Here is a 48,874-nt window from a genome sequence, read left to right on the forward strand (position 1 = left end):
AAAAAAACGAGTGATCATAAGGCTTATTTCAACATGCCTTCAAAAAAAGACAACTAAAGAAAAAGGAATATTTTATTTGAAATTGATCGTAATTACCCTTTTGGAATAAGAGCGAAATAAGTGAAACCGCTCTTTTTTATGCCCGAAGTACTTAGTCACGGATTCAGGTAAGTTTTAGGAAATTGTTCACGCTCTTTTTCAGAAAAAAAACTTTCATATGCAACCGGATTTTCTATTAAATCTTTGTCAAAATAATTCCCTTTAAATATTATTGTTCTATCCTTTTGGTTTACATCCAAGATTTTGTTAAATGGATGGAAATCTCTTAGTAATAATTCCCCATTATTTTTGAGCAAATCAAAAGATATTTTCGCAAACTTATCTAAATCAGAAATATAATGTAATATACCAAATTCCATAAAAACAATGTCATAGCTATTTTCCATTGCTTTAATTGGTATATCGAAAATATCAGAAACGATGTAATCTATGTCCACTTCTGCTTCATTAGATAATTTCTGAGCATACTTTGCATTTTCTTTCGATATATCTACTACCGTAACATCGGCTCCGAGAACAGCGAGACTCACTGCTCTAATGCCACTGGAGCCTAACAAATTAGCAATTCGCTTACCTGATACATCTCCAAGATCATTCGAATAATATCTAAGCCACTGTTGAGGATTTGCTCTTATTTCCTTTCCTAGTTTCTCCGGACTCCCGTAATTTACATTCCAATGTTCATATGCTCTATATTCCCAAGCAGATTTATTTTGTTCGCTTTGTTCTCTTTGCATTAATAACTCCCCTTTCAATATACAAAATTGATATAATGGAAATATTACTCCTTATATTCTTTAGATTTAAAGGTTGCTCCTACTTTTGCAGGTTCACTCCTTTTGTCAAATAGACCAGCAAAAGTTTGATGGATTTTTTTGCGCGTTTAAACTCTTCTTTCTTTTGGATCATACCTCTGCAATAAAGCGATTTAATTCAATAATAAGTGGGAATTTTCTGGATGTTTTTGTAGGTAGGATTGCAGTTGATTCACCGCTTTATGTGTTTATTAAGCTTGTTGATCAATATCTACAAGCAATAACTGGAGGAATTTTGTAGAGGACTCATAGTCATGTTGTTTCTCCCATATCAATGTTCAATTCTCGCACTTGACGAAAAATTCTTAGCACATCAATTTGGTCCGAGTTCTTAATCCTGTAAACGAACCGATAACTTTTATACAATTTCTCTGATGTTTTCTTTTAAAATTCAGGCACAATTCGTCTAGACAAAGGAAAAAATGAAACAGACTCAGCTGTGGCGAAAATACCTTTTACTACAACCGTGGCATATTCTCCTTAGAGCCAAGGGAAATATATTCGGATATATTTTCTAAATCTGTTACGGCAGGTGACCAGACTACTCTAACCACTTCTTGAATTTCTCCTTTACTTCTTCATGGCCTATCCCTTTTCCTTCATCCACCTGTCGAATAGCAGATTCTATCTTCATTCTCTCATATAATTTTTCCATTATCTTGTCTGTCGTGACATTTTAAGGGAGATTTTTATCATTTCAATAATCTCTTCTTTAGCAGACATTTTTCATCCTTCTTTTATTTTCATTATAATGGATATCCTCCGTTTCCACAACGCATCATGTTTGTTCATCTAAGATATGGATATTATACGGAGAGAGCCCCCAGTTTACGGCTCCTAAAGGTATCTGAGTTAATTTATCTCCTTCTTTATTTACTTGAACTTTATTTGTAATCTGAATAGTCTATGCTATTTGCTGTTTTAATAACTCTAAGTTACGTATAATCAAGAATACAAGAAAAATAAATGATAAAATTGCGATATAGAAGGAAGGTACAACAAATTGGTAGTGAAGGAAAACATTACGAAGGATAAAATAATAGCCGCTTCATGGAAATTACTTCAACAAGAGGGGTTAGAGTTATTTTCCATGAGGAAATTATCAAAAGAACTCAACTTAACCGTTTCATCCATTTACTGGCACTTTAATAGCAAGGAAGCCATATTTCAAGAGTTAATTCATCAAGTGATTGGAGAAATTGAAATTTCATTAACTAAAAATACATGGCAAGAACAATGGAAATCAGAGTATTTTATGTCTGAATTCCCCTAGGTTTTGGGGTACCGAAACTTAAGTTATAAAGCACCTTGAGCCAGGCCCAAGGCGCTTTTTCCTACATCATCGTTCCGTATGGAGGTCGTTCTTGGTTTTGGAGAATCATTTGGTTTTGCAACTGCTGGACTTTCAGTCGAGTTCGATCCAATTGTTCACGTTGTTGGGCATTGGAGCTGTCTTTTAATTTTTCCAGTTCCATCACCGCTTGTTCCAAACCGGCCTGGGCTTCACTAAATTCGGCGTCTTGATAAAATCCTTGTCTTAATGCTTCATCCAGTTGTTCATTGGCATAAAGAATGGCGTCTTCACAACGATTCATACAATCTTCGACAGATTGTCGCGTTGCCACACCGGATCCTCTCCTTCACCATGATGTTCCCGCTCGTAAGCGGGTATGTCTAGTTTGTTCCCAAAAGCTGCTCCCTATGATAAAATTTTTTAGTGATATTTGGTATTTGAGGAGTTGAAGTCTATGGGTTTGGAACCCATTCTTTCCTATGCCCACTCTCTTTTGAAAAATTCGGTACAGAAGGGCGATATTGTGATAGATGCAACGGTTGGCAACGGTCATGATACTGTCTTTCTGGCCAAACTTGTCGGTGAAGATGGAAAGGTGTATGGATTTGATATTCAGGCACAGGCCATTACACAAACGACCCGGCGTTTAGCTGCTGAAAGTCTTGAGAAGCGCGTACAGCTTTTTCAAACAGGTCATGAACAGGCAGCCACCCTTCTTCCTGCTGAAGCGAGTGGACAGGTAGCTGCAGCGATGTTTAATTTAGGGTATTTGCCAAAAGGGAATAAAACAATAATAACCAAGCCCGAAACAACCATTACTGCGATCGGGCAAATGCTAAATATGTTAAAGATTGGCGGTATAATCGTGCTTGTCGTCTATCATGGACATGAGGGAGGCAGAGAAGAGCGGGACGCATTGTTGGATTATGTCACCTCTTTAGAACAAGAAAAATTCCATGTACTGCAATATGCCTTTATCAATCAGCGCAATCAGCCCCCTTTTGTATTGGCTATTGAGAAAAGCGCAAGGCGCCCGTAATCGTCGACAAGCAAATGTTCTGAGACAAAGAAAGGCGCTTTTTGCCTTTCATTGTCTCAGGTTATTTGACCTCGAGCCGATGGCGCCTGAAGCTAGATCCTAACACTAGCCAATTTTTATACTTTACCTTATGAGAAAAGAAAAATCGTTTCGTAATGTCGAATTCGAAACGATTTTTTCCTTTAATAATTCCATTTCCTACATGCGTTCGCACACCCAGAAGCATTCATAGCCAATGAATTTCTAATTCTTTCCATTTAGGTTAAGAGGATTTGCTTAGCAAATTCTGGACCCGGCGATATAATCTACCATTCCAATAAAAGAAATATCCGGTTGCACCGCTCTTCTTCATTATTCTCCTTGCGAGCAGCCGCACATCTTTCTGTTCATTAACTTTCCGATCGGAAAGATACACTCCTAATAAACCACGATTGATTAATTTATGAAATTTCGTATCTGGTAAAAATTTCGTCTGCTCATCCGCTTCTTCAAGGAAATGAATCAACCGCAAAAATAATTGTTCCTCATTCTTATAATAGAAGCAGAAATTGAGGTCGCCCTCCTCCCGGTCTTCATCTTGATCAATAAAATAATCCAACAAAATATGGAGTCCCTGAATATAAGGAAAATAGCCATTGCGAATCATCTCTGCATGCTTCGGTTGAAAATCCTCCCGCAGCCCATAGGACACTAAACAGAAAATGCCCAATGTGGAGCCAGAACAGGCCGAAAATTCATACCAGCTCATTTCGGGAAGCCCCGCTTGATACTCCTGAAACCAATTTTTCAAACGCTCCTCACGTTCTTCTACCTTCACATGCTTATGTATTTGCAAATCGCAATAATAACGGCATAATTCAAGTAAATAAGGTTTGATTTCATCATAATGAGGGAGATCTTCTAAGACTGCTTGGCAGGTCTGAACTAGCTCCGTTAAATAGCCCCCATCATTCCGCTCCTTCCGATAACGGTAATAATCCCGCGGTTTTGCCCCTGCCGTTAGAGAATCGATCATCGATTCATGCAAGGCCGCGAAATCATCCGGATCTAAAGACGTACTGCGGTCACAGAGATTATCCAAATAATCACTAATCGTTTGATAAGCGACAATAAATCGGATCGCCTCCTTTTTCCTTTCAAAGGAGGTAAGCGCCATAATTGAGCCGCCTTCACAATGGAAAGTTTTATGTTCTATACTGGCAAGAGCTTGGGTTCTTAACTCCTCATTTGGAATCGATTCCGCTCTTTTTTTCCAATCCGCTAATTCTTGATGAGTAATCGGAAACACATGTCGAAATACTTGATTTAACAATGTTACTGGATTTTCTGGTAAAGTCATGTCATCACCTCTATCTCCCTTCCAAAAAACGTAATCTCATGTCTACAAAATTTTTCGTATACATAAAAATTTGTTCCTTTTCCGGTTCGTTGAAAATTTCATGATAACAACCGACCCATTCTTTGTAAATTTTTTCAGAGCTTTTGACTTGATTGAACCATTTTGCCACTTCCAGCTTATCCACAATTTTATCATCTCCCCCTTGAAGAACCAATAAAGGGATATCGGGGAAGTTTGACAATTGCATGAAGGCCCTTTTCATCGCCTTCAATAATTCACGATACCAACGGATCGAAACTTTTGTAATCGTTAAGCTGTCATTTAACGTTCTTTCCTTTGTATCCTCGTCTCGTGTCGTAAACTCGACATCTAACCCGGGATTGACTTTCCATTCAGGCGCAATCCAATTTAATCCAATAGTAATGGCATTTAAAGGAATGGGTGGATATTCCGCCAGTCCTAAACATGGAGAAGACAGAATCACACCATCCACTTCTATTTCCCTCGTTTGCAGCAGGCGAATAGCAGTTAACCCACCCATACTATGCCCTAATACGAAAACAGGCAGTGAATAGGCTTTTGCTGTCTGGACCCAGTCTAGTGTTTCATTGACATATTGATCAAAGGAATCAATATGTCCACGATGCGCTCTAGTCGTAAGTCCCTGACCAGGAAGGTCCCCGGTTATGACATGAAAGCCATGCGCTCGCCACATCTCAATCAGCCACCCATAGCGTCCATGATGCTCCAATGCTCCATGAATAATCACGATTACCCCAACGGCTTGCTGTTCCGTTTCAAATTTTCTCATATCATCCACCACTTTTTATAAATATCCAATACGGTTATTATAACCGGATTTGAAAGGATATGAATGTTTTTAGCTTATTTTTTGCTGGGAGAGTGCAACCGCTCCTAACCTAGCTTGCGACGGCTTATACTTGCGGAGCAATGGCTCATACTCGGGTTGCACTGCTCATCCATTGGATGCGACAGCTCGATCCCCAAATAACGGTACTATTCTACATTAATCCCCCTTTTTCATTCTATTCTCTGCTACAATAAAGAGAATACAAAATAGAAAGGATGGTTCTTTTGTCGATTTACCCTTTTCATGGAAAAAATCCTAGTATCGATAAATCCGTTTTTCTGGCAGATTTTGTGACGATTACCGGTGATGTCAAGATTGGAGCAGATTCAAGTGTGTGGTTCCATTCCGTTATTCGTGGGGATGTAGCTCCCACTATTATTGGGAAACGGGTGAATATCCAAGATCAGTGTCTTTTACACCAAAGCCCGCAGCATCCATTGATTATTGAGGATGATGTGACGATCGGTCATCAAGTTATTTTACATAGCAGTATCATTCGAAAAAAAGCACTGATTGGCATGGGATCCATTATTCTCGATGGTGCCGAAATTGGTGAAGGGGCTTTTATTGGCGCAGGCAGCCTTGTCTCTCAAGGGAAAACAATCCCGCCCCATACCCTAGCATTCGGTAGACCAGCAAAGGTAGTTCGCACATTAACCGAGGAAGATATAGAGGATATGGAACGTATTTCCAGACAATATGTGGAAAAAGCGAAGTATTATCAATCGCTGCAAAAAGGTGAAAAAGGATAGAGTAAAACTTCATTCAGTTGCGGACTTCAGTTAAACAATATGATACCGATAATATAAGAAAATAGAATAAGAGGTGAATACCGGGTGAAAACACTCCTATTACTAATCATTCTTTTTATTCTAAGCCTATTAATCTTATTCATTATTAAAAAAAGCAAATTCATGATGTTTGCCGGTATTGTATTTATCGTTATAATGTTTTTCAAAATAGATGGGATTGATACGGTCAAAAATGTATTTTCGAAAGTATCTCCACTGCAATCGGATCTTTCCTTGATTAAAATAAAGGAAAAGATAATCATTGATACACCTGTTATTGCACAACTTCCTGAGCTGCCACGAGGCTGTGAAGTCACCTCACTTGCAATGTTGCTTGAAAACGCCGGGGTCAAAGCGGATAAAATGGAGCTTGCTGAAAAAATTAAAAAGAATCCCGCCCAAAAAGAAGAAAAAGACGGGAAAATCTATTATGGTGATCCCCATAATGGCTTTATCGGCGATATGTATACATTTGACAAGCCTGGACTTGGTGTCTACCACGAACCGATTATGGAACTAGCTGAATCTTATTTGCCCGGACAGATAATCAATTTAACAGGACAATCGTTTGAAGAATTAAAAATTCCCCTTTCTGATAGAAGACCTGTTTGGGTGATTATAAATGCCGAATACCGCGAGCTTGAAGACTCTTATTTTCAAACTTGGTATACAGAATCAGGAGAAATTCGAATTACAATGAAAGAGCATTCCGTTTTAATGACGGGCTATGATGACCAATTTGTTTATTTTAACGATCCCTTAATGAGAAATGAAAAAGCACCCATACATGACTTTGAAAAAGCCTGGGTGCAAATGGGAAGCCAAGCACTCACCTATTCGAAATAGTAGCAGGTTGGCTATAAAGTGGGACCAAGGTAAAAGAATACCTTGGCTCCCGTCAATTTATGAATGGGCGACAGCAAGTTCCTTCCCAAAGTCGTATTGTTCCTCTACATAAACCGCATGCCAAACCATAAAGACAAGCACGGTCCAAATTTTACGACTGTTGTCCATTTTTCCTTGACAATGATCTTCTAATAGTTTCAATACGTATTGTTTATTTAAAATATAGTCTGTATCACTATTGTGAATCATCTCTTTTACCCAATCGTACATCTCGTCTTTTAACCAGTGACGAATTGGGACTGGAAATCCTAATTTTTTTCGGTTAAGGACATGATCGGGGATAATCCCTTCGGCCGCTTTCCGCAGCACATATTTCGTTGTGCCTTCCGCTGTTTTTAAGCTCGTAGGAATTCTAGAAGCGACATCGAAAACTTTTTTATCTAAAAACGGAACCCGTAATTCCAATGAATGGGCCATTGTCATTTTATCTGCTTTGAGTAAAATGTCACCGCGCATCCATGTATGAATATCAATATATTGCATGCGATCCACTGGATCATAACCAACCGTATCCTTGTAAAGGGGACGGGTAATATCTCGATAATCCATCCCCTCATTATATTGCTTTAACAATTGGCGTTTTTCTCTTTCATCAAACATTTTTGCATTGCCGATATACCGTTCTTCCATTGGCGTTACACCGCGTTCAATGAAACTCTTGCCCTTCACCCCTTCAGGAAGAGCAGTGGCCAATGCCCGTAAAATTGTTTTCCCTACTTTCGGAATTTTATTAAATACTTCTAAAGATTGAGGTTCCCGGTAAATATTATACCCACCAAACAATTCATCTGAGCCTTCCCCTGAAAGAACAACGGTCACATGCTTTCTTGCTTCCCTTGCAACAAAGTAAAGTGGCACACAAGCAGGATCTGCTAATGGATCATCCATATACCACATAATTTTTGGCAGTTCTTTCATATATTCTTCTGGTGTAATCACATAGCTGATGTTTTCGACCCCTAATTTAGCAGCCGTTTCCTTTGCCACATCGATTTCACTAAAACCATCTCGCTCAAACCCAACGGAAAAAGTTTTAATTTTTGGATTAAACAGCTTGGCAATTGACACAATAAATGTAGAATCAATTCCTCCAGATAAGAAGGAACCTACTGGTACATCACTACGCATATGAACATTCACAGAATCAAATAAAACCTCTTTAATTTCTTCTATAAATTCTTGTTCGGATTTTTGAATAGGACTAAAATGCGCCTTCCAGTAGCGCCGAATTTTCATAGGTTGATTGACTTTTTTCGTAAAATAATGACCAGGTTCTAATTTTTTAATTCCTTCTGTCATTGTTTCAGGTTCTGGTACAAATTGATAAGTCATATATTGTTGCAATGAATCAATATTTAATTCATTGTTCTCAAGCGCGAGTAAAATACTCTTTTTCTCAGAGGCGAAAAACGTCCGTTCACCAGCTTCTTTATAAAAAAATGGCTTGATGCCAAATGGATCTCTTGCGCCAAATAATTCTTGTTCTTCTTTATCCCAAATAAGAAATGCAAACATCCCACGAAGTTTTAGGGTAGCTTTTTTCCGCAATTGACTATAAAGGGCGATTAAGACCTCCGTATCAGAGTCCGTCTCAAACGTAAATCCCGCTCGAATGAGTTCATCACGTAATTCCACATAATTATAGATTTCCCCATTAAAAATAATCCAATAGCGGTCATTTTCATACGAAAGCGGCTGTTTTCCACTTTCAATATCAATGATGCTTAGTCTGCGAAAACCAAATTGAATATGCTCATCTTCAAAATAGCCCTCATCATCCGGACCACGATGTGTAATAATCGTATTCATTTGATCGAACAACGCTTGATCAGGATTTCGATCTGATGTTGAATGATCGTGGATACAACCGATAAAACCGCACATGTTTCGACACTCCTCTATTGTAAACAACTATCACTAATTCTCATTGTTTCCATTTTAGCATTAAATCCGATTTTTTGTCAGTAAAAATAACAGAGCAAAATCTTGGCTCTGTTATTTTCCCCAATTGATCCATAAACATGTATATCTTTTTATCGCAAAGTTTTCAGCAGTTCTTCAGTCTTATCTGTTCTTTCCCATGGAAGATCAAGATCTGGGCGTCCAAAATGGCCATAGGCCGCAGTTTGTTTATAGATCGGACGTCTAAGCTCTAACATTTTGATAATGCCCGCAGGACGCAAGTCAAAATGTTCACGAATGGCTTCAACAAGCGTTTCTTCTGAAACTTTTCCTGTACCAAATGTGTCAACGGAGATGGAAACGGGTTGAGCGACTCCAATCGCATAAGCCAATTGCACTTCACATTTATCGGCGAGCCCTGCTGCTACAATATTTTTCGCCACATAGCGAGCTGCATAAGCCGCAGAACGATCCACCTTTGTCGGATCCTTACCAGAGAAGGCTCCCCCACCATGGCGGGCATAGCCTCCGTACGTATCGACGATGATTTTTCTCCCGGTTAATCCAGCATCTCCCTGCGGTCCTCCAATCACAAATCGGCCTGTCGGATTAATAAAATACTTGGTCTCTTCATCTAAAAGCCCCTCAGGCACTACAGGAGAAATAACGCAGTTTTTAATATCATTTTGAATCTGCTTCAGTTCGATATCTGGGTGATGTTGGGTTGAAACGACGATTGTATCAATCCTGAGCGGTTTCCCCTCTTCATCATACTCAACCGTTACTTGAGTTTTCCCATCTGGGCGTAAATAAGGTAGAACTTTTTGTTTCCGAACCTCAGTCAATTTTCTAGAAATTCGATGAGCGAGAGAGATGGGAAGCGGCATTAATTCATCTGTTTCATTGCAGGCAAAACCAAACATTAATCCCTGGTCCCCAGCACCTATCGCTTCAATTTCCGCCTCTGTCATTCTTCCTTCGCGTGCTTCTAAAGCTTGATTTACTCCTGAAGCAATATCAGCAGATTGTTCATCGATTGAAGTGATCACCGCACACGTTTCCGCATCAAATCCATATTTTGCTCGTGTATAACCAATCTCTTTTAATGTTTCTCTCACGATTTTTGGAATATCCACATAGGTTGTTGTAGATATTTCTCCTGCTACTAATACAAGCCCAGTCGTTACCGAAGTTTCACAGGCAACACGAGCATTGGGATCGTCAGCCAAAAGTGCATCCAAAATAGAATCAGAAATCTGATCACATATTTTATCCGGATGCCCTTCTGTGACAGATTCCGAAGTAAATAAACGACGATTGTTTGACACCTATGTTCCTCCTCCAAGATGATCTCTTAAAAAACGTGTTCAAAAAGAGGATAAAAAGGACCCGTCGGCTACAGGCGCTGACGTTAATCACCAACAACAGAAATTCGATGTGTCATTTTTACCAAACTTTTTGAACATACTCTTAAAAAACGAAAAACCTTTCCTGCATAAAATAGAGGAAAGGTTAATTCATGTCCGAGCCTTTCACTCTTATCGTCCAAGGCACCCGCCTTGCACCAGGTTAGCACCTTGCTACTAAGAAATCACTTCCTTCGTAGTAGGTTGCTGGGCTTCACAGGGCCTGTTCCCTCCACCAGCTCAGGATAAGAGTATCCGTTCAATGTAAAATCATAACGCAATTTTCGATAAGGGTCAAGTTTATTATGAAAGAATCGGACAGCTTTTTTCAAGTAAAGGCATCCTTTTCAATTTTCCGGGCACAGTCAGCCCACTGGTTGTTACCCTTTTCGATTTTTTCCTGGTTTCGGGCACAGCCAGCTCATTGGCTGTTACCCTTTTAGACTTTTTTCCTGGATTCGGGCACTGCCAGCTCATTGGCCGGTACCTTTTTTCCCTTTTTCTCTGGATTCGGGCACTGCCAACACACTGGCCGGTACCTTTTTTCCCTTTTTCTCTGGATTTGGGCACAGCCAACTCATTGGCCGGTACCTTTTTTCCCTTTTTCTCTGGATTTGGGCACAGCCAGCTCATTGGCTGTTACCCTTTTTACCTTTTTTCCTGGATCCGGGCACAGCCAGCTCATTAGCCGTTACCCTTTTAGACTTTTTTCCTGGATTCGGGCACAGCCAGCTCATTGGCTGTTACCCTTTTTACCTTTTTTCCTGGATTCGGGCACAGCCAGCTCATTGGCCGTTACCCTTTTTCCCTTTTTCTCTGGATTCGGGCACAGCCAGCTCATTGGCCGTTACCCTTTTAGGCTTTTTTCCTGGATTCGGGCACAGCCAGCTCATTGGCCGTTACCCTTTTAGACTTTTTTCCTGGATTCGGGCACAGCCAGCACTTTCAGCGTTAATAAAAAACAGAAAGATCACTTCCATTAACTGTTTGTGATCTTTCTGTCTTCCGTATCATCAATTACTCGAATGTAGAGCCAATAATTGGTAGGTAATAATCGTTTGCTGATCTTCCCATTCTAGCTTTTCAATTACTGCCGTTGCTCGGTAATCGCTCTCAATCGTATGCCGAAGCTCGATCGGAATATCGATTGGATAAAGTCGATATCCCTCTTTTTTCAAAGTAAATTGATTATCTTGTTGTCTCACTTCATTTCCTTTCGTCACGATCATCGTATTTAACTCTAAGGGCATTCCCAATTTAATTCCCCCATTTCATGATGAAAATGAACACACTTATATTATATCGTGACTTCTTTGTTGTTTCATCCAAAGGCATAGATCTTTTACGACTTTTCGATTAATGGCAGGTGGAAAATAATGGGTATAATTGTCAAAATACCAAGTCTCCACACGTTTCCCAAGTGTGCGCAATCTTTTTTCCAACCGATAGGCATGTTCAATGGATACATTATCGTCCAGCATCCCATGGATAATTAAGACGGGTGGCTTCATTGCTTCCATTTCAAAAAGCGGAGTTCTCCATTCGTATTCCTCTAGAGATGTTTTAGGTGAACCCCCAATGACCCTTTTCATCATTCTTCTAAGATCGACACGTTCTACATAGGTTAAAGCGACATCTGAAACACCGCCCCATGTGACAACAGAGGCGGCCTGTCCATATTCTAGACCGGTAAGCAAAGCCATGACTCCACCTCGTGAAAAGCCAAAAATATGAATTCGGTTGGAGTGAACACGTGGGTAGTTCAGTAATAACTCAAAACCAGAGAAAGCATCATGTCGATCATCACCAGCAAAATCTTCATTCCCCTCTCCCCCACGATTTCCTCGGTAAAAAGGGGCAAAAACAATAAAACCTTCTGAGGCAAATTGGGCAATTCTAGCGGGTCTAACCATTCCAACACTTTTGATTCCACCCCGTAAATAAAGGAAACCATCATATTGTCCCGATTGGTTCGGTTCTGCTAATAATCCTTTTACCCTCAACCCTCCCGAAATATAGGTCAGTAAAAATAAGTTCACATGAGGGTTTGGAGAAGGAAACATCTGTTTCTCTATAATTTTTCCATCTTGTTGCATTTAATCCGCTCCTTATTGATCTCTTTTCCTCTAGGCTATCACACAATTTTTCATTTCTCATATTATATTCTAAATGGAACCACATCCAAGGAGGAAATCGTCATGAAGGCAAGTTTTAAAATAAGATTCGTAATAATGGTATCTTTTTTATTGATCTTTGGCTTAACCGCTTGTTCCCAAAAAGATACATTAGAAAAAGTAAAACTGGCTGAAGTCACACGTTCTATTTTTTATGCTCCCCTATATGTTGCCCTGGAACAAGGATTTTTTGAAAAAGAAGGGCTGGACGTCGAACTAACGACCACATGGGGTGGGGATAAAACGATGACCACTTTACTGTCAGACGGGACGGATATTGCTCTTGTTGGCTCTGAAACCTCTATTTACGTCGATGCGCAGGGAGCAACAGATCCGATTATAAATTTTGCACAATTAACTCAAACAGACGGTACCTTCCTTGTTTCTCGCGAGAAAATCGATGATTTTGATTGGGATATGTTAAAGGGTTCCACTTTCCTTGGACAGAGAAAAGGTGGGATGCCACAAATGGTTGGTGAGTTTGTTCTGAAAAAGCATGATATTGATCCGCACGCCGATTTAGAGCTTATTCAAAATATCGACTTCGGTAATATTGCCAATGCTTTTGCCTCTGGCACTGGTGATTTTGTTCAGCTTTTCGAACCAACAGCCTCTGTCTTTGAAAAAGAAGGCAAAGGCCATATTGTTGCCTCATTTGGCGAGGAATCCGGTCATGTTCCTTATACCACTTTTATGGCCAAAAAAAGCTATATAGAGAAAAATTCCGAAACCGTAGAAAAATTTGTGCGCGCCCTTCATAAAGCTCAAAGCTGGGTAGAAGAACAAGATGCTGAAGAAGTTGCCAAGGCTGTAGCACCTTATTTTGAAGACTCCGATTTAGAAACATTGGAAGTTGTCGTGGAGCGTTATAGAAGCCAAGGCTCATTCGCAAAAGATATGCGGCTAACGAAAGAGGGCTGGAACAATCTAGAAGCAATTATGGATGAGGCAGGAGAACTTCCTGAAAAGAGTGATTACGAAAAACTTGTTGACACATCAATTGTTGAAAAAGTCACAAAATAATAAGAGATCCACAATCCAGGTAAAAGTTCAGCCATACTTGCCTGAAGCTCAGCATTTACGGCAGGAAGCTCAACCTTTGTTGGGTGAGATCAGCAATTAGGGCATAAAGTTCAGCATTTCCTGCCTGAAGTTCAGCAATTACAACATGAAGTTCAACATTTCCTGCCTGAAGTTCAGCAATACCCGTTGGAAGTTCAGCATTCCATACCTGGTTCAGCATTTCCTGTAGAGGATCAACAATTGTAAGCGAAGTTCGGCAATTTCAGTGTGCGCAACAGCAATTTGACTATTTTCAATAAAGGAGGACCGAAACGATGAGCTTGATCCAAGTTGAACAAATCGGTCACCACTATTTTACCCCCTCCACTGCAACGAAGGCTTTGGAGGATGTTTCTTTCTCTGTAAAGGAGGGCGAATTCGTCTCCTTTTTAGGGCCAAGTGGCTGCGGAAAAACAACGATGCTCTCGATCTTGGCAGGATTAATCACTCCAACATCGGGATCGATTCGAATTGATCAGAAAAAACCTAATAAGGACGTCCATTTTATCGGCTATATGCTGCAACAAGATTATTTATTCCCTTGGAAGACAATTGAAGAGAATATATTGCTTGGTCTAAAGATCAATGGTCGCTTAAATTCAAAAACAAAACAACAAGCACTGAGTTTCTTAAATCAGATTGGATTGAAAGGTGTGGAAAAACAAAAACCACAACAATTATCCGGGGGGATGCGTCAACGTGCCGCCCTTGCCAGAACAATGGCCGTCAATCCTAAGCTTTTACTATTAGATGAACCTTTTTCTGCACTTGATTACCAGACGAAATTGAAATTAGAGGATTTAGTCGCAGAAATATTAAAGGCGTATGGGAAAACGGCGATTCTTGTCACCCATGATATCGGTGAGGCGATTTCGATGAGTGACCGCATCTTGCTTTTTTCCGGAAGTCCTGGAACCATCCATCGAACCTTTGAGGTTCCAGAAGAACTGCGAATGTTAAAACCCTTTGATGTTCGGAGCCAGGAATCGTACAATCAGATCTTTCAAACGATATGGAAGGAGTTGGAAGCTCTTGAAACAAACCGTTCATCCTGACCTCCTCCATGCGCAATACAAGAATAAGCTTTTGAAGGAAAAAAAGTGGGTCTATTTCTATCAAAGTTTAATCTTTATTCTCTTTTTTTCCTTATGGGAAATCGCGAGTCGTTTACATTGGATTGATCCATTGATTTTTAGCTCACCTTCGAAAGTTGGTTCTTTATTCGTAGAGAAATTGGCAGATGCGTCCCTCTTTCCTCATCTTAGTATCACTGTCTTTGAAACAGTGATGGGTTTTATTTTAGGGACCGTATTAGGGACCGTATTAGCTGCGATCCTTTGGTGGTCACCGTTTTTCTCAAAAATCTTGGACCCTTATCTCGTCATTTTGAATGCGATGCCGAAAGTGGCGCTTGGTCCGATTTTGATTGTCGCACTTGGTCCAGGATTTACATCGATCATCGCGATGGGTACCCTTGTCTCCCTCATTATTACTACCCTTGTCATCTATACATCGTTTCGTGAGGTCGATGAACATTACATTATAGTATTAAAAACGTTCGGAGCAACGAGAAAACAAATTTTTAAAGAAGCCGTTTTTCCTGCCTCCTTCCCAACCATTATTTCTACACTAAAAGTTAATGTTGGACTTTCTTGGATCGGAGTGATTGTGGGAGAATATCTTGTTTCTGCAAAGGGGCTTGGGTATATGATTATTTATGGATTCCAAGTCTTTAATTTCACGCTTGTGATGCTCTCTCTCCTATTAATCGCTATTTTTGCCACAATTATGTATAAAGGGGTCGAGTGGATTGAGAGAAAACTAATACATGATACTTAAAGTGGAATAGGTGTCTCATGGATTTATGAGACACCTATTTGCTTTAATGCAAGGGGAACAATTTGGTCCTTCATAATAAAGCTATACCGATCGGTCAGTAATTGGGAAAAGAGGTCACCTTCAACGAGTACGGGTCCTTTCGTTTCTAAATAATCATCCTTCTCCAGCAACTCACGAATTTCAGCATACATAATCGCTTTGACAAAAGGAGAAGAGGAAGGATCTTCTACTTGATATTCCCCTAGGTAAGAAATGGTTTCAATCATGCCCCCCGTTTCTTCCCATACCTCTCTTTGGGCAGCTTGCTCTACCGATTCGCCTGTTTCCAATTTCCCTCCTGGAAACTCCAGTCCCCTTTTAGAATGATCAGTTAATAGCCATTTTCCTTGATAGCGACAAATGACCAACACATGGCGCGCTTTAATTGAAAAAGCCTTTTGCCGAAAAGCAAGTTTTACTTGAGCTCCATTATAATCCATAAATTCATACATCTGTATCCCTCCCTCTCCTTACTATACCCAGTTAAGGGAGCGAGAGAAAATATATCTTATTTACTTGTAAAATTTTCCAATATTCCGATACTGTCGATATGATCTTTTGCTTCCTGATCCCCTAACTCGTAAATCATTTGATACACATGTATTAAATTTTCATCATGTCTATCATTTGTTGAATCATTATGATATTCTACGAAAGGGACATGGGCACGTGCAAAATCCACAAGACTGTTGTTATAATTGCCATTGAAAATATGACGTAGCTTCTCAATCTCTTGCTCTGTTGCCTCGATTTTAAATTGCCACGGGGAAACATTCGGTGTTGAGAAAATTTCGCCTGCTCCAATAGAGATATAATAAGTCTTTCGATCTGCTTGATCCATACTCATTTCCTCCATTCCAAAATGGTTCTAAGGTCATTACTTTTAATGTTTATGCATATTTTGCCGCAAATTATCTTATTTTATTCTTAAGGACTCTATCGCCTATATGAAAAACGCAATCGCTCTTAAATAGGAAGAATGGCTAAATGCGCAATCGCCACGCCGTTCCTCAGGGTCACCGAAAAAAGGATTGCTTTTATGTAGATAAGGGTAAAAGAAAAAGAAAGAGAGGTGATAAACATTGAAACTTGTTGATGAATTATTTGCAATGTATCAAGATAAGATTACGGATGAAGAGGATATAGATATGATTACTTTTGCGGTTCTAGAGCATTATAATAAAAAAGAATTACTACAAATCGTGAAAGATATGAATGAATTCGAATTGCAATATTTTATCCGGTTGTATTTATTAGAGTCGCTCAAAGGAAAGATGGAACAGGCCGAAGTCAATGACGAATATCCTGATACTAATAAGTTTTACCACTAAATACATAATTTAACTTAAACAACATCGCAAGGTTGATGAATCGGTCCGAACTCTTGATGAATCGGTCCGAACTCTTGATGAATCGGTCCGAACTCTTGATGAATCGGTCCGAACTCTTGATGAATCGGTCCGAACTCTTGATGAATCGGTCCGAACTCTTGATGAAAAAAACTTGGTGCAAGCACCAAGTTTTTTATTTACCTAAAAAGGCTTTTAACATCCAATTATGTTTTTCAAGGCTTGTATGGATCGCTAGTAACATATCGGCAGTTGATTCATCGCCTGCTTTTTCCGCTATTTCCATTCCCTCATTTAACTCGTCAATCAATATGGTGAAATCATCGATGATGGATTGAACCATTCCGTTCGCATCTAAGGTTTCTTCCACTTCGCCAATACTTGCCATTTGCAAAGCATCTTTTAACGTAGCTACTGGAGATCCACCAATCGCTAACAGACGTTCCGCTAGTTCATCGATATTTTTATCTGCCTCGTTATAAAGCTCTTCAAATTTTACATGAAGCGAAAAGAAATGCGGACCTTTCACATACCAATGATGATTATGTAATTTCATGTAAAGAACGGTCCAATTTGCCACTTGTTTATTTACGATTTGTACGACGTTTGATTCAGTCATTGTCATCACTCCCTTATTTCTTATATACCCAATATTTTATTGATGAAACATGCTTATATTTCGCAATTGGAAATAAAATATTCTTCCTTTAAATATATTTTCATATTTATTCCATCTTGTGTATAAAAAAACACTTGAAATTCGACAAAATTTGCTATATTCTTAACCTAACAATCATTAGGTGGTGAATTTTTTGACAAAAGATAAAATTATAAAAGCTGCGATTCATCAGTATTCGATGGTTAATTATCATGGAGCAACGATGCAAAAGATTGCAAAAGAAGTGGGAATCAAGCCAGCTTCTATTTATTTTTTTTATAAAAATAAAGAGGATCTGTTTTTTGCAGCTTTTCAAAAATTATTGGAGTCCCATTTTAAACAAATGAAAGGAATCCTAGATAAAGCAAAAGATCGCGGAATTCTAGAAGTATTCCAATCGTTGCTGACTGGGACTGTAGCGTATCATAAGAGTCATATGCAAGAGACGAATGCTTATATTTCCCTTGTGGCCTCACCGCCTGCAGAAATGAAACATTTTCTTCAAGAACATATGGAAACATTTGATACATGGATGTTCGAGTCCTTAGTCGAACTAGCCAAACGGGATTTCCCTCATTTAACCGAAACAGAGGCAAAAATGCTGACAAAGCAGTTTGTACTGCTTATGGACGGAATTTTCTGGGAAATCAATCTTTATGATGAACATACTTTGCAGGAACAAATAGATCAGGCAAACAAAATAATGGCCACATTATTGGAGGGAATCCAACATGAAAAATGATTATGAAAGAGAAGTTGTTCCGATAAGCGAAAGAAAAAAGTGGTATTCGATTAGTTTAATCTGGATTGCGGTTGGAATTGACTTATCTGCGATGTTATTTGGAGCAGAATTAGGAGCTGGCATGAATTTTCAAGATGCCCTGCTCGCCGTATTCATTGGCTCCATTCTTTTAGGGATATTAGCTGCCTTTTGTGCCTATGTCGGGGCAGTTACTGGTTTATCCACTTCGATGATTTCCAAATTTACCTTTGGGGCAAATGGAGCGAAATTTGTTTCTCTGTTTTTAGCCGTCTCTCTACTTGGTTGGTTTGGTGTACAAACTGGATTTTTTGCAGAAAATGCCTTTGCAGCTATCAAAGGCGTGGCAGGATGGGAGATCCCCCTTCCTCTATTGGCTGGAATTGGCGGGATCTTAATGATGACAACCGCTGTTCTTGGCTATCGCGCGATTGAGAAGCTAAGCTCATGGTCTGTGCCTTTACTTTTGATATTAGTCATTTTATCCGTAATTCTAGCGATTAAAAAATACGGTGCAAGTGAATTATCAGCACCTGTTGAAAATATATTTTCATTTGGTATGGCGATTTCCTTAGTCATTAGTGTTTTTGTTGTCGGTGCCGTGATTTCGCCAGATGTATCTAGATGGGCCCGAACGAAAAAGGATGCGATACTCGCTTCTTTCTTTGGTTTTTTCTTTGGTAATAGCTTTATGATTGTGATTGCGATGATTCTCTCCAGAATTATGGATGAGAGCGACCTCACAACAATTATGATTACAGTTGGCTTAGGAGTGCCAGGAATCTTAGTGCTCATTCTTGCACAGTGGACAACCAATACCAATAATGCTTATTCATCTGGATTGAGCTTGTCTGTAATTTTTTCAAAGACAAATAAGGTTGTGCTTACGTTAATTGCCGGGATTATCGGAACTTTACTTGCTGTCTTAGGAATTTATGATTATTTCATCGATTTCTTAACGATTATGACGATGTTTATCGCCCCCATTGGCGGGGTATACACGGCTTCTTACTATATTGGCGGGCAATCATTGTTTAAAAATGAGAACAATCAAGCCTTTAAATTCCTACCGTTGCTTGCCTGGGTGTTGGGAACTCTCATTAGCTGGTTGACAATGGAAGGTCCGATTGGCTTAGAACTATTCACACTCACCACAATCTCATCGGTAGATAGTTTTCTAGTCGCCTTTCTTTTCCAAGCGATTTTCATTAATTTATTTAAACAAAGGAGAGCTGTCTAATGAGATGGTTACATGAAAAAGATATAGAAAATATTGCGATCGGTGCCACCGTCCTTGGCACTGGTGGGGGTGGAGATCCTTATATTGGAAAGATGATGGCCTTATCTGCCATTAAAAAATTTGGTCCAGTCCAAGTGATATCCGTCGATGAATTGAATGAAGATGATTGGGTACTCCCTGCCTCTGGGATGGGTTCCCCAAGTGTATTAGTTGAAAAGATCCCTTCCTTTGAGCAATTGTCTGCCCCATTACAAGCCTATGAAAAAGCTGTTGGCAAAAAAACGGATGTAGTGATGCCAATCGAAGTCGGTGGTGTCAACTCTTTAATTCCCGTCGCTGTTGCTGCGATGAATGGTATTCCGATATTAGATGGGGATGCAATGGGACGAGCTTTTCCTGAGGCGCAAATGGTTACCTTCCATTTGGACGGATTAAAGCCAAAAATCGCGACGATTGGCGATGAGCAAGGTAATACGGTCACCATCCAACCTGTGGATGGTTTTTGGAGTGAAAAATTAGCGCGGAATATTACGATATCTATGGGAGGATCTTCAATTGTTTGTGATTATGGAATTACTGGTGAACAAGCGCAGAAAAGTGTGATTCCTGGGACGCTCACGCTCGCGCAAGAAATCGGGGCTTTATTATCAAAGAATCGTACCGCTCAAATCCATCCAATTGAACAAATGCTGAAGTTATTGAAAGGATATCGTCTTTTTAAAGGAAAAGCGACTCACACAAAAAGAGGAATCCAAGGTGGATTCACGCGCGGAGAAGCTCAGTTTGATGGAACCGATAATTTTAATCAACAAGCCTGTACCTTGCATTTCCAAAACGAGCATTTATTAGCAGAAATAAATGGAAAACCGATCGCGATGACTCCTGATTTAATTGCTGTTTTAGATGAAGAAACCGGAATGCCGATCACAACGGAAGGGTTAAAATATGGCGCACGAGTCGTCATAGTCGCATTCCCCGCCCATGATAAATGGCGGAGTAAGATGGGGATTGACACAGCAGGTCCTCGTTATTTTCAGTATCCGTATGATTATAGACCCTTGGAATCGTTAGTAAAGGAGCATGCAAGCAAATGATTAGACTCGGAATTGATGTTGGTGGAACCAATACAGATGGTGTCCTTTTAAACGCGGATAATCAAGTGTTGGCAAGTGCAAAACATCCAACAACCGCGGATATTTTTACAGGTATGGAAAAAACGATTGAAGCCTTGGTCGAGGAAGCAAGAATAAATGTGCAAGAGATTCAAGTGGCGACATTAGGGACCACGCATTGTACGAATGCGATTGTGGAACGAAAGGGATTAAACAAAGTAGGCATTATCCGCTTGTGCCTACCTTCTGGGACAACCGTTCCTCCGTTAATTGGCTGGCCAGAGGATTTAGTGGAAGAGTTGCAAGTGACGACGGTGCTTGTTCATGGTGGCTATGAATATAATGGAGAACCGATTTCTGCACTACAATATGATGAGCTCGAACAAGCGGTCCAACAATTCCGTGGACAAGTCGACTCGATTGCTATTTCTGGAGTCTTCTCCCCTGTTTTAAATGAACAGGAAAAAGAAGTAGCCACGTTTTTAGAAAAAGAATTACCAAGTATTCCATTATCGCTTTCAAGTGAAATTGGTTCAATTGGAATAATCGAACGCGAAAATGCGACAATTTTGAATGCGGCTTTGATGCAGACGATTCAACACGTGACATCAGGATTTCAGCAAGCATTAGAGGAGCAAGGGATCGAGGCGCGAATTTATTTAGGACAAAATGATGGTACCTTAATGACACATGAATTTGCCCAAAAATATCCGATTTTCACGATTGCTTGCGGACCGACAAACTCAATTCGTGGGGCTGCTCACCTTTCACAAGAACCCAATGCGATTGTCGTCGATATTGGCGGGACAACGACGGATATTGGTGTGTTAAGTAATAGTTTTCCAAGGCAAACTTCGCTCGCAGTAGAAGTCGGAGGAGTGCGCACCAATTACCGGATGCCGGATATTTATTCAATCGGCTTAGGTGGGGGTACCCGCGTCCATTTACAAGATGGTTCTTGGAAGATTGGCCCCGATAGTGTAGGTCATCAATTAACAGAAAAAGCGATTGTCTTTGGAGGCCAGGAATTAACGGCTACAGATGTAGCGATTGGTGCAGGTATGATGACGATTGATGGGACAGACAGTGATCAACTTGCCTCCTATCCGTTTGACAACATTTATCCTGACCTTGTCGAAATGGTCGAAAAGGCGATCGATCGAATGAAAACAAGTGCAGAAGCTTTGCCAGTAGTCCTAGTTGGCGGTGGTGCCTCCTTAATGCCCAAGGACTTACAAGGCGCTAGTCAAGTCATTCGCCCAGCCCATGCTGGTGTCGCCAATGCGATTGGGGCGGCCCTGGGAGATATCAGCGGCACCGTTGAACGGATTTATCCGTTAGACAATCAATCCCATCAAGAAGCAATTGAAGAAGCCAAGGCTGAAGCGATCCAAACCGCAATTGAAGCAGGAGCTAACCCAGATCAAGTCGATATCATCCAATTAGAAGACTTTCCCCTTGCCTATCTGCCTGGCAACGCGATCCTCGTGCGAGTGAAAGCGGCGGGACCTTTGAAGCTATAAGGAAATTGAGCTTAAGATCAATGGAGCCATGTTGATCTTAAGCTCTTATTTTGGTTTGCGTGCGTGGCTTTCTTAGATAATGCGCTGCTTCTTCCTGCATTGCGCTTCTCTAGCCGATCTCAATAACTCTTATTTATGATGAACAATAAACTTCGGTTCATAATCACTGATTACTTCAAATACTCCATCATTATACATAAATAAATGATGTTCAACATCCGGAAAGTCGTCACTCCCCATATATCCCAGTTGATCGAACCACACAACGAAATCAGAGTTTTCCATCTTATAAAAGCAGGCTGCTGCCGGATCGATGTAATTTTCATCTTCAGCTTCGACTACAAGGTTGGTTAAATCTGTCCTGGGTATTTCACCGGCATACCGGAATGACCAGACAAAATCATACATATTCGACATTTTATCGTAAATAATATCAACCGCGTTCCCATGAATATCAATTAATTTTAAATAAAGGCCATGATCTGTAAAGTTAAAATGCGCATTGGTAATTTGCCCCTTCTCTAAATGTTTAATTGGTTGCCAAGCTATTAATTTTCGCTGATCCATTTACTTCCCTACTTTCAATCAAGTTCGCCATAAGTTGTAAACAATAAATCATTAATAATATTACCTTATTTTATCTGTCATTGATCCATTCGGGTAACTTAGGGACCATTGCTTAGTTGATGTACTCTTATATAAGGTAACCGTTTTACCAGAAGAGGTTTTGATTTTAGTACCATTTGTTTTAACTGTTGTTTTTCCTGGCATCTTATTAAAGTGTTCACTTGCTCTCGAATATCCACCTGTATTATTATAGTTATTCACTTTTCCGGTAGAATTTGTAAATGTTGCTGTTGATCTAATGAAACTCCAAACTTGCGACCCACTACATTGAATTGTAACATCACCCATGAGACTGTGTGCACCAATGGAAGGTTCAACACTTTTTATACCACAAAGAATAGGTGCTGCAGTAACTTCCTTTTGCATAAAGAAACTTGATGAAAGAAATAATGTAACGAGTAAAACACCTAAAAACCTCATTGTTCTCTTCATTAAATTCAACATCTCCTTTTCATATTTCTTTATTCATTTCATATAAAGTATCACATATTAATTATTTTACGTCAATATTTTTCGAATTCTTTAAATATACTTTATTTTTAGTTGTTTCTATTTCCTTTTAAAAAGTTTGCTACTAGGTCCAATTAGATTTATATTAAAAGATAAATAAAAGTATTCTAGAAAGAAGAAATTGCCAATGTTAAAAACAATCTTTTTAAGTCTCATTCGCTTTTATCGCAAGTTTATTTCTCCGTTAAAACCGCCAACCTGTCGCTTTTACCCCACTTGTTCGCAATATGGATTAGAAGCGATCCAGCGTTATGGTGCGATTCGTGGTGGGTGGTTAACCATCAAACGAATTGTCAAATGCCATCCCTTTCATCCCGGTGGCATCGACCCTGTTCCAGAAAAACTGAAAAAGCAATAAAAATAGGTTGCTTTTTTGCAAAAAATTCGATATGATAATTTTCGGACGATAAATCGTAATGGTTCCTATTAATGAAAAACTGGAGGCATTTATGAAAACACGTATCTTGGGGATTATTTTATTGATATCTATTTTAGTATTAGCAGCTTGCGGGAATGAACAACAACAAAACAAGGAAAGCAAGCTAACGATTTATACAACCGTTTATCCTCTACAATATTTTACAGAAAGAATCGGGGCTGAGCAGGTTTCCGTAAAATCTGTTTATCCACCTGGTTCTGATGAGCATACCTTTGAACCTTCTCAAAAAGATATGATGAAGTTGGCGGATGCAGACTTATTTTTTTATATTGGCTATGGGCTAGAAGGCTTTGCGCAAAAAGCTGAAAAGACATTGAAAAATGAACAGGTCAAATTTACGGCTATCGGAGAGAAAATAGATGTGGAGTCGCAGTCTCATCAAAATGAGAATCATGAGGAACATGAACATGATGGGCATGAGCACGAAGAACATGAACATGGTGAGGAAGATGGACATCATCATGGTGACGTGAATCCCCATCTTTGGATTGATCCGATCTATGCGAAAGAATTAGCGGAACAAATTTTGCAGCAATTGGTGGAGGCGAAGCCTGAGTACAAATCAGAATTCGAAAAAAATTACAAAGATTTAACAACAAAATTCGATCAGCTTGACCAAGATTTTTCTGAGATGACTCAAGCAGCGAAAAGAAAACAATTTGTTGTCGCCCACGCGGCCTATAGCTATTGGGAAAGTCGCTATGGATTGGAACAAATGGCGATTTCAGGCATTTCTTCAACAGAAGAACCTTCTCAAAAAAAATTACAAAGCATTGTGGACGCGATAAACGAAAAAAATGTACCGTTTATTTTTGTAGAACAGAATATCAATTCCCATTTGGCGGAGGTCATTCAAAAAGAGACGGGAACTCAGATACTTCATATCCATAACCTAGCCGTTTTAACGGAGAATGACATGCAAAATCACGAAGATTACGTTAGTCTAATGGAAAAAAACTTGACCGCACTGAAAAAGGCTTTAAATGACTAGTTCCGTATTTGCTTCTTCAAGGGTTTGCCTGATTGAACAATGACGAATCATCCAAATAATGGGGCTATAGTATAACAAGACCAAACATAAAAAGTCGAATTCCTTAGTGTAAGGAATTCGACTTTTTTAAATTGAAATTCGCTTCGTTCTCCTGAATCCTTTCCGTGCGACTTCACTGATCTAAACTTTTAACAAACCGTTGAATCCGCTTCGATGCTTCCTCCAATTGTTCCAATGAGGTTGCGTATGAACAACGAATATACCCTTCACCGCTTTCGCCGAATACATTTCCGGGGACGACGGCGACTTTTTCCGTCATGAGCAATTTTTCTGCGAATTCCTCTGAAGACAAGCCGGTATTCTTAATAGACGGAAACAGGTAAAATGAGCCGCCCGGTGATTCGCAGTCAAGCCCCATACTGTTCAACTGATGCACTAAATAGTTTCTTCTCTGACGGTAACTACGGACCATTCGTTTTACGTTATCACAGTTGCCGGCCAACGCCTCCAGGCCGGCGTATTGGGACATTGTCGATGCACACATCATGGATGATTGATGGATTTTTAACATCGCCTGAATAATCTCTTTTGGGCCCGCCGCATAACCGAGACGCCAGCCTGTCATCGCAAACGCTTTTGAAAACCCCGAAATGATGACGGTCCGCTCTTTCATCCCTTTCAAAGCCCCTGTGCTGACATGGTCCTCCTCGTAAATTAATTCTGCGTAGATTTCGTCGGAGTAAACGAGCAGATCATGGTCTTTTACAATTTGCGCAATGGGTTCCAAGTCGTTTCTGCCTAGGACCGTGCCTGTCGGATTATTAGGATTGCATAAAAAAATCGCCTTTGTTCTTGCAGTGATCAACATTTCGAGCTGTTCCGACGTTGGCTTAAATTGATTTTCCGCCTTTGTTTCGAGAGGAACGGGTTTCCCGCCTGCCATTTGAACGAGCGGTGTATACGAGACAAACCCTGGCTTAACGATGATCACTTCGTCGTCCCTGTCGATCGTCGCACGAAGAGCCAGATCTATTGCCTGGCTTGCTCCGACGGTCACCAATATTTCATCTTCCGGGTTATAATCCAAATCATATTTCGTTAAAAAACGGCTGATTTCCCGCCTCAAACTGAACAGGCCCGCATTTGACGTGTAGGCGGTGTAGCCCTGCTCAAGCGAATGATAACTGGCCTCAATAATATTCCACGGGGTTGTAAAATCAGGTTCACCGACACCAAGGGAAACCACATCTTCCATCTGTGAGGCGAGATCAAAAAAACGCCTAATCCCGGAAGGCTGAATTGAATTAGCTACTTCTGATACAAAATGGCTGCTTTTTGTTGCCGTCATGGTGACACCACCATTCTCTTATCCTTTGACTTTTCTTCAAAGATAACGCCGTCATGTTTATATTTCTTTAAAATAAAATGTGTTGTTGTCGAAATGACCGAATCAAGTGTCGAAAGCTTTTCGGCGACAAAATTGCTGATGTCAGACATTGATTTTCCCTCGACCGTAACCGATAAATCATAAGTCCCGGACATGAGATAAACCGATTTGACTTCGCTGTGGCGGTAAATTCGTTCAGCGGTTTGATCGAACCCCACACCTCTTTTCGGGGTGACCTTCACATCAATCATCGCGGTGATGTCTCCGTGGTCTAGTACTTTTGACCAATCAATGACCGTAGAATAGCCCTGAATCACCTGTGATTGCTCTAGACTTTTTTTCATTTCGGAGACTTCATTTACGGACATATTCAGCATCTTTGCCAGTGTTTCAATTTCAATCCGTCCGTGAGATTCCAATATTTCCAGTAATTCCAGTTCTTTTTCCTTCATAAGTGGCTACTCTCCTCTTCTGTGCTTTTGATATCCATGAATATAACCTATTTTAGCTAAAAGAAAAAGGGAAATTTAGCGCAAATTATTGTTCTACGCCATTTTAAAGCAAATTTTGTACTAAAATAAATAAACGTGGATTAGGTGACCTGAGTAGGGATAGCGATGATCGGCGACTTACACCAAAGAAGGAGAAATTCATTTTGTGGGAAATCCCACCTGCATGATGAGGTGGGATTTCGGGTATGCACTATTTTATTTTGAACGCGGCATTTTTCTCGAATTATTGGTGACTAAGGCATTCGTAGAGCCCATTCACTTTTACTGACGTATTCTTATTGGGATTTGTCACCTTGTTTCGCTAAAAGCGTATTTCTTTCAGGTCCTGTTGCGCTGATTTTTCTATTGTAAAGTCGTTAAATAGATAAAAAATGGGCTTTGTAAATTGGGTATTGCCTGTTGGTATAGACAGATCTTCCCCAGCCGCTGCTTCTAGTATTTCCTTATTGATATACGTATATTGGAAGTTTTTGGAATGCGTTATCACCTGGATTTGTTCCGCTCTCTTATTGCATCCTATGATCAAATTATGATGAATGATATTTTCCACTTCCGCCTTACCGGCAACAATTTTGGTCCAGTCCCCATTTTTGTCCTGAATCCGTGCCCAATTATCCTCGATTTGTTTTCCCGTCTTAAAATAGGCTGCTGTTTGCCAATTTTTTTGATCAAAGTAAGTGCCCGTCCTCTGATTAATTTCAGATACATGGCAGAGGACGGGGGTACCAGGCAGGGTCAGAAAATATTGATGATAGGTGAGTCCTTTATAATCTTCATTTTTCTGAATGGACGTCGTCAGCTTGATTCCCTGCCAAACGTTGCCTTTATTATCGGTTAAACGAGCAAAGTCCGCTGTACTCTTTTCTTTTGAAAGGGAATAGGGGCGAATTCCTGATAACCCACTCCATAAGCCACCTGACCATGGATTCCACCATAATTTTGGTTGCAGCGTTGGAAATGATGTATCCAACCATTCTTGTCCCCGGTATGTTAAATGATGGAGTGCGGGGAAAAACGCTGGCGTTGCTTTAAATTGAATGATTCCATTATCCACTGTCCACGTATCCAATCCTTCATCCGTGACCACTTCCGTTTTTAGGCCTGCTTCCTTTTGCCTAATGACAAGTGTCTGCCTTTCTTGAATGACTGCATCTAGCTTCGCCTTTGCATTCAGAATAGAAATGGCCGGCATGTTCTCCAATGAGAGCTCTGCTACCCACTCCGTTTTTTGTTCTTCACGGTGGAATTGGCTTACTGCTATTTTCTCTGCATGATTGGAAAAAGTAAGCGCCAATTCTCCATGCAAATAGTTGGATTTGTAATCCTTTACCGTGCAAATCGCTTTTTCCCCCTGAACAAATGGATTGTTGTTTCCCATCGAAACCGTCAAATGATTCACGGTTTGTAAATTGTTCTTGCTTACGGATGGATTCGCAAAGGTACGGAACGATTCGATGTCATGGAACGCACCGATGGATAAGTAAATAGGATTAGTTTTGACGGTACTTTTTCCCTCGATTTCACCAAGATCATGCTCCAAATAATTAAACCATGAACCAAAATGGATGTTGTCATCTGGATGCCAGCACATCCCAATCGGATTTTTATCATTCTGTACAAACAGCCAATTCTCTGAAACCAGGCTTTCATCCCAATATTCATAGGAGTTTCCAATGGAATCATTCATTTCTATCAAAGCATCTTGATAGGGAATCGTCGCTTTTTCAAGATCAAAATAGATCGACTGATTAAGCCATACGGGTCTCTCGGTTTTCACATCTAGTAGATTTTCCATTTCATAGTAGTTTTCTACTAATCCTTCATTGAAAAGCTTTAGAATCATATGCAGTTTCATAGAAGGGAAGGAAGCCAGTTCATAGCTCATTTTTGCCCCTATAAATCCCGCACCATCAAAGTATTCAATAGCCGTTGGCTTCGTTTTCGCTAATTCTTCAGAATAAGGCTTTCCAAGCTTAGGTGTTAAAAGGCTTAAATCACTCTCTTTTTTCTTTTTCCCAGTAAGAATCGTATTGTCGCTTTTGTCTAGTATGGCAAAATATGGGCCGCTATAAAGTTGGATATGTTTCTCATTTTCACCATGGAATCTAGCACCAATTCCTCTTAATGGGATTCCCACTTCTTTTGTAAAATGTACTTCCTCGCCACTCTTCTTTATTGCTTTTATCGGGAGCCGAGCATGATAGTAGCCGTGGGATTTGACGATGAATGGAACCGGTATCGACATTTTTTCTTTTGGTTCCATTTCCACTTGCACGGTTTGTTCCTCAAACTGAAGGAGAGGCGACGCAGGAAATGCCAGCTCGAAACGGACTTTTTCCCGAAAATTATTCACCATATTCAAATAGAATACGTTCCTTTTTTCTACAAATGTCAAATCATCTGGTAAGTTTGTTGTTACTTGTGCAGGGTACTTGGGTAAAATGCCTACCTTAAACACGGCCTGCTTTCCATTGATTTTCACCATTGTTTGTACGGTTGGATGTGTTTTAAACGTATCTTGCTCTTCTTGAATCACATCAACGTAGAAGGTCCCGATGATTTCTGCATGATCTGTTACATCTATTGCCTCATGGAAGGAATACTGAATATTTTTATCCTTTACCCCTGTCAAATCAATATGAAGGGGCTTTCCGGATTTATTTCGAATCCTGTACCTGATCGTGTAATGGTTTCCAAAAACTAATGAATGGTTCTCGACAGTCGCTGAAATAGCATAATCATTTGTTTCGATGCATCGGATTCCTCTTCCAGTACGCTCAAATTCGATGCAGAGCGAGTCATTTTTATTTTTCCATGCGTATGGGTAGTAATGAAAATCATTCTCTACTCGACCATCAGGCTTTACTTCAATTTCACGAGTGCTCATCTCATACCAGCTTAATCCTGTAAAAAAATCCTGAACAGCCTCCGTTTGTAAAACCGTCGGCATAAAATTCATTAAGTGTGTCGTATCATCGCGGTCTTCCCAGAAAAACCCGCATTTTTTGTAAAGCGGAACAGCCTTTGTATTCCCTGGCCAGGTATACAAATCGAGTCTTGGCCATTTTAACTGAATCGCTTCTTGTAAGGCGGTTAAAAGCAATTTCTTTCCAATCTTCTTACCATGATAGTCATCACGAACATTCAACAGAGGGATGTAAAGCGCCCCTTCATCCTCCCGGTATTCACTTAAACCACAGTATCCGACAACCCGATCTCCTTCAAGGGCCAGAAAGGTATGGATATTGGTGGAATTCGCTTCCCGATGTAAAATCGATTCTTCCGTATCAACCGTATTCGCACCACCCCAACCGTCCCGACTATGATTCCACATATCAGCAACCCTCGCGGCGTAATGCTCATCATATTTTACAATCTGGATATTCATCATCTTCATCTCCTTTTGGCGTGGGATATAGGGTCAGTCCCCTATCCCAGTGATTGCTTCGTCTTTTACTGATACAAAAAAGAACTATTCGCCCCTGAATAGTTCTTTCCATTTGCTTGGATCATTTAGCAATACATACGAAATGATCCGAAATATGGAATTAAAAAACCACAGAGTGCAACCACACCCTATGGCCTGTATACAGTAATTAGGTAAAAATCAAATCGAACAATAGGTTGTGTACAACATGTTATGAAGTTTTACGGTAAATAGATATGGATAAGCTTTAACCTTGATCATGTTAAACAACCCCTTAATCGTTTGGAAGATTTTTACTATTTCATTATACTGAAAACGGATGTTTTTGTAAACCGTTGTTAAGAGTGATTGACTCAACTTACAACTTTATAAAATGGACTATGAGGAATTTAAATCCTTTTCGTTGTTCTCTGTGCTTAATAGGTAGATGGAGGTTTGGTCATGAGAGAGGATGCAATATTAGTAAAGGCGATTCAGCAGGGAGATGAGGCCGCACTGGAAGAACTGGTTTGTCGTTATTATGATGAAATATTTTATTATATTTATCGCCTTGGAAGCCCTTATGAAGAAACAAAGGATCTCACACAAGAAGTCTTTATTGCAATGATGAAGGCATTGCCAAAATATAAGGAACAAGGAAATTTTAAGGCGTGGCTCTATAAAATTGCTTATAATCGTGCGATGAATCACTTTAGGCAACATAAGCATTCTGTCTCTTTTTCTGCAGAGCAAGAAAATCTAAAGATAGGGTTGGATATTAGTGAACAATTGGTCAATCAATCATTGGTTAAGGAGTTACTAAATTCACTACCAAAAAAACAGAGCAGTACCTTAATTTTAAAATATTATCACGGATTTACGGCTGTAGAAATCGCAAAAATTATGGGTACGTCTACTCCAACTGTTAAATCGAGACTTTATCAGGGACTACAAAAATTGAAAAAGCGAATGAGAGAGGGAGATTTTAATTGAAAAATACCAATAAGAATAGAACCGATGAAAAGCTGACCTCATTATTCAAAACATATCCGTTACCGAAAATCAAAGAAACGGAGAGAGAGGAAGTAGTCAAACGACTACTAGCATATATGCCTATCGAACAAGAACGAACGATTGAAGTGATGCAAAAACTAGTTTGGCAATCTTTTATTAGGATATTTTCTCATTACAAAATACAATTAATTGCCTTATTGCTGCTGATATTTGCAACTTGGACAGTAATGCCGCTCACAATCGATCCATGGTTCATTTTTGTGTTCACTTCACCCGTCCCTTTATTTTTAATAGGCTGGCATCTCATGCAAGCTCAAACGGATGACATGGTTGAATTGGAAACGACATATAAGTATTCTTTCCAGCAGATTCTCTTTTCAAAAGTCGTCGCGGTTACAGGATGGAGTATAGTCATCTATAGTTGCACATTGCTTTATATGGTTCTCATTCATAATGTTGAGCTATCTATGGCACTTTTTCATATGGCAGTTTCAGGGTTAACTCCCATTTTATTATTTAGCCTGACTTTATTAAGACTAAGTATTAAATATCGCAATGAAACCTCCTGGATCGTCATAATCCTTACTTGGGTTTTCTTTGCTCTTCTTTCGATTTATACTCCATTGGGACCGATTCTTCTTGCCATTCATTCCATCATTTATGGAATCATCAATTTTGCTCTCATTGCGTTATTAGGGTATCAATTAAGCCATATTTGGAGACTGGAGCGACTACCGCATGAGTTTCATTAAACTAGGACTTATGGAAGGAAAAAAACTATTTTGGCAACGTGAAATTTATATTGCGCTCTTTTTATGTACCCTTTTTTTTGTAATGGCAATGATAAGTGATCCGGACCCCCCAGGACCGCTCCTATTTTGGAAAACGTTAGTATCCATCGTCCCTTATATCGGATACTGGTTTATTGCCATTTTAATTGTTGTTGGTGTTGCAAGATGTTTGCCCTTTGACAGGGAACAAAAAATGGAGGAATTAATGCTAACGTACAAGAAAGGTCGCCTCCCATTATTAATGGTCAAACAGGCCGTTATTTTTATTTATTGTGCGCTGATTGTCCTGTATTTTTATCTAGTCGCAGGCATTACTTTAGCAACGAACTACGACACGGCTGGTTTATTTACCCAAACAAAATTGTCACCAAATCTTTCTGTACATTTGAATCCCGAATGGACATTTGCCCAGCTTTTACTTTATGAGTACGGTTATATGGTTCTTGCCAGCTATATTTTCGCTTTGTTTATTTTTTTGTTGTCGTTATGTATAAAAAGAAGTGTATACATCATGATGATGGCAGGAAGTATCTTTGCAGGCGGGGAGATCTTTGACAAAGTCATTGCAAAATACATTGGAACCATGGAACTGAGCAACTATCTCACACCTATGTACGAATATGGCTTCAATGGGATGTTAGGGTTTCAATATTTAGGTTCCTTCAGTATATTTTCAGCGAGCGAAGTATATGGATTATTTCTATTGATTGCCTGTTTGTTATTCATGCTCAATCTTTTCACGGGAAGGTGGAGGAGATATGGTTCGCTGGGAGGTTAAAAAAATAATAAAAAATAGATGGATTCTCCCCACTATAGGAGGCATTATTTGTCTGTGGGGAATGATTTTATATTTCGCTACTCAAAATGGGCCAGATTTATTATTAACAAGGGCTAAGACATTTTGGCATATACTTGGATCATTGACAATTGGCTATATCATTATCTTTGTGAATACGAAATTGTTTTGTTTAGATGAGGAGGAAGCAGTAAAAGAGGTGATTCTAACAACTCGATATGGAAAAGGCTGTATTCTTTTAAAGCGGATGATCGCTACAGTTATTTCTACAACTTGGTTTATAGCCATCTGTTTGATCATTCAGATCATGGGGTTTATCTTTTTTGTAGAAACGAAATCGACCTCATTGGCATTCATTATGGATTGTTTGGAAAACTCTTTTTCTATATGGATTGGCAGTATTTTATTTGCCATTTTTGCAGCTTGCATTTGTACAATCTTTCAATCACTTACAGTGACAGCCATTCTTTGTGGTTTTCTATATGGGATGACGTATATATGGAGAGGGGATCTTCTTAACCCTTTTTCGTTTGAATGGTTTTTGGAAAAAGGTTTCTTTTCCTACTTGATCCGGACGAATGATATTTTAATGGAGCCGAAACTGGGTCCTTTAACCTTTTGGTACGTTTTTCTTATGTTTGTCATTTTGATTCTTACCATAAAGATACAGTCGAGGAGACATGAATTATGAAGCTAAAAATAGAGAATATCACCCATCAATATAAAGATTTTTATGCATTGAAAAATGTAAACTGTGAATTATCTCCAGGTATATATGGTCTATTAGGTCCAAACGGAGCAGGGAAATCAACGTTAATGCGGATATTAGTGGATGTCATTGCCCCAACCAAGGGAAGAGTTGTTTATAATAATCATGAAATTTCAACGTTAGGTTCGCGTTATCGAGATCTATTAGGCTACTTGCCACAGAATTTTGTTGGCTATCGCCATTTTACAGCGGAAGAGTTTTTGAACTATGTCGCCAACTTAAAAGGATTAGATAAGCAATCCGCTCAAATTCAGGTAAAACAACTCTTGGAATTAGTCGGATTAGCAGACGTCAAAAGGAAAAAATTAAGAGGATTCTCAGGTGGTATGACCCGTAGAGTTGGAATTGCACAAGCATTATTAAATGATCCTGATATTTTAATCTTAGATGAACCAACGGCTGGTTTAGATCCCAGTGAGCGCATTCGTCTACGTGGGATTTTATCAAAACTTGCAAAAAATAAAATTATTATTCTCTCCACACATATTGTTTCCGATATTGAGTATGTGGCGGATGAAGTTTTACTTTTAAAAGACGGCGAATTTATTGAAAAGGCGCCTCCAAATCAATTATTAGATCAATTAAATAATCAAGTGTGGCAAGTGCAAATAGCAGATAATCAACTAGCAATGTTTTCAGCAAAATACGCAATATCCAATGTACATCAACAGGGGGCTAACATTGAAATACGTCTTATCTCACAGGAAAAACCATCTCCTTCCGCTATAAATGTAGAACCAAGAATGGAAGATCTTTATGTTTCCTACTTTGGAACGCAGGAAAATAGTGCGAGCTTTCATAATGTATGATAATTTCCGGGAGAATGAGCAACGATTTTAGGGTCCTGTTGCAGCTAAAAAACCGAGCGGTGGAAATCCTACACTCGGTTTTTCAAACGATTATTTCTGTATGCATACATACTTCCTCTATCCGACGATTATTTAATGAAAATCCAATGCCTGGAAGAGTGGGCACTGTGATTTTTCCCTTAACCATCTCAATGGGAGGATCAATAATATCCTCTTCCCAATAATGAGTGGAGGGAGATAAGTCACCTGGAAGAGTGAAACCTGGAAGGGAGGCTAAGGCAAGGTTATGGGCCTTTGAAAGGCCAAATTCGATCATACCGCCACACCAAACTTGGAGTTTATTTTCCATGCAGAGATCATGAATTTGTTTCGCATTTGACAGCCCCCCACACGTCCTACCTTTATATTCATGATTTGGCAGCTGCCTAATTGTATCGCGCTTTTTGCATCATGGACATTTGTAATGCTTTCATCTAAGCAGATAGGGGTAGTGATTTGTTTTTGTAGGATGGCATGTTCTACCAGATCTGTCGGACCAAGGGGCTGCTCAATCATGAGCAGGTCGAATTCATCCAAGGCACGGAGTCGGTCGACATCAACCAATGTATACGCAGAATTAGCATCAGCCGTCAAGGATTTTTCCTGTCACTCACTGGTACAAACTATGTCATAAGTGATCCATTTGATGGCTGTAATCACAGGCTTTTTGTTGGTCTTGTCCGACAACATGAATACAAATTGTTTGAATCATTTTGTGCTATAACCAATCCAGCCAACTAGGGACAGTTCCCTCTAGTTTAGCAAGCTCACCCTCTATTACCTTTGCTACCATTACTCCATTCTTACCTGTATTGTTTATAATGTATATTTCATCTATCTCATCTTTGATTGCGATTAAGTTTTCAACGGACCGTGAATTTCTTCTAATTATATCGTCTTTAGGTATACTATGCCCGCCTTTTAAATGTCTAAGCCTTACACGTTCTATATTTAATTCTACCCCATCTAAAAATAAGTAGTACATAATAATGTAATATCCCTTTGACCTAGCCTCTTTAATCTGCCTTAAGGACAATTTACTTGATAGAGTTGTTTCAAAAGAGAAATTCATCCCCCTATTCATACAGTCTTTCACCTGGCTTATCGTTCGTTTACCCGATTCCTTCTTTGGGTTTAATACATTATCCGATCGTAAAATACGTTCAATATAATCATTATCTATATCTAATTCAGAAAATATCTCATTTTTCATTAGTGACCTGTAAGTGCTTTTACCCGAACCGTTGTTACCTGCAAAAACATACAACGTTTTCATTCATTTGAAGCCCTATCCGTTATCTCTTTATAACCACTGGGATATTCTTTTACCAATTTTCCATTTTCAACGTAAATGATTGGTTGATTATACACCTTAGCATCTATCATAGCCCTTTCACCAGTGAACTTCGCCATTTTCGAAGCTTTATCGCTTAAACCACGTTTAACCACAATTACCCCTCCTTGATTCGGTATATTTTTACAACAGACATTGAAATGAGTACAAATACATTCTCACTTAAATTAAAAGAACAATTGCCAACTGAATCTATGATTAGAAAAATTCAGTTAGCTCTTGATTAAATTTGACCATAAAAAATATGCAAGTTAATGCGGAATTATATTCATTATTCCATAATACAAGTATAAACGAAAATCCACCACTTTTGTTAAATTTTCCTGTTTATAACAAATATATAGAAAGGATTTTCTATGTCATATCGTTGTGATTATTTCTTTATGCCTACACACCTCTTCCAACCGCTGTTCGTTTACTGAAAATCCCATTCCTGGAAGAGATGGAACGGTGATTTTTCCCTTATCCATCTCAATGGGAGGATCAATAATATCCTCTTCCCAATAATGAGTGGAGGGAGATAAGTCACCTGGAAGAGTGAAACCTGGAAGGGAGGCTAAGGCAAGGTTATGGGCCTTTGAAATACCAAATTCGATCATACCGCCACACCAAACTTGGAGTTTATTTTCCATGCAGAGATCATGAATTTGTTTCGCATTCGTCAGCCCCCCCACACGTCCCACCTTTATATTCATGATTTGGCAGCTGCCTAATTGAATCGCACTTTTTGCATCATGGACATTTGTAATGCTTTCATCTAAGCAGATAGGGGTCGTGATTTGTTTTTGTAGGATGGCATGTTCTACCAGATCTGTCGGACCAAGGGGCTGCTCAATCATGAGCAGGTCGAATTCATCCAAGGCACGAAGGCGATCGACATCAGCCAATGTATACGCAGAATTAGCATCTGCCATGAGGGGGACGTCCGGAACTTCCCTTCTTATGTTCCTGATCCATTCTAGATCATTTGCAGGACTGATTTTTAATTTAATCCTTTCAAAACCTTGGTCACAGAACTTTTCTATTTCAGTAAGCGCCCGTTTTAAATCTTGTGTGGCCACAACCGCTCCAGCACGTACGACTTTGCGGGTTCCACCGAGTAGGGTAGCCAGCGACTTTCCCCTTTTTTTTGCATACAAATCCCAAAGCGCTGTTTCGATTCCACTCTTTGCCATTTCATTTCCCCGCAGATGAGAGAATTCTCGGGAAAACTCATCGGGATGGGCAAACGTTTTTTTTAATAAAACTGGTAAAATAAAATCCTTTTGCATATGATAAGCAGTCTTTACCGTTTCTTCCGTATACCATGGAGAGGAAAAGGCAACTGTTTCCCCGTAGCCAATTTCTCCTTCACGATCCCATAATTCAATAATAATCGCTTCCCGTTCTTTGACAATCCCTAAATGAGTGGAAAAAGGTTTTTTTAACGGCATGGAAATGATCGAAAGCTGCGCTTTGACAATATTCATCATGGAGTCTTCTCCCCTTTTACATAATCCATTAGCTTCCGGCGCAATAATTTATTCGCTGCATTTCGCGGCAATGTTTTGACCTGTATCACTCGTTTCGGTACCTTATAAGCCGCTAAATGGGCTCGGCAAAATTCAGTGAGCCGCTCTTCTGTCACAGGCCTTTTGACAACAACAAAAGCATAGGGAACCTGCCCCCATTTTTCATCTTCCAAGCCGATAACCCCAGCCTCAACGATGGCTTCATGCCCCATTAGAATGGCTTCGATTTCCGCTGGATAAATATTCTCCCCACCAGAAATAATTAAATCGGAGCGTCGGTCTAATACGTATAGAAATCCTTCCTCATCCAGATAGCCAATATCTCCCGTTTTGAACCACCCTTGAGCAAAAGAAGCTGCGTTCGCAGCAGGACGACTTAAATAACCACTTGTAATAGTAGGTCCCTTTAATTGAATTTCTCCTGCTTGTCCTGCTTCCGCAACTCCCCCATCCGTATCTGTGATTCGGATTTGTGCTGGGAAAAGGGCCTTTCCTGCTGACCCTAATTTTCTAAAAGCATCTTCTGGACTTAAGGTGACAATCTGTGAGGCGGTTTCGGTCATACCATACGTTTGAAAAATGGGAATCCCCTTTTCCACACAGCGTTCTAGAAGAGGCAACGGAGCCGGTCCTCCACCAAGTAACATGCAGCGGAAACGAGGATGGTACGTCTGCTCTTCTAGTTTTTCCAACATTCGATTAAGCATCGCAGACACAACCGACATGATGGTCACTTGTCCCGATTGAAGCAGAGAGTTGGCTTTTTCCTCTTCAAATTGTTCCATTAAATAAGCCGGCATCCCGTAAATAACACTTTTCATCAAAATCGACAGGCCACTAATATGAAAGAGGGGGACCGCACATAGCCAAGCATCTTTTTCTTGAAGGCCTAGATTCAAAGAAGATCCGATCGCATTCCACCAATGATTCCCATAGGACTGCATGACCCCTTTTGGCTTCCCTGTGGTCCCGGAAGTATACATAATCGAACAGGTATCTTCGAGATCATACTCCTGCCTAATGTTTATAGGTTGCTGAGGGAATGCGTTATATTGATCGGGGGTATAGATCCGAAGCTGAGGATGCTTAAGCTTGAGGTTTTTGGTCATATCCACAAACACCTCATCATAAAAGAGGACGTCTGTCTCACTATCTTGTAATTGAAAACTCAATTCCATGGCAGTCAGGCGATGGTTTAAAAAGACAGCCTCGATACCAAGCTGCTGGAGCGCATAAATCAACCAAACCATCTGAGGATGATTTTTCATTAAAATCGCTGCGCGAATATCCTGATCATGGAAACAAGAAGCCAATCTACCTTGCACGTCTTGTACGATTTCTTTCACTTCTTCAAAAGTCCATACTTGATCTTCAAACACCAATGCAGGTTTGTTTGGACTAATATGGCTCCGCTGTATAAGCCAATTCGGGATCCTCTCTCCCATCCTTTTCACTTCACTTTCTGGCAATAATCGTGGGGTTTTTTATGATCGGAACAAACTTTAAATTTCAATTTTGGGCATTATAAACGCTCCTTAACGACCGTTTCAATGACTTTTTCCTAATTTCGGGCGTTATGATCGCTGCTTAACGACCGATTCAAGGACTTCCTCTCCATTTTGGGCGTTATAAACGCTGCTTAATGACCGGTTCGATGACTTCCTCTCCATTTTGGGCGTTATGATCACTTCTTAACGACCGATTCAAGGACTTTCTCTCCATTTTGGGCGTTATGAACGCTCCTTAACGACCGATTCAAGGACTTCCTCCCAATTTCGGGCGTTATGAACGCTCCTTAACGACCGATTCGGGGACTTCCTCTCCATTTTGGGCGTTATAAACGCTGCTTAACGACCGATTCGAGGACTTCCTCTCCATTTCGGGCGTTATGAACGCTCCTTAACGACCGATTCGAGGACTTCCTCTCCATTTTGGGCGTTATAAACGCTGCTTAACGACCGATTCGAGGACTTCCTCTCCATTTTGGCGTTATGATCGCTGCTTAACGACCGATTCGGGGACTTCCTCTCCATTTTGGGCGTTATAAACGCTGCTTAACGACCGATTCGAGGACTTCCTACAATTTTAGTCGTTATGAACCTTCCTCAGCCCCGCTTTTATCTCAAAGAGCCCCCATTTAACTAAGAAAGACCTGATGGCATAGCCACCAAGCCTCGTTAGGAGCGAACAGCTATTAAGGAAAACGTGGGAATTGATCGAAGTCTGGTTTGCGTTTTTCCTTGAACGCGTCTCTTCCTTCTTTTGCCTCATCCGTTGTGTAGTACAGCAAAGTGGCATCTCCTGCTAATTGTTGCAAGCCAGCCAATCCGTCTGTGTCCGCATTAAAGGCTGCTTTTAAGAAACGCAAAGCGGTTGGGCTTTTTTTCAGCATTTCTTCACACCATTTTACCGTTTCTTCCTCCAATTGCTCTAGTGGCACAACGGTATTGACCAAGCCCATATCTAATGCTTCCTGGGCATTGTATTGACGGCATAGGAACCAAATTTCTTTTGCTTTTTTATGGCCCACAATTCGTGCTAAATAGCCTGAACCATAACCGGCATCAAAGCTTCCTACCTTTGGTCCTGTTTGACCAAAAACAGCGTTATCTGCTGCAATCGTTAAATCACAAACAACGTGAAGGACATGTCCCCCACCAATCGCATATCCTGCTACCATGGCCACAACGGGTTTTGGAATCACACGAATGAGCCTTTGTAGATCCAGCACATTCAAACGTGGGATATTATCTCCCCCAACATACCCCCCATGTCCTCTTACCTTTTGATCGCCACCTGAACAAAAGGCTTTCTCTCCTGCGCCTGTTAAAATGATGACCCCTACTTCTTTATCATCACGGGCGTAGGCAAAAGCATCCATTAATTCCATCACGGTTTCCGGCCTAAATGCATTATGTACATGAGGTCGATTGATCGTAATTTTCGCTATCCCATTATATGTTTCATATAAAATATCTTCATATTCCCTTTCGCTTGTCCAATGAATTGCCATGTTCTTAACTCCTTTCAGCCTTTAATAAGAACTTCTTTACTATTGTATCAAAATTTGTCGGATCCTCCACATGAATTGCATGACCGACATCAGGTACACAGGTCAAACTAGCCTTTGGAATGACCTGCTTCATCTCTTCTGCAATTTGACAAAACTTTGGATCTTTTTTCCCGCAAATCAATTGGATAGGCATAGACAGACTTGCGAGGGTGGACCACCAAGAAGGTTGTTGTCCTGTTCCCATTCCGCGCAGGCTATTAGCAAGTCCAAGAGGAGACTGATCTAATCGTTGCCTCCGAATTTGGTGGCGAATCCGTTCTGGCAATTTACTTTGTGAAGCAAATAGGGGAATCCTCTCCCAATAATCGACAAATTCTTTTATCCCCTTTTTTTCGATCATTTGTGCTAATTGCTTATCTTTGAAAACACGTCCTTCTCTTTCCTTCATCGTTTTTAAACCAGGTGAAGCACTCTCTAAAATCAAGCTACTTACTTTTTCCGGAAAAAGAATGGCAAACGTTAAAGCCAAACGCCCTCCCATCGAATAACCGAGAAGATGCACTTTTTTAATCTTTAAGGCTTCTAAAAGAGCGGTTAGATCAGCGGCAGCTGTCTCTATTTGGTATCGAGCAGGATCAGTTGGTGCACTCGTCCTTCCATGGCCCAAAAGATCAACAGATAGTAGCGTAAAATCATCCCGCAATTGTTTCTTTAAATGTGTCCAAGTTGTATGATCCCCTGTAAAACCATGTAACAGCAAAACCACCGGGCCTTTCCCCTGCATTTCATAAAAATAATCAACATCGTTGACACGAATGATCATTTTTCAACACCTTGCAGATAGGTCGTTATTTCCCGGGAAACTCGATCCCACATTTTCCGATGGGATGCAAGATTTTTCGATCTATCTGTCGGGATTTCGATCACATTTAAGCCTTCATAGGAAGCTGCTTCCTCAATCACCATCGAAAACTTCTCCCAATCTGTGATTTTCGTATATTGCCCTTGATACAATTGAACAGCATGCTCATAATTCAATCCTATTGGGGTACCAAATAAAACCTCGAAATGCTGCTTCGATTCTGCCTGGGGCAAGTAAGAGAAGATGCCTCCCCCATCATTGTTTAGAATAATAATCGTGATATTTAATTTGTACAATTTTGCGGCCAGCAGTCCATTCATATCATGGAAAAAAGATAAATCTCCAATCAATAAAAATAACGGTTGTTGATAGACAGAAGCCCCTAAAGCCGTTGACACAACACCATCAATCCCGTTCGCACCGCGGTTCGCCATCACCGTGATCCCTTGATTATTTTTATGGAAAAATGTGTCTACATCGCGAATCGGCATACTATTTCCTACAAAAATGGTGCTTTTGTTCGGTAATAATGGGAAAAGCTCATACAATACTTTTCCTTCCTCCAATTCCTTCTCCAAAGACACATGCGCTTTGATCGCCTTTTTCACTAATTGATCCAACTGCTGCCATTGAGATAACCATTTATTATTTTCATTCGCCTTTACATGGTGAACCAATTGTTGGCAAAATGCAGTCTCATCCATTTGAATCATCTTCGTTCCAAGGTGATAAGGATCCCTCCACCCTGCATGACCATCCACAACAAGATGAGGAATTCCCCGATATTTTTTCATAAAGAGAGCAAGGGGTTTGGATACAGGCATCGCCCCAAAGCGCAGAATAAACTCTGGTTGGCATTCCTTAAGTACACAATCTGTTTTCAAAATCGCATCATAACTGTCGATAATGATGGGATCGTCGATTCTTAGCTGGGACAAAGGATCCGCCAAAATAGGAAAAGCCAATTTTTTAGCTAATCGGATGGCCGCATTCGAAAAGGATGGTTGTTCCATTGGACCGCAAATAATCAATCCTTTTTGATACCGGCTCATATCGCTTGCCATTCGTTCAAGTGTAGTCCCTGGCAATGTGAATGTCCCTGTGGCTGTTTCATATTCCTCCTGCTTCTCTGGAAATGGGTAGGGATCAAGAGCAGGAAGCAAAGGCTCGCGAAGCGGAAAATTCACATGCACAGGTCCCGAAACTGAGCTTGTGCATTCTTTCACAGCGCGGCGAGCCATCATTTTTGAATAAGCCATTTGCTCTATACTCTTTTCAGGTAAGGCCATCTCAACAAACCACTTCACATGTTGACCATATAATTGAAGTTGATTAATAGCCTGCGGAGCTCCCACATCTCGCAATTCATGGGGGCGATCTGCTGTTAAAATAATCAGAGGAACCCTTGATAAATTAGCCTCAATCACCGCTGGATAATAATTGGCAGCAGCCGTTCCAGAGGTACATAATAGAGCAACTGGCGACTTTGAAGCTTTCGCGAGACCTAGAGCGAAAAATCCGGCTGATCGCTCGTCAATATGAATATACGTGTTTAACTCCCTATGTTCCACCATTAAAAGAGCAAGTGGCGTAGAACGAGACCCAGGACTAATCACGACATCCCGAACTCCAGTTTGAACAAGGCCTGTAATAAAAGCGGCCAAATACTGAGTCATTGCTTGTTGATGTGGATTCATAATATCTCCTTCCCAAAAGCCCGTAGCATCGGCTGAAATTTTATCCGTGTTTCAAGCAACTCTTTCTTAGAAATCGATTCAGGCACCAAGCCACATCCTGCATATAAATAAGCGGTGTTTCCCTTCACGAGACCTGAACGAATGCCGACAATAAATTCTCCGTTTCCTCGATAATCTGTCCAGCCGATTGGACTTGCATAAAAACCTCGATCCATCTTTTCCTCTTCGCGAATTATTTTCAGTGCCGCTTTTGTCGGAACCCCGCCCATTGCGGGCGTAGGATGAAGAGCTTGTACCATTTTGAGAATAGAGCTATTCCGCTTTGCCTTTCCCTTAACTGGTGTAAATAAATGTTGAATATACGGGGTTTTCATCAAGACGGGCTCTTTAGGTATCGCCAGGTTTTCACAATAAGGCCTTAAAGCATCCTCTATCATAGAAACGACCAATTCATGTTCAAAAAGATTTTTTGAATCCTTTAACAAGCTGTTTCCTAAACGTTGATCTTCTATTTCATCTTTCCCTCTCCCGGTGGAGCCAGCTAAACAGGTCGATAAAACTTGATCATCCTCTATTTTAATCAGCCTTTCTGGAGAAGCACCAAGAAAACAGCTATCACCCGCCTCCATAGAAAACACAAAACTTGTTGGCTGCTGGGATAGAAGGCTGTGAATAAGGGGTTCTGATGCTACGGAATCGGCTAAATCAAGCTTCATTTTTCTTGCCAACACAACCTTTTGCATCTCAGTTGTCTGTAATTCCTTTACAATCTTCTCAACACTTTGCAACCACTCGGCAATGTTATATTCCTTACGATTGTTTACGGCGGGAAGAGAAAAGTCCTGAGGCTTCATCTGTTTGATTCTATTTTTCCATTCATCCCTTAATCCTGTTTCCAGTTTTTCAAAACTATTGATCGTTAAAAAATATTGCTCTTGAACGCAAGTAATCATGATTTTTGGCAAATAAAATAGGGAGTCACCATAGTTTTCCCACTCCTCTGAAGCAGGCTGTTTCGTGTCAAACGAAAAGCCCCCAAACAAAAGTGGCCCAATTCCAGCTATTTCATAATCATTATGAATATCGGCATTATTCAACAAATCACGCCATTGTTGCTGAATATCTTCAAATCGAGTTTCTGGAGATTTACTTGTGATGGAAACGGAAATCCCAATCCCTACGATAATGGTTGTATCATCTGAACTTCTCCAATAAAATCGCTGTCCATTAAATGAAGAATGAGTTCTTTGATAAAAAACGAATGGATCACATGGATCCAGTTGCATTGTATAACTATAAAGTTTGCCCCCTTCGTTTGTTGACACATATTTAAAACTATTTGGGGATAATAATGTCTTCAAGTCAATCTCTCCTAAAGCTGCGTTCTTAAGTTGGGTGTTCCCCTTTATTATATATGAAGAAGAATTTTAAATGTAGTGTTCGCACTTAGGAAATGATTTTCCAAAAATAATTATCATGAAAAGATTGACACTTTGTGACACTTTACCTAAAATTTATAGGATGGGTATATTATTACAGGTTAGAAAAGTATAAAATTAGCTAGCGTTGGATAGCTTCAGCGCCCAGCGATTAGCAAACTTTCGGTTTCTACATTCACCACGTTTTTTTATCTCGTCAGAACCGTAAAAAGTTTGTATGTCGTTAAACGGCCGCTTCTGCTTTTCTATTAGAGGAGAGAAAATTCTATGAAAGTTCAGACTGGTTCCGTTATACCATCAGATAAAGGTTGGAGAATATGGTGGCAGTTGGCCCGTCCCCATACGCTAACAGCCGCATTTGTTCCCGTATTACTTGGAACAGCCTTAGCCGCAAACCATTATGCTATTCATATTCCTTTATTTATAGCCATGCTGCTTGCAAGTTTGTTGATTCAAGCAGCAACCAATATGTTTAATGAATATTTTGATTTTACAAGGGGACTGGATCATGAAGAATCGGTTGGAATTGGGGGAGCCATTGTTAGAAACGGGGTTAAACCAAAAACAGTCTTAACATTAGCCTTTGTTCTTTTTGCGATTGCCCTTCTGCTTGGTGTCTATATTTCGCTCGAAAGTAGCTTATGGATTGCAGTTGTCGGCTTTGTTTGTATGCTTGTCGGCTATTTTTATACGGGTGGACCATATCCGATTGCCTATACCCCTTTTGGTGAATGTATGTCGGGATTTTTTATGGGATTTGTGATTATCCAAATTTCATTTTTTATCCAAACTGGATTTATTTCACAAATGAGCATTTTTATTTCCATTCCTATTTCGGTCCTTATCGGAAGTATTATGCTTTCTAATAATATTCGTGACCTAGATGATGATAAAGAAAGCGGTCGGAAAACAATTGCCATTTTGGTTGGGAGAAAAAATGCCATCAAATTACTTGCCTCCATGTTTATTTTTTCTTATTTATGGATTGTTTTCATGGTAATTTTTACCGATACCCCTTACTGGTTATTCATCACTTACTTAAGTATTCCTAAGGCGGTTAAAGCGGTAAAGGGTTTTATAGGCAAAACAAAGCCCCTGCAAATGATGCCAGCTATGGTAGCTACAGCTCAAACAAATACGATTTATGGTTTATTCATGTCTGTTGGAATAATTATAAGTTATTTTATTTAATGGTCCTCCTTTTATCAGGAGGGCTTTTTTATGTTTACATCCATTCAAAGAAAGGAAAAGAATAGATAATCACAAATAGGTCCTGATTAGTAATTGAAAAAATGTTTATACTACATGAGAAGACTTGAAAGGAGTGCCGCAATGATTACTAAGCAGCAAAAGTCGAAATTAAGAGAAGAACTTTTACAGCAAAAAAAACAGCTTGAAATAACAGAAGATGAAGACAGTTTCCGTAATCGAAGCGCTCATGAAAATATTGGAGAACTTTCCCTTTATGATAACCATCCCGCTGATGCTGGCACAGGATTTTACGAAAGGGAAAAAGATATGGCTTTATCTGTACATGCCCAAGATGAGCTAGGAAAAGTTGAGCATGCCCTCAAAGCAATGGACGAAGGAAGCTATGGACAATGCGAGGTATGCGGGAAAGAGATTCCTTATGAGCGTCTAGAAGCACTCCCCTCTACAACGTTTTGCATCGATCATTCACCAGAACAAAAAGTACCTGGAGATCGACCAATTGAGGAAGATGTACTAGAACCTGCTCATGACAACTCTTATTCTTATCGACTGAAAAGCCCAGTGAGGGATTATGAGGACAGTTTCGAAGAAGTTGCTAAATATGGTACTTCTGAAACGCCTTCTGATTTTGTTGGCGATTACGATGATTATAATGAACTTTATCATGATGATAGCAAGGATGGAACACAAGAAGAATACGAAAACTTTAGTGTAACAGATATTACTGGCAAGCATAGAAGTACCATTCGTTCAGATGAACAAGTGGAATATGAAGAAAGATTGGATGACACGGGAATGGAGTCACCATTAGGCGATATTCCTTACAAAGAAAAGGACAGCTATATTGAAGATGACCATTCTGATTAACACGTCCGAAAGTTTCAGAAGATCACGAAGTCTTGAAGGATGATACAGCTTTTTTATCTCTTAAAGAAAAAAGGATAATATCTTCTATAGAAGATATTATCCTTTTTTAAGATGACCCCTACGGGATTCGAACCCGTGTTACCGCCGTGAAAGGGCGGTGTCTTAACCGCTTGACCAAGGGGCCCTATAAAATATGTAATGGCGGAGAAGGAGGGATTTGAACCCTCGCGCCGCTTACGCGACCTATGCCCTTAGCAGGGGCACCTCTTCAGCCACTTGAGTACTTCCCCGAATATAGATTCAATAAATTTCCAATAGCTAATCTATCACATATCTACTATACATTTGGAGAAACTCCGCAGGTAGGATTCGAACCTACGACCGATCGGTTAACAGCCGATAGCTCTACCACTGAGCTACTGCGGAATGGTGGGCCTAAGTGGACTCGAACCACCGACCTCACGCTTATCAGGCGTGCGCTCTAACCAGCTGAGCTATAGGCCCAAAGTTAAAATGGAGCGGGTGATGGGAATCGAACCCACGACAACAGCTTGGAAGGCTGTAGTTTTACCACTAAACTACACCCGCAAAATGAAATCTTTATGGGGCGACTAGTGGGAATCGAACCCACGAGTGTCGGAGCCACAATCCGATGCGTTAACCCCTTCGCCATAGCCGCCAAGACGCATCGTTTAAAATGGTGGCTCAGGACGGAATCGAACCGCCGACACAAGGATTTTCAGTCCTTTGCTCTACCGACTGAGCTACTGAGCCTTACTGCTTTTATGTATAAATGGCGGTCCGGACGGGACTCGAACCCGCGACCTCCTGCGTGACAGGCAGGCATTCTAACCAACTGAACTACCGGACCATTATTGCGGGGGCAGGATTTGAACCTGCGACCTTCGGGTTATGAGCCCGACGAGCTACCAGACTGCTCCACCCCGCGACGTTTTGAAAATTATTATTATGGCGGAGGAAGAGGGATTCGAACCCCCGCGCGGTATGACCCGCCTGTCGGTTTTCAAGACCGATCCCTTCAGCCAGACTTGGGTATTCCTCCAAAAGAATAAAATAATGGTGGACCTTGTAGGACTCGAACCTACGACCGGACGGTTATGAGCCGTCTGCTCTAACCAGCTGAGCTAAAGGTCCATTAAATGATAGCGGCGGAGGGGATCGAACCCCCGACCTCACGGGTATGAACCGTACGCTCTAGCCAGCTGAGCTACACCGCCACATTGGTCATTCACATAAAAATGGTGGAGCCTAGCGGGATCGAACCGCTGACCTCCTGCGTGCAAAGCAGGCGCTCTCCCAGCTGAGCTAAGGCCCCATACAAAAATAATCGGGAAGACAGGATTCGAACCTGCGACCCCTTGGTCCCAAACCAAGTGCTCTACCAAGCTGAGCTACTTCCCGTTAAAATGTGAGAAATAGAATGTTGGATGTTATCGTGTATTAGGCGAAACCTACCAATCCAGATTCTAGTATCTAGAATTGGCGCGCCCGAGAGGAGTCGAACCCCTAACCTTTTGATCCGTAGTCAAACGCTCTATCCAATTGAGCTACGGGCGCAAAAAAATGCCGAGGACCGGAATCGAACCGGTACGGTAGTCACCTACCGCAGGATTTTAAGTCCTGTGCGTCTGCCAGTTCCGCCACCCCGGCATAATCTGGAGCGGAAGACGGGATTCGAACCCGCGACCCCCACCTTGGCAAGGTGATGTTCTACCACTGAACTACTTCCGCAGACTTTTAGATATATAAATTTTGAAATGCGGGTGAAGGGAGTCGAACCCCCACGCCTTGCGGCACTAGATCCTAAGTCTAGCGTGTCTGCCAATTCCACCACACCCGCTCGATGAAATGGTACATACTTACTTGTCAATGGTGAGCCATGCAGGATTCGAACCTGCGACCCTCTGATTAAAAGTCAGATGCTCTACCAACTGAGCTAATGGCTCGTCCATGATGCCGGCCAGAGGACTTGAACCCCCAACCTACTGATTACAAGTCAGTTGCTCTACCAATTGAGCTAGGCCGGCAAAGTAATAATGGTGGAGGATGACGGGCTCGAACCGCCGACCCTCTGCTTGTAAGGCAGATGCTCTCCCAACTGAGCTAATCCTCCATTTTTTAGCCTGGCAACGTCCTACTCTCACAAGGGGAAGCCCCTTATTACCATCGGCGCTGAAGAGCTTAACTGCCGTGTTCGGGATGGAAACGGGTGTGACCTCTTCGCTATTGTCACCAGACCTTACTTGTATATGATTGTGCTGACTTCTGCTCAGAAGATCCCTTGTAGAAATCGACATATCTTATTATAACTAATTTTATGTAAAAATCAAGAGAATTTTTTATTCTCTCAAAACCAGATAAAGGAGAAGACAAACACAAGAAGGTTTGAATATAATCCAGCTCCAGCGCCTATCGACTAGCAAACATCGTTGGACAGGCGCTTCCGCTTTTTAATTGATTAAGTCCTTGACCGATTAGTATCCGTCAGCTACATGCGTCACCACACTTCCACCTCGGACCTATCAACCTGATCATCTTTCAGGGGTCTTAAGGCTTTAAAAGCCTAGGGAAATCTCATCTTGAGGGGGGCTTCATGCTTAGATGCTTTCAGCACTTATCCCTTCCGCAC

Annotated in this window: 47 protein-coding genes, 21 tRNA genes, 2 rRNA genes, 1 pseudogene and 1 riboswitch; of the genes and pseudogenes, 21 read left to right on the top strand and 50 right to left on the bottom strand. The window is 40.5% G+C overall.

Annotated features, from left to right (window positions below):
* Positions 1-155: 155 nt before the first annotated feature.
* Positions 156-797, bottom strand: a complete 642-nt coding sequence (locus MUB24_RS17520) for a class I SAM-dependent methyltransferase (protein WP_244706371.1) — start codon at positions 795-797, stop codon at positions 156-158.
* A gap of 1,087 nt (positions 798-1,884) precedes the next feature.
* Here MUB24_RS17520 and MUB24_RS17525 point away from each other — a divergent pair.
* Positions 1,885-2,148, top strand: a complete 264-nt coding sequence (locus MUB24_RS17525; protein ID WP_244706457.1) for a TetR/AcrR family transcriptional regulator — start codon at positions 1,885-1,887, stop codon at positions 2,146-2,148.
* 61 nt (positions 2,149-2,209) lie between these two features.
* Here MUB24_RS17525 and MUB24_RS17530 read toward each other — a convergent pair whose 3' ends face one another.
* The gene (locus tag MUB24_RS17530) at positions 2,210-2,500 is read right to left on the bottom strand and encodes a YtzC family protein (protein WP_057982151.1); all 291 of its coding nucleotides are present in this window, start codon (positions 2,498-2,500) and stop codon (positions 2,210-2,212) included.
* A 123-nt stretch (positions 2,501-2,623) separates the two neighbouring features.
* Here MUB24_RS17530 and mnmM point away from each other — a divergent pair, with 123 nt between their 5' ends.
* Complete coding sequence (gene mnmM, locus MUB24_RS17535) at positions 2,624-3,208, top strand: tRNA 5-(aminomethyl)-2-thiouridylate-methyltransferase MnmM (RefSeq protein WP_244706373.1); 585 nt, start codon at positions 2,624-2,626, stop codon at positions 3,206-3,208.
* A gap of 262 nt (positions 3,209-3,470) precedes the next feature.
* Here the strand turns inward: mnmM and MUB24_RS17540 are convergent, their stop codons facing one another.
* Both MUB24_RS17540 and MUB24_RS17545 read right to left on the bottom strand, forming a co-directional pair.
* Positions 3,471-4,547, bottom strand: coding sequence for a tetraprenyl-beta-curcumene synthase family protein (locus MUB24_RS17540; RefSeq protein ID WP_244706375.1), 1,077 nt, complete (start codon positions 4,545-4,547; stop codon positions 3,471-3,473).
* A 10-nt stretch (positions 4,548-4,557) separates the two neighbouring features.
* Positions 4,558-5,358, bottom strand: a complete 801-nt coding sequence (locus MUB24_RS17545; RefSeq protein WP_244706377.1) for an alpha/beta hydrolase — start codon at positions 5,356-5,358, stop codon at positions 4,558-4,560.
* A 290-nt stretch (positions 5,359-5,648) separates the two neighbouring features.
* Between MUB24_RS17545 and MUB24_RS17550 the strand changes: the two genes are divergently transcribed.
* Both MUB24_RS17550 and MUB24_RS17555 read left to right on the top strand, forming a co-directional pair.
* Positions 5,649-6,170, top strand: a complete 522-nt coding sequence (locus MUB24_RS17550) for a gamma carbonic anhydrase (protein ID WP_244706459.1) — start codon at positions 5,649-5,651, stop codon at positions 6,168-6,170.
* Positions 6,171-6,254: 84 nt separating this feature from the next.
* A complete protein-coding gene (locus MUB24_RS17555; protein ID WP_244706379.1) occupies positions 6,255-7,055 on the top strand; it encodes a C39 family peptidase in 801 nt (266 codons plus the stop codon).
* 57 nt (positions 7,056-7,112) lie between these two features.
* Here the strand turns inward: MUB24_RS17555 and asnB are convergent, their stop codons facing one another.
* From asnB to MUB24_RS17580, 5 genes are all read right to left on the bottom strand, one after another.
* Complete coding sequence (asnB, locus tag MUB24_RS17560; RefSeq protein WP_244706381.1) at positions 7,113-8,999, bottom strand: asparagine synthase (glutamine-hydrolyzing); 1,887 nt, start codon at positions 8,997-8,999, stop codon at positions 7,113-7,115.
* A 149-nt stretch (positions 9,000-9,148) separates the two neighbouring features.
* The gene (metK, locus tag MUB24_RS17565; protein ID WP_244706383.1) at positions 9,149-10,345 is read right to left on the bottom strand and encodes a methionine adenosyltransferase; all 1,197 of its coding nucleotides are present in this window, start codon (positions 10,343-10,345) and stop codon (positions 9,149-9,151) included.
* Between the two features lie 207 nt (positions 10,346-10,552).
* Positions 10,553-10,675, bottom strand: a riboswitch (SAM riboswitch).
* Between the two features lie 51 nt (positions 10,676-10,726).
* The gene (locus tag MUB24_RS17570; RefSeq protein ID WP_244706385.1) at positions 10,727-11,056 is read right to left on the bottom strand and encodes a hypothetical protein; all 330 of its coding nucleotides are present in this window, start codon (positions 11,054-11,056) and stop codon (positions 10,727-10,729) included.
* Positions 11,057-11,436: 380 nt separating this feature from the next.
* The gene (locus tag MUB24_RS17575; RefSeq protein ID WP_244706387.1) at positions 11,437-11,679 is read right to left on the bottom strand and encodes a DUF2584 domain-containing protein; all 243 of its coding nucleotides are present in this window, start codon (positions 11,677-11,679) and stop codon (positions 11,437-11,439) included.
* 36 nt (positions 11,680-11,715) lie between these two features.
* Positions 11,716-12,519, bottom strand: a complete 804-nt coding sequence (locus MUB24_RS17580) for an alpha/beta hydrolase family protein (RefSeq protein WP_244706388.1) — start codon at positions 12,517-12,519, stop codon at positions 11,716-11,718.
* Between the two features lie 102 nt (positions 12,520-12,621).
* Between MUB24_RS17580 and MUB24_RS17585 the strand changes: the two genes are divergently transcribed.
* From MUB24_RS17585 to MUB24_RS17595, 3 genes are all read left to right on the top strand, one after another.
* Positions 12,622-13,620, top strand: a complete 999-nt coding sequence (locus MUB24_RS17585) for an ABC transporter substrate-binding protein (protein WP_244706390.1) — start codon at positions 12,622-12,624, stop codon at positions 13,618-13,620.
* Between the two features lie 314 nt (positions 13,621-13,934).
* Entirely contained in the window at positions 13,935-14,714 is a 780-nt protein-coding gene (locus tag MUB24_RS17590; RefSeq protein ID WP_244706392.1) for an ABC transporter ATP-binding protein, read from the top strand.
* Complete coding sequence (locus MUB24_RS17595) at positions 14,692-15,498, top strand: ABC transporter permease (protein ID WP_244706394.1); 807 nt, start codon at positions 14,692-14,694, stop codon at positions 15,496-15,498. The genes MUB24_RS17590 and MUB24_RS17595 overlap by 23 nt, the downstream gene beginning before the upstream one ends.
* A 23-nt stretch (positions 15,499-15,521) precedes the next feature.
* Here the strand turns inward: MUB24_RS17595 and ytkD are convergent, their stop codons facing one another.
* Together ytkD and MUB24_RS17605 are read right to left on the bottom strand one after the other, a co-directional pair.
* Positions 15,522-15,989, bottom strand: a complete 468-nt coding sequence (ytkD, locus tag MUB24_RS17600; RefSeq protein WP_244706396.1) for an RNA deprotection pyrophosphohydrolase — start codon at positions 15,987-15,989, stop codon at positions 15,522-15,524.
* Between the two features lie 56 nt (positions 15,990-16,045).
* Positions 16,046-16,378 (bottom strand): hydrolase, encoded by a 333-nt coding sequence (locus MUB24_RS17605; RefSeq protein ID WP_244706398.1) that lies wholly within the window; start codon positions 16,376-16,378, stop codon positions 16,046-16,048.
* A 241-nt stretch (positions 16,379-16,619) separates the two neighbouring features.
* On the opposite strand from MUB24_RS17605, the gene MUB24_RS17610 reads away from it, so the two are divergent.
* The gene (locus tag MUB24_RS17610; RefSeq protein ID WP_244706400.1) at positions 16,620-16,868 is read left to right on the top strand and encodes a DUF6154 family protein; all 249 of its coding nucleotides are present in this window, start codon (positions 16,620-16,622) and stop codon (positions 16,866-16,868) included.
* Between the two features lie 14 nt (positions 16,869-16,882).
* On the opposite strand, the gene MUB24_RS17615 is transcribed toward MUB24_RS17610, so the two are convergent.
* Together MUB24_RS17615 and MUB24_RS17620 are read right to left on the bottom strand one after the other, a co-directional pair.
* Positions 16,883-17,056: a hypothetical protein gene (locus MUB24_RS17615; protein WP_244706402.1), complete on the bottom strand. Its 174-nt coding sequence runs from the start codon at positions 17,054-17,056 to the stop codon at positions 16,883-16,885.
* A 5-nt stretch (positions 17,057-17,061) separates the two neighbouring features.
* Positions 17,062-17,505, bottom strand: coding sequence for a Dps family protein (locus MUB24_RS17620; RefSeq protein WP_244706404.1), 444 nt, complete (start codon positions 17,503-17,505; stop codon positions 17,062-17,064).
* 193 nt (positions 17,506-17,698) lie between these two features.
* Here MUB24_RS17620 and MUB24_RS17625 point away from each other — a divergent pair, with 193 nt between their 5' ends.
* From MUB24_RS17625 to MUB24_RS17640, 4 genes are read left to right on the top strand one after another with little or no spacing between them, the layout of a single operon-like run.
* The gene (locus MUB24_RS17625) at positions 17,699-18,286 is read left to right on the top strand and encodes a TetR/AcrR family transcriptional regulator (RefSeq protein ID WP_244706406.1); all 588 of its coding nucleotides are present in this window, start codon (positions 17,699-17,701) and stop codon (positions 18,284-18,286) included.
* Complete coding sequence (locus MUB24_RS17630; RefSeq protein WP_244706408.1) at positions 18,276-19,544, top strand: cytosine permease; 1,269 nt, start codon at positions 18,276-18,278, stop codon at positions 19,542-19,544. Before MUB24_RS17625 ends, MUB24_RS17630 begins: the two co-directional genes overlap by 11 nt.
* Positions 19,544-20,638 (top strand): S-methyl thiohydantoin desulfurase family protein, encoded by a 1,095-nt coding sequence (locus tag MUB24_RS17635; RefSeq protein ID WP_244706410.1) that lies wholly within the window; start codon positions 19,544-19,546, stop codon positions 20,636-20,638. Before MUB24_RS17630 ends, MUB24_RS17635 begins: the two co-directional genes overlap by 1 nt.
* Positions 20,635-22,179 carry a hydantoinase/oxoprolinase family protein gene (locus tag MUB24_RS17640; protein ID WP_244706412.1) on the top strand — a complete coding sequence of 515 codons (1,545 nt, stop codon included), beginning with the start codon at positions 20,635-20,637 and terminating at the stop codon, positions 22,177-22,179. The genes MUB24_RS17635 and MUB24_RS17640 overlap by 4 nt, the downstream gene beginning before the upstream one ends.
* A gap of 129 nt (positions 22,180-22,308) precedes the next feature.
* Here MUB24_RS17640 and MUB24_RS17645 read toward each other — a convergent pair whose 3' ends face one another.
* Both MUB24_RS17645 and MUB24_RS17650 read right to left on the bottom strand, forming a co-directional pair.
* Entirely contained in the window at positions 22,309-22,746 is a 438-nt protein-coding gene (locus tag MUB24_RS17645) for a hypothetical protein (protein WP_244706414.1), read from the bottom strand.
* Positions 22,747-22,806: 60 nt separating this feature from the next.
* Positions 22,807-23,238 carry a hypothetical protein gene (locus tag MUB24_RS17650; RefSeq protein ID WP_244706416.1) on the bottom strand — a complete coding sequence of 144 codons (432 nt, stop codon included), beginning with the start codon at positions 23,236-23,238 and terminating at the stop codon, positions 22,807-22,809.
* Between the two features lie 205 nt (positions 23,239-23,443).
* On the opposite strand from MUB24_RS17650, the gene yidD reads away from it, so the two are divergent.
* Positions 23,444-23,674 (top strand): membrane protein insertion efficiency factor YidD, encoded by a 231-nt coding sequence (yidD, locus tag MUB24_RS17655; protein ID WP_244706418.1) that lies wholly within the window; start codon positions 23,444-23,446, stop codon positions 23,672-23,674.
* Positions 23,675-23,765: 91 nt separating this feature from the next.
* Complete coding sequence (locus MUB24_RS17660; RefSeq protein WP_244706420.1) at positions 23,766-24,746, top strand: metal ABC transporter solute-binding protein, Zn/Mn family; 981 nt, start codon at positions 23,766-23,768, stop codon at positions 24,744-24,746.
* Between the two features lie 172 nt (positions 24,747-24,918).
* Here MUB24_RS17660 and MUB24_RS17665 read toward each other — a convergent pair whose 3' ends face one another.
* The 3 genes from MUB24_RS17665 to MUB24_RS17675 all read right to left on the bottom strand — a co-directional run bounded on the left by MUB24_RS17665 (position 24,919) and on the right by MUB24_RS17675 (position 30,033).
* Positions 24,919-26,094, bottom strand: coding sequence for an aminotransferase (locus MUB24_RS17665; protein WP_244706422.1), 1,176 nt, complete (start codon positions 26,092-26,094; stop codon positions 24,919-24,921).
* Positions 26,091-26,585, bottom strand: coding sequence for an Lrp/AsnC family transcriptional regulator (locus tag MUB24_RS17670; protein ID WP_244706424.1), 495 nt, complete (start codon positions 26,583-26,585; stop codon positions 26,091-26,093). The genes MUB24_RS17665 and MUB24_RS17670 overlap by 4 nt, the downstream gene beginning before the upstream one ends.
* A gap of 361 nt (positions 26,586-26,946) precedes the next feature.
* Positions 26,947-30,033 (bottom strand): GNAT family N-acetyltransferase, encoded by a 3,087-nt coding sequence (locus MUB24_RS17675; protein WP_244706426.1) that lies wholly within the window; start codon positions 30,031-30,033, stop codon positions 26,947-26,949.
* Between the two features lie 480 nt (positions 30,034-30,513).
* On the opposite strand from MUB24_RS17675, the gene MUB24_RS17680 reads away from it, so the two are divergent.
* The 5 genes from MUB24_RS17680 to MUB24_RS17700 are packed head-to-tail and all read left to right on the top strand — an operon-like array spanning position 30,514 to position 34,230.
* Positions 30,514-31,044, top strand: a complete 531-nt coding sequence (locus MUB24_RS17680) for an RNA polymerase sigma factor (protein ID WP_244706428.1) — start codon at positions 30,514-30,516, stop codon at positions 31,042-31,044.
* Complete coding sequence (locus tag MUB24_RS17685; protein WP_244706430.1) at positions 31,041-31,817, top strand: hypothetical protein; 777 nt, start codon at positions 31,041-31,043, stop codon at positions 31,815-31,817. The genes MUB24_RS17680 and MUB24_RS17685 overlap by 4 nt, the downstream gene beginning before the upstream one ends.
* Positions 31,804-32,634, top strand: a complete 831-nt coding sequence (locus tag MUB24_RS17690; protein ID WP_244706432.1) for a hypothetical protein — start codon at positions 31,804-31,806, stop codon at positions 32,632-32,634. Before MUB24_RS17685 ends, MUB24_RS17690 begins: the two co-directional genes overlap by 14 nt.
* Positions 32,615-33,343, top strand: a complete 729-nt coding sequence (locus MUB24_RS17695; RefSeq protein ID WP_244706434.1) for a hypothetical protein — start codon at positions 32,615-32,617, stop codon at positions 33,341-33,343. The genes MUB24_RS17690 and MUB24_RS17695 overlap by 20 nt, the downstream gene beginning before the upstream one ends.
* Positions 33,340-34,230, top strand: a complete 891-nt coding sequence (locus tag MUB24_RS17700; protein ID WP_244706436.1) for an ABC transporter ATP-binding protein — start codon at positions 33,340-33,342, stop codon at positions 34,228-34,230. Before MUB24_RS17695 ends, MUB24_RS17700 begins: the two co-directional genes overlap by 4 nt.
* An 82-nt stretch (positions 34,231-34,312) precedes the next feature.
* On the opposite strand, the pseudogene MUB24_RS17705 reads toward MUB24_RS17700, so the two are convergent.
* The 9 genes and pseudogenes from MUB24_RS17705 to MUB24_RS17745 all read right to left on the bottom strand — a co-directional run bounded on the left by MUB24_RS17705 (position 34,313) and on the right by MUB24_RS17745 (position 44,067).
* Positions 34,313-34,863 (bottom strand): annotated as a pseudogene (locus tag MUB24_RS17705) (enolase C-terminal domain-like protein).
* Positions 34,864-34,987: 124 nt separating this feature from the next.
* Complete coding sequence (locus MUB24_RS17710; protein ID WP_244706438.1) at positions 34,988-35,545, bottom strand: ATPase; 558 nt, start codon at positions 35,543-35,545, stop codon at positions 34,988-34,990.
* Positions 35,542-35,718: a hypothetical protein gene (locus MUB24_RS17715; protein ID WP_244706440.1), complete on the bottom strand. Its 177-nt coding sequence runs from the start codon at positions 35,716-35,718 to the stop codon at positions 35,542-35,544. The genes MUB24_RS17710 and MUB24_RS17715 overlap by 4 nt, the downstream gene beginning before the upstream one ends.
* 264 nt (positions 35,719-35,982) lie before the next feature.
* Positions 35,983-37,092 carry an o-succinylbenzoate synthase gene (menC, locus tag MUB24_RS17720; protein WP_244706461.1) on the bottom strand — a complete coding sequence of 370 codons (1,110 nt, stop codon included), beginning with the start codon at positions 37,090-37,092 and terminating at the stop codon, positions 35,983-35,985.
* The gene (locus tag MUB24_RS17725) at positions 37,092-38,579 is read right to left on the bottom strand and encodes an o-succinylbenzoate--CoA ligase (protein WP_244706442.1); all 1,488 of its coding nucleotides are present in this window, start codon (positions 38,577-38,579) and stop codon (positions 37,092-37,094) included. The genes menC and MUB24_RS17725 overlap by 1 nt, the downstream gene beginning before the upstream one ends.
* 749 nt (positions 38,580-39,328) lie before the next feature.
* Positions 39,329-40,147 (bottom strand): 1,4-dihydroxy-2-naphthoyl-CoA synthase, encoded by an 819-nt coding sequence (menB, locus tag MUB24_RS17730; protein ID WP_244706444.1) that lies wholly within the window; start codon positions 40,145-40,147, stop codon positions 39,329-39,331.
* 4 nt (positions 40,148-40,151) lie between these two features.
* Positions 40,152-40,970: a 2-succinyl-6-hydroxy-2,4-cyclohexadiene-1-carboxylate synthase gene (gene menH, locus MUB24_RS17735; protein WP_244706446.1), complete on the bottom strand. Its 819-nt coding sequence runs from the start codon at positions 40,968-40,970 to the stop codon at positions 40,152-40,154.
* Positions 40,967-42,706 carry a 2-succinyl-5-enolpyruvyl-6-hydroxy-3-cyclohexene-1-carboxylic-acid synthase gene (menD, locus tag MUB24_RS17740; RefSeq protein WP_244706448.1) on the bottom strand — a complete coding sequence of 580 codons (1,740 nt, stop codon included), beginning with the start codon at positions 42,704-42,706 and terminating at the stop codon, positions 40,967-40,969. The genes menH and menD overlap by 4 nt, the downstream gene beginning before the upstream one ends.
* Entirely contained in the window at positions 42,703-44,067 is a 1,365-nt protein-coding gene (locus MUB24_RS17745; protein ID WP_244706450.1) for an isochorismate synthase, read from the bottom strand. The genes menD and MUB24_RS17745 overlap by 4 nt, the downstream gene beginning before the upstream one ends.
* 345 nt (positions 44,068-44,412) lie before the next feature.
* Between MUB24_RS17745 and MUB24_RS17750 the strand changes: the two genes are divergently transcribed.
* Both MUB24_RS17750 and MUB24_RS17755 read left to right on the top strand, forming a co-directional pair.
* The gene (locus MUB24_RS17750) at positions 44,413-45,336 is read left to right on the top strand and encodes a 1,4-dihydroxy-2-naphthoate polyprenyltransferase (protein ID WP_244706453.1); all 924 of its coding nucleotides are present in this window, start codon (positions 44,413-44,415) and stop codon (positions 45,334-45,336) included.
* A gap of 141 nt (positions 45,337-45,477) precedes the next feature.
* On the top strand, positions 45,478-46,224 hold the full coding sequence (locus tag MUB24_RS17755) for a TraR/DksA C4-type zinc finger protein (RefSeq protein WP_244706455.1): 747 nt from the start codon (positions 45,478-45,480) through the stop codon (positions 46,222-46,224).
* Between the two features lie 112 nt (positions 46,225-46,336).
* On the opposite strand, the gene MUB24_RS17760 is transcribed toward MUB24_RS17755, so the two are convergent.
* From MUB24_RS17760 to MUB24_RS17870, 23 genes are all read right to left on the bottom strand, one after another.
* A tRNA-Glu gene (locus MUB24_RS17760) sits at positions 46,337-46,408 on the bottom strand.
* A 15-nt stretch (positions 46,409-46,423) separates the two neighbouring features.
* Positions 46,424-46,514: transfer RNA gene (locus tag MUB24_RS17765), tRNA-Ser, on the bottom strand.
* Positions 46,515-46,578: 64 nt separating this feature from the next.
* Positions 46,579-46,650: transfer RNA gene (locus MUB24_RS17770), tRNA-Asn, on the bottom strand.
* Between the two features lies 1 nt (position 46,651).
* Positions 46,652-46,728, bottom strand: a tRNA-Ile gene (locus MUB24_RS17775).
* 10 nt (positions 46,729-46,738) lie between these two features.
* Positions 46,739-46,812, bottom strand: a tRNA-Gly gene (locus MUB24_RS17780).
* A gap of 15 nt (positions 46,813-46,827) precedes the next feature.
* Positions 46,828-46,903, bottom strand: a tRNA-His gene (locus MUB24_RS17785).
* Between the two features lie 19 nt (positions 46,904-46,922).
* Positions 46,923-46,998 (bottom strand) — tRNA-Phe (locus MUB24_RS17790).
* A gap of 20 nt (positions 46,999-47,018) precedes the next feature.
* Positions 47,019-47,095, bottom strand: a tRNA-Asp gene (locus MUB24_RS17795).
* A gap of 4 nt (positions 47,096-47,099) precedes the next feature.
* A tRNA-Met gene (locus MUB24_RS17800) sits at positions 47,100-47,173 on the bottom strand.
* Between the two features lie 21 nt (positions 47,174-47,194).
* A tRNA-Ser gene (locus MUB24_RS17805) sits at positions 47,195-47,287 on the bottom strand.
* Between the two features lie 15 nt (positions 47,288-47,302).
* A tRNA-Ile gene (locus MUB24_RS17810) sits at positions 47,303-47,379 on the bottom strand.
* A gap of 9 nt (positions 47,380-47,388) precedes the next feature.
* A tRNA-Met gene (locus MUB24_RS17815) sits at positions 47,389-47,462 on the bottom strand.
* A gap of 22 nt (positions 47,463-47,484) precedes the next feature.
* Positions 47,485-47,560 (bottom strand) — tRNA-Ala (locus MUB24_RS17820).
* Between the two features lie 12 nt (positions 47,561-47,572).
* Positions 47,573-47,646, bottom strand: a tRNA-Pro gene (locus MUB24_RS17825).
* A gap of 79 nt (positions 47,647-47,725) precedes the next feature.
* Positions 47,726-47,802 (bottom strand) — tRNA-Arg (locus tag MUB24_RS17830).
* A gap of 7 nt (positions 47,803-47,809) precedes the next feature.
* Positions 47,810-47,895 (bottom strand) — tRNA-Leu (locus MUB24_RS17835).
* Between the two features lie 6 nt (positions 47,896-47,901).
* Positions 47,902-47,976 (bottom strand) — tRNA-Gly (locus MUB24_RS17840).
* A gap of 27 nt (positions 47,977-48,003) precedes the next feature.
* Positions 48,004-48,085, bottom strand: a tRNA-Leu gene (locus tag MUB24_RS17845).
* Positions 48,086-48,115: 30 nt separating this feature from the next.
* A tRNA-Lys gene (locus MUB24_RS17850) sits at positions 48,116-48,191 on the bottom strand.
* A gap of 8 nt (positions 48,192-48,199) precedes the next feature.
* Positions 48,200-48,272: transfer RNA gene (locus MUB24_RS17855), tRNA-Thr, on the bottom strand.
* Between the two features lie 10 nt (positions 48,273-48,282).
* Positions 48,283-48,358 (bottom strand) — tRNA-Val (locus tag MUB24_RS17860).
* Positions 48,359-48,366: 8 nt separating this feature from the next.
* Positions 48,367-48,482: ribosomal RNA gene (gene rrf / locus MUB24_RS17865) — 5S ribosomal RNA — on the bottom strand.
* Positions 48,483-48,699: 217 nt separating this feature from the next.
* Positions 48,700-48,874: ribosomal RNA gene (locus tag MUB24_RS17870) — 23S ribosomal RNA — on the bottom strand; the annotation flags it as partial.

Source organism: Lederbergia sp. NSJ-179, from assembly GCF_022867885.1.
Classification (GTDB): Bacteria; Bacillota; Bacilli; order Bacillales; family Bacillaceae_C; genus Lederbergia.

Excerpts from the sequence above, each read along its gene's own strand:
- MUB24_RS17570 (WP_244706385.1), bottom strand. The coding sequence starts at position 11,056 with ATGAGCTGGCTGTGCCCAAATCCAGAGAAAAAGGGAAAAAAGGTACCG.
- MUB24_RS17755 (WP_244706455.1), top strand. The coding sequence starts at position 45,478 with ATGATTACTAAGCAGCAAAAGTCGAAATTAAGAGAAGAACTTTTACAG.
- MUB24_RS17695 (WP_244706434.1), top strand. The coding sequence starts at position 32,615 with ATGGTTCGCTGGGAGGTTAAAAAAATAATAAAAAATAGATGGATTCTC.
- MUB24_RS17660 (WP_244706420.1), top strand. The coding sequence starts at position 23,766 with ATGAAAACACGTATCTTGGGGATTATTTTATTGATATCTATTTTAGTA.
- MUB24_RS17665 (WP_244706422.1), bottom strand. The coding sequence starts at position 26,094 with ATGACGGCAACAAAAAGCAGCCATTTTGTATCAGAAGTAGCTAATTCA.
- menD (WP_244706448.1), bottom strand. The coding sequence starts at position 42,706 with ATGAATCCACATCAACAAGCAATGACTCAGTATTTGGCCGCTTTTATT.
- MUB24_RS17675 (WP_244706426.1), bottom strand. The coding sequence starts at position 30,033 with ATGAATATCCAGATTGTAAAATATGATGAGCATTACGCCGCGAGGGTT.
- MUB24_RS17680 (WP_244706428.1), top strand. The coding sequence starts at position 30,514 with ATGAGAGAGGATGCAATATTAGTAAAGGCGATTCAGCAGGGAGATGAG.
- MUB24_RS17700 (WP_244706436.1), top strand. The coding sequence starts at position 33,340 with ATGAAGCTAAAAATAGAGAATATCACCCATCAATATAAAGATTTTTAT.
- MUB24_RS17580 (WP_244706388.1), bottom strand. The coding sequence starts at position 12,519 with ATGCAACAAGATGGAAAAATTATAGAGAAACAGATGTTTCCTTCTCCA.
- menB (WP_244706444.1), bottom strand. The coding sequence starts at position 40,147 with ATGGCAATTCATTGGACAAGCGAAAGGGAATATGAAGATATTTTATAT.
- MUB24_RS17585 (WP_244706390.1), top strand. The coding sequence starts at position 12,622 with ATGAAGGCAAGTTTTAAAATAAGATTCGTAATAATGGTATCTTTTTTA.
- MUB24_RS17635 (WP_244706410.1), top strand. The coding sequence starts at position 19,544 with ATGAGATGGTTACATGAAAAAGATATAGAAAATATTGCGATCGGTGCC.
- MUB24_RS17590 (WP_244706392.1), top strand. The coding sequence starts at position 13,935 with ATGAGCTTGATCCAAGTTGAACAAATCGGTCACCACTATTTTACCCCC.
- MUB24_RS17690 (WP_244706432.1), top strand. The coding sequence starts at position 31,804 with ATGAGTTTCATTAAACTAGGACTTATGGAAGGAAAAAAACTATTTTGG.
- MUB24_RS17545 (WP_244706377.1), bottom strand. The coding sequence starts at position 5,358 with ATGAGAAAATTTGAAACGGAACAGCAAGCCGTTGGGGTAATCGTGATT.
- MUB24_RS17670 (WP_244706424.1), bottom strand. The coding sequence starts at position 26,585 with ATGAAGGAAAAAGAACTGGAATTACTGGAAATATTGGAATCTCACGGA.
- MUB24_RS17520 (WP_244706371.1), bottom strand. The coding sequence starts at position 797 with ATGCAAAGAGAACAAAGCGAACAAAATAAATCTGCTTGGGAATATAGA.
- MUB24_RS17605 (WP_244706398.1), bottom strand. The coding sequence starts at position 16,378 with ATGGATCAAGCAGATCGAAAGACTTATTATATCTCTATTGGAGCAGGC.
- mnmM (WP_244706373.1), top strand. The coding sequence starts at position 2,624 with ATGGGTTTGGAACCCATTCTTTCCTATGCCCACTCTCTTTTGAAAAAT.
- MUB24_RS17710 (WP_244706438.1), bottom strand. The coding sequence starts at position 35,545 with ATGAAAACGTTGTATGTTTTTGCAGGTAACAACGGTTCGGGTAAAAGC.
- asnB (WP_244706381.1), bottom strand. The coding sequence starts at position 8,999 with ATGTGCGGTTTTATCGGTTGTATCCACGATCATTCAACATCAGATCGA.
- ytkD (WP_244706396.1), bottom strand. The coding sequence starts at position 15,989 with ATGTATGAATTTATGGATTATAATGGAGCTCAAGTAAAACTTGCTTTT.
- MUB24_RS17725 (WP_244706442.1), bottom strand. The coding sequence starts at position 38,579 with ATGGGAGAGAGGATCCCGAATTGGCTTATACAGCGGAGCCATATTAGT.
- MUB24_RS17640 (WP_244706412.1), top strand. The coding sequence starts at position 20,635 with ATGATTAGACTCGGAATTGATGTTGGTGGAACCAATACAGATGGTGTC.
- MUB24_RS17750 (WP_244706453.1), top strand. The coding sequence starts at position 44,413 with ATGAAAGTTCAGACTGGTTCCGTTATACCATCAGATAAAGGTTGGAGA.
- MUB24_RS17650 (WP_244706416.1), bottom strand. The coding sequence starts at position 23,238 with ATGAAGAGAACAATGAGGTTTTTAGGTGTTTTACTCGTTACATTATTT.
- MUB24_RS17620 (WP_244706404.1), bottom strand. The coding sequence starts at position 17,505 with ATGACTGAATCAAACGTCGTACAAATCGTAAATAAACAAGTGGCAAAT.
- MUB24_RS17540 (WP_244706375.1), bottom strand. The coding sequence starts at position 4,547 with ATGACTTTACCAGAAAATCCAGTAACATTGTTAAATCAAGTATTTCGA.
- menC (WP_244706461.1), bottom strand. The coding sequence starts at position 37,092 with ATGAATATTGTCAAAGCGCAGCTTTCGATCATTTCCATGCCGTTAAAA.
- MUB24_RS17645 (WP_244706414.1), bottom strand. The coding sequence starts at position 22,746 with ATGGATCAGCGAAAATTAATAGCTTGGCAACCAATTAAACATTTAGAG.
- MUB24_RS17630 (WP_244706408.1), top strand. The coding sequence starts at position 18,276 with ATGAAAAATGATTATGAAAGAGAAGTTGTTCCGATAAGCGAAAGAAAA.
- menH (WP_244706446.1), bottom strand. The coding sequence starts at position 40,970 with ATGATCATTCGTGTCAACGATGTTGATTATTTTTATGAAATGCAGGGG.
- yidD (WP_244706418.1), top strand. The coding sequence starts at position 23,444 with ATGTTAAAAACAATCTTTTTAAGTCTCATTCGCTTTTATCGCAAGTTT.